General features: G+C 64.8%; 40 protein-coding genes, 1 other RNA gene and 1 pseudogene. 23 read left to right on the plus strand and 19 right to left on the minus strand.

What is annotated here, in order from left to right; all coding sequences use genetic code 11:
- Positions 1-1346: biosynthetic-type acetolactate synthase large subunit (gene ilvB, locus G522_RS0123205; protein WP_036840705.1), on the minus strand; the 1346-nt coding region annotated here is incomplete at its 3' end.
- Positions 1347-1601: 255 nt separating this feature from the next.
- Positions 1602-2540 (minus strand): tRNA (adenosine(37)-N6)-dimethylallyltransferase MiaA, encoded by a 939-nt coding sequence (miaA, locus tag G522_RS0123210; protein ID WP_026793072.1) that lies wholly within the window; start codon positions 2538-2540, stop codon positions 1602-1604.
- Between the two features lie 14 nt (positions 2541-2554).
- Between miaA and serB the strand changes: the two genes are divergently transcribed.
- A complete protein-coding gene (gene serB / locus G522_RS0123215) occupies positions 2555-3445 on the plus strand; it encodes a phosphoserine phosphatase SerB (RefSeq protein WP_026793073.1) in 891 nt (296 codons plus the stop codon).
- Between the two features lie 171 nt (positions 3446-3616).
- Here serB and G522_RS0123220 read toward each other — a convergent pair whose 3' ends face one another.
- The 5 genes from G522_RS0123220 to ssrA all read right to left on the minus strand — a co-directional run bounded on the left by G522_RS0123220 (position 3617) and on the right by ssrA (position 5979).
- A complete protein-coding gene (locus G522_RS0123220; protein ID WP_026793074.1) occupies positions 3617-4405 on the minus strand; it encodes a TSUP family transporter in 789 nt (262 codons plus the stop codon).
- A 15-nt stretch (positions 4406-4420) separates the two neighbouring features.
- A complete protein-coding gene (locus G522_RS30180; protein WP_036840696.1) occupies positions 4421-4654 on the minus strand; it encodes a ribbon-helix-helix domain-containing protein in 234 nt (77 codons plus the stop codon).
- The gene (locus tag G522_RS0123230; RefSeq protein WP_026793075.1) at positions 4651-4863 is read right to left on the minus strand and encodes a DUF4169 family protein; all 213 of its coding nucleotides are present in this window, start codon (positions 4861-4863) and stop codon (positions 4651-4653) included. The genes G522_RS30180 and G522_RS0123230 overlap by 4 nt, the downstream gene beginning before the upstream one ends.
- Before the next feature lie 7 nt (positions 4864-4870).
- Positions 4871-5467, minus strand: coding sequence for an SspB family protein (locus G522_RS0123235; RefSeq protein WP_026793076.1), 597 nt, complete (start codon positions 5465-5467; stop codon positions 4871-4873).
- A 145-nt stretch (positions 5468-5612) separates the two neighbouring features.
- Positions 5613-5979: a transfer-messenger RNA gene (gene ssrA, locus G522_RS29770) on the minus strand.
- Between the two features lie 130 nt (positions 5980-6109).
- On the opposite strand from ssrA, the gene G522_RS28395 reads away from it, so the two are divergent.
- From G522_RS28395 to G522_RS0123250, 3 genes are read left to right on the plus strand one after another with little or no spacing between them, the layout of a single operon-like run.
- Entirely contained in the window at positions 6110-7432 is a 1323-nt protein-coding gene (locus G522_RS28395; RefSeq protein ID WP_036840699.1) for a chloride channel protein, read from the plus strand.
- Positions 7433-7465: 33 nt separating this feature from the next.
- A complete protein-coding gene (locus G522_RS0123245; RefSeq protein ID WP_026793077.1) occupies positions 7466-8260 on the plus strand; it encodes a thymidylate synthase in 795 nt (264 codons plus the stop codon).
- Complete coding sequence (locus tag G522_RS0123250; protein WP_026793078.1) at positions 8257-9273, plus strand: DUF4424 domain-containing protein; 1017 nt, start codon at positions 8257-8259, stop codon at positions 9271-9273. The genes G522_RS0123245 and G522_RS0123250 overlap by 4 nt, the downstream gene beginning before the upstream one ends.
- Positions 9274-9369: 96 nt before the next feature.
- Here G522_RS0123250 and G522_RS0123255 read toward each other — a convergent pair whose 3' ends face one another.
- The 7 genes from G522_RS0123255 to G522_RS0123285 all read right to left on the minus strand — a co-directional run bounded on the left by G522_RS0123255 (position 9370) and on the right by G522_RS0123285 (position 18296).
- Positions 9370-10842, minus strand: a complete 1473-nt coding sequence (locus G522_RS0123255; protein WP_245586726.1) for a DegQ family serine endoprotease — start codon at positions 10840-10842, stop codon at positions 9370-9372.
- Positions 10843-11136: 294 nt separating this feature from the next.
- Positions 11137-11325: a DUF2065 domain-containing protein gene (locus G522_RS0123260; protein ID WP_026793080.1), complete on the minus strand. Its 189-nt coding sequence runs from the start codon at positions 11323-11325 to the stop codon at positions 11137-11139.
- 7 nt (positions 11326-11332) lie between these two features.
- Positions 11333-12247 carry a protease modulator HflC gene (hflC, locus tag G522_RS0123265; protein WP_026793081.1) on the minus strand — a complete coding sequence of 305 codons (915 nt, stop codon included), beginning with the start codon at positions 12245-12247 and terminating at the stop codon, positions 11333-11335.
- The gene (hflK, locus tag G522_RS0123270; RefSeq protein WP_026793082.1) at positions 12247-13371 is read right to left on the minus strand and encodes an FtsH protease activity modulator HflK; all 1125 of its coding nucleotides are present in this window, start codon (positions 13369-13371) and stop codon (positions 12247-12249) included. Before hflK ends, hflC begins: the two co-directional genes overlap by 1 nt.
- A gap of 202 nt (positions 13372-13573) precedes the next feature.
- Complete coding sequence (locus G522_RS0123275) at positions 13574-14089, minus strand: dihydrofolate reductase (RefSeq protein WP_026793083.1); 516 nt, start codon at positions 14087-14089, stop codon at positions 13574-13576.
- Complete coding sequence (locus G522_RS28400; RefSeq protein WP_051229160.1) at positions 14086-14610, minus strand: GNAT family N-acetyltransferase; 525 nt, start codon at positions 14608-14610, stop codon at positions 14086-14088. The genes G522_RS0123275 and G522_RS28400 overlap by 4 nt, the downstream gene beginning before the upstream one ends.
- Positions 14607-18296, minus strand: coding sequence for an AsmA family protein (locus tag G522_RS0123285; protein WP_342663919.1), 3690 nt, complete (start codon positions 18294-18296; stop codon positions 14607-14609). Before G522_RS0123285 ends, G522_RS28400 begins: the two co-directional genes overlap by 4 nt.
- Positions 18297-18552: 256 nt before the next feature.
- Between G522_RS0123285 and G522_RS28405 the strand changes: the two genes are divergently transcribed.
- Both G522_RS28405 and ligA read left to right on the plus strand, forming a co-directional pair.
- The gene (locus G522_RS28405) at positions 18553-19119 is read left to right on the plus strand and encodes a LysE family transporter (RefSeq protein ID WP_051229162.1); all 567 of its coding nucleotides are present in this window, start codon (positions 18553-18555) and stop codon (positions 19117-19119) included.
- A gap of 68 nt (positions 19120-19187) precedes the next feature.
- A complete protein-coding gene (ligA, locus tag G522_RS0123295) occupies positions 19188-21344 on the plus strand; it encodes an NAD-dependent DNA ligase LigA (protein ID WP_026793085.1) in 2157 nt (718 codons plus the stop codon).
- 39 nt (positions 21345-21383) lie between these two features.
- Here the strand turns inward: ligA and G522_RS0123300 are convergent, their stop codons facing one another.
- Positions 21384-21599 (minus strand): hypothetical protein, encoded by a 216-nt coding sequence (locus G522_RS0123300; protein WP_026793086.1) that lies wholly within the window; start codon positions 21597-21599, stop codon positions 21384-21386.
- Positions 21600-21805: 206 nt separating this feature from the next.
- Positions 21806-22624, minus strand: a complete 819-nt coding sequence (locus G522_RS0123305; protein ID WP_026793087.1) for an RDD family protein — start codon at positions 22622-22624, stop codon at positions 21806-21808.
- 165 nt (positions 22625-22789) lie between these two features.
- On the opposite strand from G522_RS0123305, the gene G522_RS28410 reads away from it, so the two are divergent.
- The 12 genes from G522_RS28410 (at position 22790) to G522_RS0123365 (ending at position 36946) form a co-directional block, all read left to right on the plus strand.
- Positions 22790-25207 (plus strand): ATP-dependent helicase, encoded by a 2418-nt coding sequence (locus tag G522_RS28410; protein WP_051229164.1) that lies wholly within the window; start codon positions 22790-22792, stop codon positions 25205-25207.
- 136 nt (positions 25208-25343) lie between these two features.
- Entirely contained in the window at positions 25344-26978 is a 1635-nt protein-coding gene (locus G522_RS28415) for a bifunctional metallophosphatase/5'-nucleotidase (RefSeq protein ID WP_036840717.1), read from the plus strand.
- Between the two features lie 402 nt (positions 26979-27380).
- Positions 27381-28253 carry a 50S ribosomal protein L11 methyltransferase gene (locus G522_RS0123320; protein WP_026793088.1) on the plus strand — a complete coding sequence of 291 codons (873 nt, stop codon included), beginning with the start codon at positions 27381-27383 and terminating at the stop codon, positions 28251-28253.
- A gap of 88 nt (positions 28254-28341) precedes the next feature.
- Positions 28342-28590, plus strand: a complete 249-nt coding sequence (locus G522_RS0123325; protein WP_026793089.1) for an acylphosphatase — start codon at positions 28342-28344, stop codon at positions 28588-28590.
- Positions 28591-28797: 207 nt separating this feature from the next.
- The gene (locus G522_RS0123330; RefSeq protein ID WP_026793090.1) at positions 28798-29427 is read left to right on the plus strand and encodes a Rieske (2Fe-2S) protein; all 630 of its coding nucleotides are present in this window, start codon (positions 28798-28800) and stop codon (positions 29425-29427) included.
- Between the two features lie 2 nt (positions 29428-29429).
- Positions 29430-30269 (plus strand): aromatic ring-hydroxylating oxygenase subunit alpha, encoded by an 840-nt coding sequence (locus tag G522_RS0123335; protein WP_026793091.1) that lies wholly within the window; start codon positions 29430-29432, stop codon positions 30267-30269.
- Positions 30266-30928: a glutathione S-transferase family protein gene (locus tag G522_RS0123340; protein ID WP_026793092.1), complete on the plus strand. Its 663-nt coding sequence runs from the start codon at positions 30266-30268 to the stop codon at positions 30926-30928. The genes G522_RS0123335 and G522_RS0123340 overlap by 4 nt, the downstream gene beginning before the upstream one ends.
- A 1-nt stretch (position 30929) precedes the next feature.
- Positions 30930-32309, plus strand: coding sequence for an amidohydrolase (locus tag G522_RS0123345; protein ID WP_026793093.1), 1380 nt, complete (start codon positions 30930-30932; stop codon positions 32307-32309).
- A gap of 24 nt (positions 32310-32333) precedes the next feature.
- The gene (locus tag G522_RS0123350) at positions 32334-33431 is read left to right on the plus strand and encodes a BMP family ABC transporter substrate-binding protein (protein ID WP_026793094.1); all 1098 of its coding nucleotides are present in this window, start codon (positions 32334-32336) and stop codon (positions 33429-33431) included.
- A gap of 7 nt (positions 33432-33438) precedes the next feature.
- Positions 33439-34947 (plus strand): ABC transporter ATP-binding protein, encoded by a 1509-nt coding sequence (locus G522_RS0123355; RefSeq protein ID WP_026793095.1) that lies wholly within the window; start codon positions 33439-33441, stop codon positions 34945-34947.
- Positions 34944-36038 (plus strand): ABC transporter permease, encoded by a 1095-nt coding sequence (locus G522_RS0123360; RefSeq protein ID WP_026793096.1) that lies wholly within the window; start codon positions 34944-34946, stop codon positions 36036-36038. The genes G522_RS0123355 and G522_RS0123360 overlap by 4 nt, the downstream gene beginning before the upstream one ends.
- Positions 36035-36946, plus strand: coding sequence for an ABC transporter permease (locus G522_RS0123365; protein ID WP_026793097.1), 912 nt, complete (start codon positions 36035-36037; stop codon positions 36944-36946). The genes G522_RS0123360 and G522_RS0123365 overlap by 4 nt, the downstream gene beginning before the upstream one ends.
- A gap of 61 nt (positions 36947-37007) precedes the next feature.
- Here G522_RS0123365 and G522_RS30185 read toward each other — a convergent pair whose 3' ends face one another.
- Positions 37008-37154: a hypothetical protein gene (locus G522_RS30185; protein WP_156887036.1), complete on the minus strand. Its 147-nt coding sequence runs from the start codon at positions 37152-37154 to the stop codon at positions 37008-37010.
- A 472-nt stretch (positions 37155-37626) separates the two neighbouring features.
- Between G522_RS30185 and G522_RS0123375 the strand changes: the two genes are divergently transcribed.
- The 4 genes from G522_RS0123375 to recN all read left to right on the plus strand — a co-directional run bounded on the left by G522_RS0123375 (position 37627) and on the right by recN (position 43300).
- Positions 37627-39441, plus strand: coding sequence for an aminopeptidase P family protein (locus tag G522_RS0123375; RefSeq protein ID WP_026793098.1), 1815 nt, complete (start codon positions 37627-37629; stop codon positions 39439-39441).
- 214 nt (positions 39442-39655) lie between these two features.
- Positions 39656-40585, plus strand: a complete 930-nt coding sequence (gene lpxC / locus G522_RS0123380) for a UDP-3-O-acyl-N-acetylglucosamine deacetylase (protein ID WP_026793099.1) — start codon at positions 39656-39658, stop codon at positions 40583-40585.
- A 213-nt stretch (positions 40586-40798) separates the two neighbouring features.
- On the plus strand, positions 40799-41626 hold the full coding sequence (locus tag G522_RS0123385; protein WP_026793100.1) for an outer membrane protein assembly factor BamD: 828 nt from the start codon (positions 40799-40801) through the stop codon (positions 41624-41626).
- 9 nt (positions 41627-41635) lie between these two features.
- Positions 41636-43300 (plus strand): DNA repair protein RecN, encoded by a 1665-nt coding sequence (gene recN / locus G522_RS0123390; RefSeq protein WP_026793101.1) that lies wholly within the window; start codon positions 41636-41638, stop codon positions 43298-43300.
- Between the two features lie 6 nt (positions 43301-43306).
- Here recN and G522_RS0123395 read toward each other — a convergent pair whose 3' ends face one another.
- Positions 43307-44155, minus strand: coding sequence for a helix-turn-helix transcriptional regulator (locus G522_RS0123395; protein ID WP_026793102.1), 849 nt, complete (start codon positions 44153-44155; stop codon positions 43307-43309).
- Positions 44156-44247: 92 nt separating this feature from the next.
- Between G522_RS0123395 and G522_RS28420 the strand changes: the two are divergent.
- Positions 44248-44868 (plus strand): annotated as a pseudogene (locus G522_RS28420) (SDR family oxidoreductase); the annotation flags it as partial.
- Here the strand turns inward: G522_RS28420 and G522_RS29775 are convergent.
- On the minus strand, positions 44863-45164 hold a 302-nt coding region (locus G522_RS29775), incomplete at its 5' end, for an integrase core domain-containing protein (protein ID WP_026791593.1). The pseudogene G522_RS28420 and the gene G522_RS29775 sit on opposite strands and share 6 nt — an antisense overlap.

Genomic DNA, 45164 nt, shown 5'->3' on the forward strand with positions numbered 1-45164 from the left:
CCGGCGATGTCGATCACCAGCGAACCCGGGTGGGCGAGCTGGGTACCGATGGCCGCCGGCAGTCCATAGCCCATGGTGCCGAGACCGCCCGACGTCATGAAGCGGTTCGGCTCGTCGAAATGATAATACTGCGCCGCCCACATCTGGTGCTGGCCCACCTCGGTGGTGATGTAGGTGTCACGGCCCTTTGTCAGCTCGAACAACCGCTCAATGGCATATTGCGGCATGATCGCCTCGGCCGAATGCCGATAGGTCAGGCACTTCTTGGCCCGCCAGCCGTCGATCAGCTTCCACCAGGCGGCATGCGCCACCTTATCCTGCACCGGCTTGCGGGCATTCCAGGCGGCGATCATGTCTTCCAGCACCGAGCCGACATCGCCGACGATCGGCAGGTCGACCACCACGTTCTTGTTGATCGACGACGGATCGATGTCGATGTGGATCTTCTTGGACTTGGGCGAGAAGGCATCGATGCGGCCGGTGATACGGTCGTCGAAGCGCGCGCCGATGCAAACCATCACGTCGCAATCGTGCATGGCGAGGTTGGCTTCGTAGGTGCCGTGCATGCCGAGCATGCCGAGCCAGTTCTTGCCGGAAGCCGGATAGGCGCCGAGGCCCATCAGCGTCGAGGTCACCGGGAAGCCGGTCATCTTGACGAGATCGCGCAAGAGCGCCACCGCCTTGGGACCGGAGTTGATGACACCGCCGCCGGTATAGAGGATCGGCTTCTTGGCGGCGGCCATCAGCTCGACGGCCTCGCGAATGGCGGCATCCGGGGCCTTCACCGCCGGATGATACTGCGTCAGCGACTTGTCCTTGCAGTTCTCGTAGGTACCGGTCTGAAACTGGATGTTCTTCGGAATGTCGACCAGAACCGGGCCGGGACGGCCGGTGGTGGCGATGCGGAACGCCTCGTGCAGGATGGCCGGCAGATCCTCGATGCGGCGGACCAGCCAGTTGTGCTTGGTGCAGGGCCGCGTGATACCGACCGTGTCGGCCTCCTGGAAGGCGTCGGTGCCGATCAGCGTCGTCGGCACCTGGCCGGTGATGCAGACCATCGGAATCGAGTCGAGCAGCGCATCGGTCAGCGCCGTCACCATGTTGGTGGCGCCGGGGCCGGAAGTGGCCAGCGCCACGCCGACCTTGCCGGTCGAGCGGGCATAGCCTTCGGCGGCATGTCCCGCGCCCTGCTCATGACGGACGAGGATGTGGCGAACCTCTTCCTGCTGGAACAGTTCGTCGAAGATCGGCAGCACAGCGCCACCGGGGTAACCGAAAATGGTGTCGACGCCCTGATCGATCAGCGCCTGGATGACCATTTCCGCGCCTGTCATCTGCCGTGTCATCGCCTGTTACCTCAAGCTCTCGTCCCGTCGTTCCGGGGGCTATTGTCTGCATTGTTCAGGTAATAAAAAAGGCCCCGAAGAGGGACCCGATTTCCGCGCACCATGATTTACCGCAGGCCTCAGCAGGAGACCTCCGACACGGTGCGCCATCTAAGTACTACGAGAAGGGAACGCATGCCGCCCTCTGGTTCGAACGCCGGGAAACGCCCCGGAATGGCCGGCAAACTACCGACACCCGACTGACAGGTCAAGAGCCTATTTCATTCGTTGCGCGATATCGTCGGCCACAGCAAGAAAATGTCGCGATGCCGCCGGATCGACGCGCGGCCAGTCGGGCATCTGGTTGCGAAACCAGGTTTCCTGCCGTTTGGCATATTGCCGCGTCGCAATGATCGCCGCCTCGACCGCCTCCTCGATCGGCAGCTCGCCCCGCGCCGCGGCGATCATTTCCGGCACACCAATCGCCTTCATGGCCGGGAGCGCCGGATCGAGCCGAAGGGCGGCGAACGCTCGTGCTTCGTCGAGCCCCCCGCCCGTCGCCATCGCCCGGAAACGCTCGTCGATGCGATCGTGCAGCCAGTCGCGCTCCGGCGCCATGACGATGTAGGCGATAGGACCGCCGGAAATCAGCGGCCGCGACCGCGTCTCCTGCCATTCCGATAGCGGCCGTCCGGTGCTGTCCGCCACCTCCAGCGCCCTGAGCACCCGCTGTGTATCGTTGGGATGCAGCCGCCCGTAGAGAACGGGATCGACCACCGCCAACTCCTTGTGCAGCGCCGCCGGGCTCGCCGTCCGCGCCCGCTCGCGCCAGAAGGCACGCACCCGCTCGTCGATGGGCGGCACATCGGAGAGGCCCTGCGTCATGGCGTTGAAATAGAGACCGGTGCCGCCGACGATCACCGCCGGCCGGCCGGCCATGTCCTTCAACGTCTTTTCGAGGTCGTCGAGATAACGCGCGACGGTATAGCCGTCGCCGCTGGCGACGTGACCATAGAGGCGGTGCGGCGCCCTCGCCTCGTCCTCCGCCGACGGCCGGGCCGTCAGGATGCTGAGCTCGCGGTAGACCTGCATCGAATCGGCGTTGATCACCACGCCGCCGCAGCGTTCGGCGATCGCCAGCGCCAGAGCCGACTTGCCGCTCGCCGTCGGGCCGGCTATCAGAACCGCGCGTCTTTCTCCCGTCTCCGCCGTCACGCCTGGAGCCTCCCATGTCGCTCGTCGCAACGCTTGTCTCATCTCCGGCCGATCCGCAAGTGACCGATAGCCTGATTGCCGGCGTATCGCGACGGCTGGGCGGCGATGCCCATAGGGTGCTGGCCGAGGGCATTGCCGCCGATATCGCCGTTGGCGACTACCTCTCCCATAACGAAGCGATGCACCGCATTACTGAGGTGGTCGGCAACGCCGCTGTCGATTTCGCCGTGCTTCCCACCGAGGGGCGGCGCAAGAAGCTACTCGTTGCCGACATGGACAGCACCATGATCGGCCAGGAATGCATCGACGAGCTCGCCGCCTTCGTCGGCCTCAAGGAGCACGTCGCCGCCATCACCGAGCGGGCGATGCGCGGCGAGATCGCCTTCGAGCCGGCGCTGCGAGAGCGCGTCGCGCTTCTGAAGGGGCTCGACACCGGCGTCGTCAACGAAGTACTGCGCGAGCGCATCACACTGACGCCGGGTGGTCGCGAGCTGATCGGCACCATGCGGGCGCACGGCGCCTATACGGCGCTGGTCTCCGGCGGCTTCACGCTGTTCACCGACCGCATCCGCGACATGATCGGCTTCAACGAGGACCGCTCCAATTGCCTGATGACCGAGGGCGGCAAGCTCTCCGGCCTCGTCGCCGAACCGATCCTCGGCAAGGCGGCCAAACTCGCCACGCTGATCGAGCTCCGCGAGGCGCGCGGCCTGGCCCATCACGAGACGGTGGCGATCGGCGACGGCGCCAACGATTTGGACATGATCAACGAAAGCGGCCTCGGCGTCGCCTTCCACGCCAAGCCGAAGGTGGCCGAGGCGGCGGAAGTGTCGATCCGCCATGGCGATCTCACCGCCGTGCTCTACCTGCAGGGCTTTGCCCGCGATGAGTTCGCGGCGGTGTAGGCTTAGCTATCGGAACGACCTGTACCGGCCTCTCGCTTTCTCGTCCTGAGGTCCTGCGCCTTCGCGCAGGATGACAATTTATGTATATGTTTTTATTATATAATTTTGCCATCCTGCGCGAAGGCGCAGGACCTCAGGCAGAAAGAGGTACAACGCGAATATAGGGCTCCCTTACAGTCCCATCACCCACATCCGCACCGGGTTGGCGGGGTCGGCCAACAGCTTAATGGCAAGGCCGATGCAGGTGACCACCAGGAGTGGCCGAATGATCTTGGCGCCGCCCCGGACGGCTAACCGCGATCCGATCTGCGCGCCGAGGAACTGGCCGACGCCCATGACGAGGCCGGGCTTCCAGAAGATCACCCCCGAGGCGAGGAAGACGAAGAAGCTGCCGATATTGCTCGCGAAATTGAGCATCTTGGTATGCGCCGTCGCCTTCAGAAGGCCGAAGCCGGCCAGCGACACGAAGCCCAGCATGAAGAACGAACCGGTACCCGGCCCGAACAGGCCGTCATAACAGCCGATCAATGGCACGAAGGTCAGCGTGAACAGGAAGGGCGTCATCCGGGCGTGACGATCCTGATCGTTGAGACCGCGCTTGAAGGCGAAATAGACGGCGATGGCGATCAGCATGATCGGCATGGCGATCTGCAGCCAATCGCCCGGCAGCACGGTGGCAAGCAGCGCCCCCAATACGGCGCCGCCGGCCGACATCAGCGCCATCGGCATCTGCGATCTCAGATCCACCTGCCCTGCCCGCGCGTAGCCCAGCGTCGCCGAGGCCGAGCCGAACAGCGCCTGCAGCTTGTTGGTGCCGAGCGACTGGATCGGCGTGAAGCCGGCCAGCATCAACGCCGGCACGGTGATCAGCCCGCCACCGCCGGCGATGGAATCGATGAAACCGGCGACGAAGGCGGCGAAGAACAGCGCCGTCAGGAGGTGCAGGGTGAGGTCAACCAAGATCGGGACTCGGGATCAGGAGGAAGCGCGCTCCGGAAGGGAAGCGGGAGCGGTGAGATGGGCGAGCACGGCCACACGGACGGCGCTCGCCAGATTACGGGCGCCACGCGTCCGGTCGATGTCGAGAACGAAGGCGGAAAGACTTTGGCCGCGTTGCTCGGCGAGGCGCTCGGCCGCGTCCCAGAACTCCGGCTCCAGCGCCAGGCTGGTCCGATGCCCGGCCAGCGACAGCGACCGCTTGACGTTCATGTCCGGGAGTCCGACGGCGTTTCCGGATCGGCAGCGAGATCAAGGCAGTGACCGTCGAGCCGGCGCGCGTCGAGTTCATCCTGTGCCTTGGCCGTCAGCTTCTCCACCTTGGTGCGGCCGAACTTGGCGCGGTTCTCCGCCGCCTCGTCCTCGCGGCGGCGGCGGTCGCGATCCTTGCGCGCCCGGCGAAGGTTGACGAGGTCGCCCATGGCCGGCTCAGGGCTTCTTGCGGAAGGCGTCGAGAGAAATCACCGTCGGCCCCTTGGGCTCGCCCTCCGGCTTGTCGTCCGCCTTCGGCTCGCTTTCAGCCTTCGGCTTTGCCGCTTCGGCGGGCTTTGCCGGCTTGGCGGCCGGCGCCTTGGCGGCTGGGCGCGGCGCAGCCTTGGGTTCGCCGGTGGCCGGACCGATCGCCTTGAGCGGGCCTTCCTCGGGCATGTCGGCAGCGTTGCCGCTCTCGTCGACCAGCGGGAACTGCACCGCGAATTCCACCGACGGATCGAAGAAGCCGCGAATCGATGCGAACGGCACCACCAGCTTTTCCGGCACGCCGGAGAAGGAAAGGCCGATCTCGAAGCTCGTCTCGTTGACCACCAGCTCCCAATACTGGTGCTGGATGACGATGGTCATCTCGTCCGGGTAGCGTTCCTTGAGGCGGCTGGAAATGCGCACGCCCGGCGCCCGCGTGTCGAAGATGATGTAGAAATGATGCTCGCCCGGCAGGCCGGCGTGCGCCACTTCGGTCAGCACCTTCTTCACCAGGCCGCGGAAAGCCTCCTGAGCCAGAACGTCATAACGGATCATGTCCTTGGGCATTGAGGCTCCGCCTTGAGCAAATCACCGGCAACCAACCGGCTGCGTCGTTGACCGCCAGTCTAAAGCATCGGGCGCAACAGTGTAAACGCCCTCGCGGCACATCGCCGGAAGCGCACAAGAGATCGAACGGATTGTGAGGAGATTAAGTGGAGGCTTCTGTTGCCAGGTGCCTCCGAACCCCGCCTAAAGGTGCTAACCCCTAGGGCTTGATTCCCAGTTTGGGCACCGCATTACGCGGCGACGGCCACCGGAGCATAGTTGTCATTCGCAACTATAGGTTTAGCCCGATAACGGTGGTACAATGCCGAGTGAAAGAGCCGCCTTTACGCCCCCGTCGATCCTATTTCGCCCCCGCCGAAGGCCTTGCGCCGGATGGCTTTGCAAGGACTTGGGTGGAGGCGCCGGGTACCGCCCCCGGGTCCGAATGGTTTATTGCGCAGTCCGTTTATCACCATAGCCGGATTGCTCCGGCAGGAAGACATATAGGGTGTTGGGGACCGCCTGTGAAGAGGCGGCAAACGATCGCCCCCAGGCATGGGAAGCCGCCATGCCCCCCTCCGGCTTGACCTTGCCCGAAGATGAGGTCGATAGAAGCTCCGGAACCGTCCTTTATCGCGTAACGCACCGAACCGGCGAACCTTCATGCATCGACCGCATCGCCCCATCGTCTATGCCCGTTATTCCCGTATCGGGGCCTCGCGCCTCCGTCGCCGGATCCTGTTCCTGGCCGGCGGCATCGGCGTCGGCATCGCCGCCGTGCTGATGGCTCGCGCCGCAGACCTCGCCCAGACAGCCTTCCGGGCAGGGACCGCGTCGTTTCACTGGCTGCCGCTCGCGGCAACCCCAGCCGGATTCGCGCTCTCCTGTTTTCTTGCCCGCCGTCTTTTTCCCGGCTCGCAAGGCAGCGGCATCCCCCAAGTGATCGCCGCTCGCAAGTTGCCGGCGGCCGAACCGTCCAGCCACCTCGTCTCGCTGCGGATCGCCGGCGGCAAGATCCTGCTCATGCTGTTCGGCCTGTTGGTGGGCGGATCGCTCGGCCGCGAGGGACCAACCGTGCAGGTGGGCGCCGCCATCATGCAGGCCGCCGGGCGCGTCGCCTCGATCAATCGCTCGTCGCTGCTGCTTGCCGGCGGCGCAGCCGGCGTTGCAGCCGCCTTCAACACTCCCCTCGCCGGCATCGTCTTCGCCATCGAGGAATTGAGCCGCTCCTTTGACAGCAAGGCGAGCGGCATTGTCATCATGACCGTGATGCTTGCCGGCCTGACGGCCCAGATGCTGCTCGGCGACTACACCTACTTCGGCTCGTCCTACGTGACGCTGGCGCCGGGCATTGCCTGGATCGCCGTTCCGATCGTGGCCGTGGTCGGCGGCGCGCTCGGTGGCCTGTTCAACCGCTTTAACGTCGCCTGGTCACACGGCCTGCCGGGCCGAGCGGGCAACTTCATCCGGCATCATCCGGTGGCGACCGCTGCCCTTCTAGGTCTCCTAGTCGCTCTCCTCGGCTTTGCCTCGGGCAGCGACGTCAGCGGCACCGGCTACGAGGCGGCACGCGCGGCCATTCACCAAAGCCCAGCCGGGATCGGCTTGTGGTACGGGCCAGCAAAGCTGATCGCCACGCTGGCCTCGACGCTGTCGGGCATTCCCGGCGGCATCTTCTCGCCGTCGCTCTCGATCGGCGCGGGACTGGGGCTGGATGTCGCCCATTTGCTCGACACCGACGCAGCCCCGGCCATCGCTCTCCTCGGCATGTGCGCCTATCTCGCCGGAGTCGTACAAGCGCCGCTGACGTCGGTGGTCATCGTCCAGGAAATGACGCTCAACCATGCCATGCTACTGCCGCTGATGCTGGTGGCGCTGATTGCCGGCAAGGTGTCCAGCTTCATCGCGCCGGAAGGCGTCTATCACGCTCTCGCCCGCAACTTCGTCGCGCCGACCAAGGCTGACTCTCTCTCCGACTCCGGCTAATCTCCAGCGATCCACGCCAGCAAGCGGACCGTCATGCAGCAGTATCTCGACCTTCTGAAGCTCATCCTCGACACCGGCACCGCCAAGGAAGACCGCACCGGCACCGGTACGCTGTCGGTCTTCGGCCATCAGATGCGCTTCAACCTCGCCGACGGCTTCCCGCTCTTGACGACCAAGAAGCTGCACATCAAGTCGATCGTCCACGAACTGATCTGGTTCCTTCAGGGCGACACCAACATCAAGTATTTGAAGGACAACGGCGTTTCAATTTGGGACGAGTGGGCCGACGAGAACGGCAACCTCGGCCCCGTCTACGGTCATCAGTGGCGCTCCTGGCCGAAGCCGGACGGCGGCACCATCGACCAGATCGCCGAGGTGCAGGAGACCATCCGCCGCAATCCCGATTCGCGCCGGATGATCGTCACCGCCTGGAACCCGGCCGACGTGCCGAAGATGGCGCTGCCGCCCTGCCATCTGCTCATCCAGTTCTATGTCGCGGATGGCCGCCTCTCCTGCCAGATGTACCAGCGCTCGGCCGACGTGTTCCTCGGCGTGCCGTTCAACATCGCCTCCTATGCGCTGCTCACCGCCATGATGGCGCGGGCGACCGGCCTCAAGCCGGGCGATTTCGTGCACACGCTGGGCGACGCCCATCTCTACCGCAACCATCTCGATCAGGCCCGCCTGCAGCTCACCCGCGCGCCGCGCGCCCTGCCCCGGCTGAAACTCGCCGAAGGGATAACCGACGTCCGCGATTTCCGATTCGAGCACGTCACGATCGAAGGCTATGATCCGCATCCGCATATCAAAGCCGAGGTCGCCGTATGATGAAATGGACCGCCGTCGGGGTTACCGCTTTGCTGGCAGGCATACCTGGCCTTGCCTACGCCAATGACACCATGGCGGAACTGGCCGCCGGAGGCCTGACCTTCGTCTCCACCGACGATGTCAGCATGCAAAGCGAGGATCTTTACATCTCGCCCAAGCAGGTGCGTGTCGATTACGTCTTCCACAACGGCGGCGACCACGACCGGACCACCGTGGTGGCCTTCCCGATGCCGGACATCGAGGGCAGCGGCGACTTCATCGTGTCGGTCCCCAACCCTGACTCCGACAACTTCATGAACTTCTCGGTGGCCATCGACGACAAGCCGGTGAATCCCGAGATCGACCGTCACGCCTTCGCTGTCGATGTCGACGTGACGCAAGAACTGAAGGACCACGGCATCCCGCTGTTGCCTTTTGGCGAAACCACCAGCAAAGCGCTGGCCGCCCTGCCGAAAGACCTGCTCGCCGACTGGATCGAGCGCGGCATTGTCATCCCCATGGACTATGACGACGGCAGCGGCTGGAAGACTGACTACGTGCCTGTCTGGAAGCTCAAGACCACCTACTGGTGGCGCACCACCTTCCCGGCCGGCCGCGATCTGCGCGTCGCCCACCGCTATACGCCCAGCGTCGGCGCCACTGCCGGCCTCAACTTCATCGGCGTCGACGAAAACGCACCGTTCAGCGGCGAGGAGTTCGACCGAGAGAAGCAGCGCTATTGCTTCGACGACGACTTCGTCAAAACGGTCGCCAAGCGCCTCGCTGACGCCAAGACCCAGGATTCCTATCTCCAGGAGAGCTGGATTTCCTACGTGCTGACCACCGGCGCCAACTGGGGTGGCACCATCGGCCACTTTCACCTGACGGTCGACAAGGGCGATACTGACACGCTGGTCTCCTTCTGCGGCAGCGGCGTCAAGAAAACCGGCCCCACCACCTTCGAACTCACGGCCGACGATTTCTACCCCGAGCGCAACATCGACATCGCCCTGGTGAGACGCCCGACCGATTGACGGCTGCGCTTCCGCTATCATCAGCCGCGTGTCCCCAACGAAAACGGCCGGTCCCATCAGGAACCGGCCGTCGTCATTTCAGAAGGACCGCCTTGGTCAGTCGATCTTCACCGCGATGAAGCGCAGGTCGCCGCCGGCGTTGGAGACCAGAAGCAGCACCGATTTGCGGCCCATGGTCTTCTGCTTTTCCACCGTCTTGGCGACGTCATCGGGCGCCAGTACCTCTTCCTGTGCCACCTCGACGATCAGATCGCCCGCCGCGATGCCCTTTTCGGCCGCCGTGCTCGCCGGATCGACGCCGGTCACCACGACGCCCTTCACGTCGGCGTTGAAGTGGTACTTGTCGCGGGCGCCGCTATCGAGCGGTCCGAGCGTCAGGCCAAGGGTCTTGGTCTGATCCTTCGGCGGCTCGGCCGGCTTCTCTTCGGTCTTCGCCGCGACCTTTTCGCCCTCTTCGAGGCGTCCTAGCTTGACGGGCAGCGTCAGCTCCTTGCCCTTGCGGATCAGCGTCAGCGGCACTTCCTTGCCCACCGGCGTGTTGGCGACGAGGCGCGGCAGCTCGCGCATGGTCTTGATGGGATGGCCATCAAAAGCAGTAATCACATCGCCCGGCTCGATCTTGGCCGCCGCCGCCGGTCCGCCCTCGGTCACACCGGCCACCAGGGCACCCTGCGGGCTGGTGATGCCCAGGCTCTCGGCAAGATCGTCGGTCACTTCCTGGATGTTGACACCCAGCCAGCCGCGATGGGTCTCGCCAAATTCGCGCAGCTGATCGACGACGCCGGTCGCGATCTCCGAGGGAATGGCAAAGCCGATACCGATCGAACCGCCCGACGGGGAAATGATGGCGGTGTTGATGCCGATCACCTCACCCTCTTGGTTGAATAGCGGGCCGCCGGAGTTGCCGCGGTTGATGGCGGCGTCGGTCTGGATGTAGTTGTCGTAGGGTCCGGAATTGATGTCGCGATTGCGCGCCGAGATGATGCCGGTGGTCACCGTGCCGCCGAGGCCGAACGGGTTGCCGATCGCCATCACCCAGTCGCCGACGCGCATATGCTCGCTGTCGCCGAATTTCACCGATGTCAGCGGCTTGTCCGGCTTGACGCGCAGCACCGCCAGGTCGGTCTTGGCATCGTGGCCGATCAGTTCCGCCTTCAGCTTGGTGCCGTCGGAGAAGTTGGCGATGATCTCGTCGGCATCTTCGATCACGTGGTTGTTGGTGATGATGATGCCCGAGGGATCGATGACGAAGCCCGAGCCGAGCGACTGCACCTTGTGCGGATCGCCGCCGCCATCGGTACCGCCCTCGTCGCCGCCGCCACTCTCGTTATCGGCGCCATTGTCGCCGCCGTTGTCGCCGCCACCGTTGTTCTTGCCGTTCTTGTCGAAGAATTCGTCGAAGAAATTCTGGAAGGGCGACCCTTCCGGCACCTGCGGCAGCGGCACCTGCCGCGTCTCGGCCACCGTCTGCGTGGTCGAGATGTTCACCACCGCCCCGAGCAGCTTCTCGGCAAGATCGGCAACGGACGGCGGTCCCTGCTCGGCCGCCACCGGTCCGGCACCGGTCATAGCGAGTGCCGCCGCCAGCGTCAGTGCCGCGAGGCCCGATCCGCGTCGCCATCCGGTACCCGGCACTGTCCTGTTCCATGAGACCATAGCAGGTCTTCCTCTCCTGGAGCTTCCACCCGAGAACCGGCAGGTTTCTCGGAAACGCGGACGCTAGATCAAAACCGGTAACAAAGGCCGAACAGGCTTCGTACCGGGTGGCACGATCGGGCGATCGTGGACCACGCATTCGGCGAAGTCATAATCTGTTTCACGGATGGAGACAAACCCCGCCTCGGCATCCGCGGACGGCAAGGCTCACCCGCCCCGCACGGCCCAGACCACCGCGACGCCCGCCGCCATGGCGGCGACGCCGCCGGTTCTGAGCCAGAAATCGGACGCTTCGAGCATCTGGCGGATGCCCTTGCGCATCAGCGAAGGGGCTGCCGCGTAAAGCAGCCCCTCGAGGACGGCCATCAGGCCGACGGCGACCAGGAAGTCGTTCAAGGCGACCTCACGGTTGGGCCTGAGCGGCCGGAGTCGATACCGTCGGCAGAGAGCCGGTCGGTCCGCGGAAGTAGCGGAAGAACTCCGAGTCCGGCTTGAGCAGCATGGTCGTGCCATTGGCCAACGAAGCCGCATAAGCCTGCATCGAGCGGTAGAACTCGAAGAAGCTCTTGTCGGCGCCATAGGCCTCCGCGAAGATGCGGTTGCGTTCGGCATCGCCCTCGCCGTGCAGGATGTCGGCGTCGCGCCGCGCTTCGGCCTGCAGCACCGTCGCCTGACGGTCGGCCTCGGCGCGAATGCGGGCGGCTTCCTGCGTACCCTCGGCCCTGAGCTCGGCCGCCTCGGCGAGGCGCTCCGAACGCATGCGGTCATAGGTCTGCTCGAGGACGTTGTTCGGCAGCTCGGTGCGGCGGATCCGGAGCTCGACGATCTCGATGCCGAGGTTGGCCGCCTCTGGACGAACGAAGTCCGCCACTTCCTTCATCATCGCCGCCCGCTCCTCCGACAGCGCGTCGCCAAACGAGCGCGTGCCGTAGACACGGCGTAGCGCCGAATCGAGCCGGGTGCGAAGCCGCGTTTCGGCCACCGCCATGTTGCCGGTGACGCTTTCGCGGAAGGCCCGGGCGTTGACGATGCGATAGGCTGCGAAGGCATCCACCACATACTGACGGCTGTCACGCACCTGCACGACGTTGTTGTCGATCTCGATCGTGTTGAGGCGCTTGTCGATGATCTGCACGGTATCGACGGTGTTGGTCGGCAGCTTGAAATAGATGCCGGGCTTGGTGATCACCCTCTGGATCTCACCGAAGCGCAGTTGAATGGCCTGATCGCGCTCGGTGACGATGAAGGTCGCCGAGTAAGCGATCAGAGCGAGGACCGCCAAGGCGATCAGGACGAAGGGCAAGGCAATCGTGCGCATTACTGGCCGGCTCCCGTGCTGGAGGGGGTCGTCGGACGCCCGACTTCGGGCAGCGGCAGATAGGGCAGAACGCCCTGCGTGGAGCCGCTGTCGAGGATCACCTTGTTGGTCTTCGAGAGCACGCCTTCCATGGTTTCGAGGTAGATACGCTCGCGCGTGATGTCGGGCGACTTGACGTATTGCTGGTAGACAGAGGTGAAGCGCTGGGCGCCACCGGTCGCCTCGGCGATCACCTGGTCACGATAGCCGAGCGCTGCTTCGCGGATCTGCGATGCCTCGCCGCGCGCCTCGCCGAGCCGCTTGTTGGCATAGGCCTGGGCGTCCTGCTTGAACTTGTCCTGGTCCTGCTGGGCGCGCTGCACTTCGCCGAAGGCGTCCTGCACCTCGAGCGGCGGATCGGCGCGGGTGACGTTGACGGCGGTGATCGAAACACCGGCGTCATAGGCATCGAGCGTCTGCTGGATACGCTCGCGAACGGCCGTCTGGGCCACCTCGCGACCGGTGGTGCGAAACTCGTCGGCGCGGGTGCGGCCGACCACTTCACGCATCACCGATTCCGACACCTTGCGGACAAGGTCCGGCTGATCGCCGACGCGGAACAGATACTTGATGGGGTCGGAAATCCGCCAGAGCACCGAGAATTCGACGCTGACGAGGTTCTGGTCGCCCGACAGCATGATCGAGTCGGTACCAGCAGCGGCGGCGCCGCCCATCACTTCCTGGTTTTCCTTGAGAAGGGCCGGCGTTTCCACCTGCTCGATCGGCCAGAAGGCGAAATGAATGCCCGGCTCGTTGAGCTCCGGCTTGACCTTGCCGAACAACAGCTCGACGCCCACCTCGTCCGGCTGGACGACGTAGATGCTTTCATAAAGCCAGAAGCCGACCGCCGCGATGGCGATCAGCGGCAGCGCCGTCTTGAGGCCCGTGGGCTCGCCCGGCCCGGAGCGGCCACCGCCGCCGCCAGGGAGGAGACGGCGAAGCTTGTCCTGTCCACGCCGGAGCAGTTCCTCGAGATCGGGGGGCTCGTTACCGCCGCCGCCCTGCGGTCCCCGGGGCGGCTGCCCCCACGGTCCATTGCCGCCGCCTTTCCAGCCGCCGCCACCACTCTGATTGCTCCAGGGCATATGGGTCCCTTCCTGCGAATATAAAAATCTGGAGCGTTTCCATTGGTCAGGCGATGCCCAACCCGAAAACGCTCCTGCTGTGTCTGCCGCGTCGATCATAGGAGGCGATGCCCCTGTCATCAATGCGCATACAGATCAAACGCCATTTGGGGTGCGTGGTGTCACCGATCAACCGTCCGTGAGCGATTCTTTCGGCCCGGGATCAGCGGCGCCGAACCCAGGTCTCGAATGTGGCGTCGGCACTGTCGCGCTCGCCACGCACCATCGGCTCAGTGGCCTCCAGCACCCAGAGCGCCGGATCGATGGGCGGAAAGTGGGTGTCGCCGTCCGGCGAGGCAGCGATCCGCGTGACGAACAGCCGGTCGGCGCGATCAATCGTCGCCGCGTAGAGCGCCCCGCCGCCGGCCACCACGAAGGACGAAACACCCTTCGTCTCGGCACTCGCCGCCGCCGCCTTGAGCGCGGCGTCGAGATCGTCGAGCACCGTGACCCCGTCCGGTTTGAACGCCGGATCGCGCGTCACCACGAAGGTCTGCCGCCCCGGCAGCGGCCGGCCGATGGCATCGAAGGTCTTGCGCCCCATCACCATGGGGCGGCCGAGCGTCAGCGCCTTGAAACGCTTGAGATCGGTCGACAAGTGCCAGGGCATGTCGCCATCGCGGCCGATGACGCCATTCTCCGCCATGGCGACGACGATATCGAGATGCGGCCGGCTCATGGGCATTCCCTCGCCAGCTTTTCGATCGCCTCGCGCCCCATGCGCACCGGCACCCAGCTGTCATTGAGCGGCGCGCCCATCGCCGCGTAGAAACCGATGGCTGACTTGTTCCAGTCGAGCACCGTCCACTCGAAACGGCCGAGCCCTTCATCGACGCAGCGGCGGGCCAGTCGGGCGAACAGCGCCTTGCCGACGCCCTGCCCGCGCGCTGCCGGATCGACGAAGATGTCTTCGAGATAGAGCCCGTGCCGGCCGAGGAAGGTCGAGAAGGAATAGAACCAGACGGCGATACCGGCCGGCTTGTCGCCGATGAAGCCGAGTTCGCAGAAGACGCGCGGGTTGTCGCCGAAGAAGGCGGCGGCATAGGCCTCGGGCGTTGCCACCATTTTTTCCGACAGGTTCTCATAGGCGGCAAGCGAACGGATGAAGTCGGCGATGATCTCGACGTCGTCGGGTGTGGCCGGGCGCGTGGTCGGCTTGGGGCGGCGGTGGCGGCCGGGACGGTCGCTGGAAGGGCTCATGGCGCACTCCCCGTCACGCCGCCGGGCGGCAGGCCGACGTCGGCGCTGGGCAATTGCTTCAGCTTGGCGCCGGGCTGGGCGGGCGCCGGGGATCCGTTCTGCAGCATTTTGCCGATGGCATCGAGCGGATCGCCGCTCACAGGCTTCTCCGCCTTGGCTTTCTGTGCCGCCAACAACGCGGCCGCCTTGGCCTTCTCGGCAAGCGCCGCCGCGGCGGCCCGCTGGCGCGCCTCCAGCATCAGCTGATTGCGTCGGTCGAGGGCTTCGCGGTCGCGCTGCACCTGCCGCGACAACAGCTCGCGCTCCTGAATGTCGGCCTGCATGGTCTCCACCCGCTGCGTTTCCTTCTCAAGAGCGCGGATGCCGAGATAGGAGGCAAAGCCGGTGACATCGATGCGACGCGACGGATCGTCGATCGGCCCCTTGAACAGCACCGACACCTGCGGTACGCCGCCGCCGGCCGCAGCGTCGCCGGCATCGAGCGAAAGCCGCCATTCGCTGTCGACCGTGGCGCGGGCGATATCCACCGTCGCCGAACCGCTGGTGGCGCCGTCCTTGCCCGTCACCACGATGTTCGGCGCCCGAAGCGTGCCGCCGGCCAGCGTGAAGGCGGCATCCAGCCGGTCGAAGGCGAGATCGCCCATGTCGACGTTGTCGGTGAAGGCCTGCCGGATGCGATCCTCGCTGAGCTCCTTGCCGGCGTCGGCCAACCGGATCACCTGGTCGAAGGCGCGTGTCGTCATGTGGGCGAGCCGGCCGTTCTGAAGCGAGAAGCTGCCGCCGCCGGTCAGGGACGACATCCAGCCGGCCAGCGTCCGTCCGGTGGCGTTGACCTGGGCGTCGACGCTGAAGGCGCCGGTCACCATCGGCCGGTCGTCGCGCCGCCAGGCGAATTCCTCAGCCGCCGCGCGATCGAGGCGAAGCGTTCCGGAAACGCCGGCCGTGCCGTCGAGATCGCGCTTGATCATCAGATCGCCGGAGAGCTTGCCGCCGGCCAGCGTCGCCTGGATGTTGTCGAGCCCGGTGCCCGAGGCGTTGCTGTTGAGCGACAGCGATACGCTCTTGGCTGTCGGCCCGCCTTCGATATCGAGCCGGTCGAACTTGAGGGCGAGATCGGTGTCGAACCCGTCGATCAACGCTGCGCCGAAGGGCGCTTCCGGCCAGGGATTGCGGCTCTCAACGATCGGGAAATCGAAGGACGCCGGTCCGAGAATGGCCTCGCCGAGACCGGCGAGCGATCCCTCGTCGAACGACAGATTGCCACTGACCTTCGGCACGTTGGGCGCAAAGTCGATGGCGATATCGCCGACGGTTGGGATATCGTCGAGTTTGCCTTCGATGCGGTCGACCAGGACCTTGCGGTTGCCGATGGAAAGATGGGCGGCGACGTCGGCCGGCGTCGAGCCGATGACGCCCTGCACGATGTTGCCGGAGAGCACCAGCAGCGAGCCGACATCGGGCGACTTCAGGTCGAGATCGAGTTCGGCGGCCGGTGCGGCGCCGCGCTTCATGGTCGCCGAGCCGTTGAGCGTCACCTCGGTCGGCCCCATGGCGCCGCGCAGCACCACGGCGAGGCCGTCCTTCGATTTGCCCATGGCCGACAGCGTCAGGCTGCCGGCGCCCGGCTTGCCGACCTCCGGGACCTCAAGGCCGAACTGGCGCATCAGCTCGGCGCCGTCGGGGCCGGTGAGGCTGATGTCGGTGGAAATGTCGGCGGCATCCCAGGCATCCACCCGCCCCTTGAAGGCCAATTCGCCACGAATGTTGGTGGACGCGGCCGAACCGTTCAACTCCACCTTGAGGTCGGTGCCCTCGCCCGACGCCTTGGCCTGCACCGTGCCTTCGAGGCTGGCCGGCCCGAGATGGGGGGCGGCATCGTGCAGGAAGGCGGCGGCGGGCGTGTCGGGGATCAATGCTCGGGCAAGATCGGCGACGCCGTCCAGCTTTTCCGCCGACACACGCATCTGGATCGAGCCATCGGGCGTCGTCATCAAATCGCGGATGGTGCCGGCCGCGGTGACGCGGGCGCCGGACAGCGAGCGGACGAACAGCCTGTCGACGTCGAGCGTCGAATCGACCAGCGAGGCCGATACGTCGAAGCCCTCGGCGCGGGCATCACCGGCGATCAGCGTGCCGACGGCTGCCTTGACCACCACGTCGGCGCCGGTATTGCCGCCCTGGCCGGTCGCAAGACCGGCGATCGTCTGAACGTCCGAAAGCCTGAGCTGGTCGGCATCGAGCGACATGGTCAGGCGCGGCTTACGGCCGCTCACGCCAGGGACGAAGTCGAGCGAGCCGCTGATCTTGCCTTGGTCGAGACTGGCGTCGACGTCTTCCAGCGCCAGCCCGTCCGCCGAGGCGGTCACCTTGGCCGACAGGCGGAAGGGATCGAGATTGACCTTTGGCCGATTGGGCGCCCACCAGGAAATCAGCGTCGCCGGCTGGTCGGAGGACAGCGACACGTCACCGTTGAAGCCAATGGTCGGCGCCGTAGCCAGCTGCCCGTGCGCGGCCAGCGACGACTTGCCCGGCAGCGTCGCCTCCAGCGTGTCGATGGTCCAGCCGGCGGGGGCGGTGACCAGATCGGCCCGGAGATCGGAAATGATGCTGCCGCCGACCACCACGCCGGGAATATCGAAGCCGATGCGGCCGGGCACGCTCGGCACCGGCAGACTGGCAATGGTCGCGCCGAAGGCGGCAAGCGCGCCGTCGAAGGACACCGGCTTGTCAGGCCCCTCGCCCAGCGTCCGGTCGAGATCGATCTGGCGGGCCGACAGCACCGCCTCGAAGCTTGGCACCGCCGCCAGATCCAGCGTCGCGGCGCCGGACATGGTGAATGGCCGTTCCTCCGCGCCGTAGCGGAACTCCAGCGCCTTGGCGAGCACGGCCCGGTTGGAAACGTCGAGATCGGCGGTGAGCGCCCAGGGCAACGTTGCCTTGTCGTCCTTGGCGATGATGCGATCGAGCGTCGCCTTGCCCGCCCAGGTCGGACGATGATTGGCGATCTTCAGCTGGCCGTCGAAATTGGCGACCACCGGATGATTGGCCGAGTGCACGTTGGCCTTGAGCGCGAAGCCGCCCTTGCCGTCGGCGGCGCCGGTCGCCGCCTTGATGGTGAACGTGTCGCCGCCGGCGCGCGCCGTGCCTTCCACCTTGTAGGGGCCGGCCAGTGCCGGCGCATCGAGGCGGGCCTCGATGCCGTCGACCACCACCGGCTGGCTGTGCCGTGCGTCGGTGACGACGAGGCGACCATCCTGAATATCGACGCCGGACAGCATCACCCGGCTGGGGTTGATGCCGATGCCGCCCTCGGCGGCCATCCATTCGAAGGCGCCGTTGTCATCGATGCGGACGTTGAGCTCCGGCTGCACCACCTGCATCTCGGTGACGTGGATTTCGCCTGACAAGAGCGGGAAGAGCTCGATCTCCATATTGAATTTGCCGACGGTCATCAGCGGCGCATTGGGATCGTCGCCGATCACCACATCGGAGAAGGACAGCGAGGGATAGGGCAGCAGGCTGGCGTCGGCTGTGCCGCGAACGGACACCTTGTGTCCCAGAACATGCGCCGCCTCCGTCTCGAAAGCCGCCCGGTAGGCCGTCCAATCGACAAACAACGGCCCGACCAGCGCCACGAGGAGCGCCAGGATGACTGTGAATCCGATACCGAAATACAGCGAATTCAGCGTCTTGGCTCCCGTTTATCCACCCTCGGGGCGCTGGCATCCCTCGCGATACACCATGCGTCACCCCACCGACCATCGCGCCGCGGTGCAAGGTTCGCACCACAGCGTCCACCGCCGCGTCAGGAAGACTTAGCAAATCGCAACGCCACAGGGAAACGCGGATTAAGACATAATTGACCATTCCGCACATGACCGTTGCCGCTTTTCTATATTCGGAAAATATGGCATCCCAAGTGACCTTTATCGGACCACCGCCATGACGCTTGCCGCCACTCTGTCCGCCGCCCTGCTGCTCTTGCTGCTGCCCGGCCCGACCAACGCGCTGGTCGCCGCGGCCACGGCGACAGGCGGCCTTCGCCGGCTGCCGGGGACGGTGGCGGCGGTTGTCATCGCCTATGGACTGGCGCTGTGTTTGCTCGGCCTCGGGGCCGGCCTTCTCACCGAGACGGCCCCCGTCGCCGCTCCCGTTTTGAAGCTTCTGGCGTCGGCGGCGCTCATCCTGTCGGCGGTGAAGATCTGGCGCGCCGATCCCGCGGGACCATCGGTTTCGACGCACCGGATATTCCTGATCACCCTGATCAATCCCAAGGCACTGGTGCTTGCCTTCGCCATCCTGCCGCCGGGATTTCCGTCGCCGATCCTGGCGGTCGGAACCGCCGCGGCCATCACCGTCGCGACGGGGATCTGGGGGCTTGTCGGCATCGTACTCGGCCGGCTCGGCCGCCGCTACGTCGGCGCCGGCGCCCTCAACCGGGCCACCGCAGGCGTACTCGCCGCCTTCGCCGGCGCTCTCATGGTGACGACCGCTGTCGCAGCTCTCTGAGATCTTGCGCGCCGCCAAGGCTTACGTTCTAACCAAGCCTCAGAACGAGCCTCACCGGGGGACGCGCGATGTCGGCCGATACCAATTCCATTCCCGTCGAAGACCTCACACAGGATGAGGCCGCCGCCGAACTCCAGCGTCTCGCCGCCGAAATCGCCCATCACGACCAGCTCTATCACGCCAAGGACGCGCCGGAGATTTCCGACGCCGCCTATGACGCGCTGCGTGGCCGCAACCGCGAAATCGAGGCACGCTTTCCGGAGCTCGTCCGCTCCGATTCGCCGTCGCTCAAGGTGGGCGCACCCGTCTCCGAGACCTTCTCCGAGGTCCGCCACGTCAGGCCGATGCTGTCGCTCGACAACCTGTTCAGCGAGGCCGACCTCCACGATTTCGTCAAGCAGGTGAGAAACTTCCTCGGCACCACCGAGACGCCGGTGTTCACCGCCGAGCCGAAGATCGACGGCCTCTCCATGTCGCTGCGCTACGAGCGTGGCCGGCTCGTCACGGCAGCGACGCGCGGCGACGGCACGACGGGCGAGAACGTGACGGCCAACATTCGCACCATTGCCGAGATTCCCAACGAGTTGCCGTCAGGGGCTCCTGACGTCGTCGAGGTGCGCGGCGAGGTCTACATGAAGAAGGCCGATTTCGCCGCCCTCAACGAGCGGATGATGAACGAAAGCGGCCGCCTGTTCGCCAATCCGCGCAACGCCGCCGCCGGCTCGTTGCGCCAGCTCGACCCGAAGGTGACGGCCGGCCGGCCGCTTTCCTTCTTCGCCTACGCCTGGGGCGATCTCTCCGAGCCGCTGGCCAAAACGCAATACGACACGGTGATGCGCTTTGCCGACTGGGGCTTCATGGTCAATCCGTTGATGGTGCGCTGCCACTCCGAAGAAGAGCTGTTCGCCCACTATCAGCTGATCGAAAGCCAGCGCGCCGACCTCGGCTACGATATCGACGGCGTGGTCTACAAGGTCGACAGCCTGATCCTGCAGGAGCGGCTCGGCTTCCGCTCGCGTTCGCCGCGCTGGGCCACCGCCCACAAGTTCCCGGCCGAGCGCGCGTCCACCACCGTCAAGGATATCGACATTCAGGTCGGCCGCACCGGTGCGCTGACACCGGTCGCCAAGCTGGAACCGGTGACGGTGGGCGGCGTCGTCGTCTCCAACGCCACGCTGCACAACGAGGATTACATTAAGGGCATCGGCCAGGATGGCTTGCCGCTGCGCGACGGTCGCGACATCCGCATCGGCGACACGGTGGTGATCCAGCGCGCCGGCGACGTCATCCCTCAGGTGGTCGATGTCATTCTCGAGCGACGCCCGGCCGAGGCCGTTCCTTATCAATTTCCAACGGTCTGCCCGCGCTGCGGCAGCCACGCCACCCGCGAGATCAACGAGAAGACTGGCAAGATCGACGCGGTGCGCCGCTGCACTGGCGGCCTGATCTGTCCGGCGCAGCAGGTGGAAAGCCTCAAGCACTTCGTCTCGCGCCACGCCTTCGATATCGAGGGCCTCGGCGACAAGCAGATCGAGTTCTTCCACGCGCTGGAAGACGAGCACCTGTCCATCCGCACGCCGGTCGACATCTTCACGCTGGCCAAGCGCGAGGCCACCGGCCTCAACCGGCTCGCCAACTTCCCCGGCTTCGGCTCGACATCGGTCAAGAATCTGTTCGACAGCATCGAGGTGCGGCGGCAGATCGATCTGCATCGGCTGATATTCGGCCTCGGCATCCGTCACATCGGCGAAGGCAATGCCAAGCTGCTCGCCCGCGCCTATGGGTCATGGGCCCATTTCTACGATGCCATGAAGAAAGCCTCGGCCCGCGATCCGGAAACGCTGGCCGAGCTCGACGCCATCGACGGCGTTGGCGCCGTGGTGATCGAGGCACTGACCGACTTCTTCGGTGAAGATCACAACCTCGCGGCCATCGACGCCCTTCTCAAGGAGATCACGCCGCTCGACGCCGAAGCACCGGTTACCACCAACAGCCCGGTGGCGGGCAAGACGGTGGTGTTCACCGGTTCGCTGGAGAAGATGACGCGCGACGAGGCCAAGGCCACCGCTGAGCGTCTTGGCGCCAAGGTGGCCGGCTCGGTGTCGAAAAAGACCGATCTGGTGGTGGCAGGCCCTGGCGCCGGTTCAAAACTCACCAAGGCCGCCGAACTCGGCATCGAGGTGATCGACGAAGACGCCTGGCTGGAGCGGATCAAGGGGCTCTAGAAGAGCCCCGAAACCGCTTGAAACTCGTAAGTTCAGATCTCAGCCACGCGACCAGGCGATGGCACGCGACACCAGCTCCGGGGTCGCCTCTACAAGGTCGCCTCTCGTTTCGAGATACTGGCCGGGCTCCAGCCTCCAGGCGGCGTTGTCGGCATCTTCCACATGCAGCGCCTGACCACGGCCGGCCTGTGTCTGGGATGCTTTGATGAAATCGGCATAGATCCCGGAGAACATCCCATCGAAGATCATGACCATGTCCCATCTCCCTAGATAGCCGGCGCGACTGGCGGCGACGAGACAATCTGAAGTCAAATTTATTAACAGCAAGTAAACGAGAGGCGTTTACTCGTTCACCATTTGCGGAATCGGCCCATAGAAGAAAAAGAAAGATCTACGCTTTTCTTATTTTCTGCCCGAAAATACAAATGATCTGTCATAACTGCCAATGATATTACCAGCTATTAACCGAGAGATTCGCCATTGCCGTTGGCGCGTACGACCATCGTCCTCGCGAGCCGATCGTAGAAGGTCTGGCCGCGCCAGCGTAGGAGCGGGATGACGTAGTAAATGGCGATAGGCAGACCCAAGACTGTGGAGAGGGCGATCAGGACAAACATGTTGTTCATGATGAATTGCATGAAGCGCAGGTAGGCCGGAAGGGTGTCCGCTAACCGCCATGTAGCCAGCGTGGTGACGACATCGACCAGGGGGAGCAAAGCGAGCGGTCCAAGCCGCAGAAGCTCCCTCCGAAGCGCCCGCGAACCGGCCTGGTCGGTGCCGGTGACCGGCTGGACCGCCAGCCCTAGGAGCCGCTTCCCGGGCGACCGGCCTGCGGCCCAGGCCCATGCGATCATCAGTACATAGGCGACCAATACGGTGGGATCGAGCCGGAGACTCGAATCGAATTCATCTCCGGCAGCCGAAACTGGAATCGTGAAGCTGCCGGTTTTCGTTATGTTGGCATCTCGGATCCAATCATTGACCGCAAGAATGTGTTGTGTCTTTCCGCCCACGGCAGACACTTCGCAAAGGCCAACGACCCGGCTCCAACCTGCCACGACTGGAAGGCTGGCATTGATGTCGGCGAGCAATGGCGATGGCGCTGCCTCGCTGCAAGCCGTTCGCGTAGCGATGCCGCGCCAATAATAGACATCGCTACCCGTCACAGCGTTGGCAGCCGCGAGAATGACCAGAGCCCAAGCATAGGCCAGCAGGAAATCGACGACAAACGCAGCGCCGCGGCGCCAGAAATACCGTTTCGGCCGGCTATCCTTATCCATCGTCTCTCCCCCCGAAAGCCGGTTACGACTCCTAGTCGCAGCGCGCAAAAGGTCAAGACGGGGCTTTTACAACCAGAACGCTTTTGATCGCCCCAGGAGAGGCACGGCCGCCAAAAGTCGACGACACTCTCGCACCCGACGCCCTGTTGCTTTATTGTTCTCGTTATGACTGCTTCCCAGAATCACGACGACACCGATTTCGACGTCTCTCCCTCGCTGGGCATCGCCGCCCGCGCCATGGCTGCCGCCCGCCCCTCGGGTGGCGCCGTCGGCTATCTCAGCGGCATGAACCCCGAGCAGCGTGAGGCGGTCGAGACGCTGGATGGCCCGGTGCTCGTGCTGGCCGGTGCCGGCACCGGCAAGACGCGTGTGCTGACCACCCGCATCGCCCATATTCTGGCGACGCGCCGTGCCTTCCCCTCGCAGATCCTGGCGGTGACCTTCACCAACAAGGCGGCGCGCGAGATGAAGGAGCGCGTCGGCCAACTGGTCGGCGGCGTCGTCGAGGGCATGCCCTGGCTCGGCACCTTCCATTCGATCGGCGTCCGCATGCTCCGGAAGCATGCCGAACTGGTCGGCCTCAAAAGCAACTTCACCATCCTCGACACCGACGACCAGATCCGCCTGATCAAGCAGTTGATCCAGGCCGACGGCATCGACGAGAAGCGCTGGCCGGCCCGCCAGTTCGCCTCCGCCCTCGATGGCTGGAAGAACAAGGGCCTCCGGCCCAATGAGATTCCAGAAGGCGAGGCCCGTGCCTATGTCAACGGCCGGGGGCGCGAGCTCTATGCCGCCTATCAGGCGCGCCTCAAGGTGCTCAACGCCGTCGATTTCGGCGACCTGCTGCTCGAAGCGGTGATGCTGCTGCGCCAGAACCCCGACGTGCTCGCCGACTATCACAAGCGGTTCCGCTTCATCCTGGTCGACGAGTACCAGGACACCAACGTCGTCCAGTATCTCTGGCTGCGTCTCCTCGCCCAAGGCTCGCACAACATCTGCTGCGTCGGCGACGACGACCAGTCGATCTACGGCTGGCGCGGCGCCGAGGTGGACAACATCCTGCGCTACGAGCGCGACTTCCCCGGCGCCAAGGTGATCCGGCTCGAGCGCAACTACCGCTCCACCGCGCATATTCTCGGCGCCGCCTCGCACCTGATCGCCCATAACGAGGCGCGGCTCGGCAAGACGCTGTTCACCGACCTGCCGCAGGCGGACGACGAGGACAAGGTGTTCGTCGCCTCGGCCTGGGATTCGGAGGAAGAGGCGCGGTCGATCGGCGACGAAATCGAGCGCTATCAGCGTGGCGGCACGCCGCTCAATGACATCGCCATACTCGTGCGCGCCTCCTTCCAGATGCGCGAGTTCGAGGACCGCTTCGTCACCTCCGGCATTCCCTACCGCGTCATCGGCGGCCCGCGTTTCTACGAGCGCGCCGAAATCCGCGACGCTCTGGCCTATTTCCGCATCGTCATGCAGCCCAACGACGACCTTGCCTTCGAGCGTATCGTCAACACGCCGCGCCGCGGCATCGGCGACACCTCCGTCCGCACGCTGCACGATTACGGCCGGGCCGAGGGCGTGCCACTCACCGAGGCGACGCATCAGTTGGTTGCCACCGAGGAACTCAAGGGCAAGACGCGCACTGCGCTGCGCGACTTCCTGGAGAGCATCGCTCGCTGGCGCGACCTCATTCCCTCGATGAAGCACACCGAACTCGCGGAGCTGATCCTCGACGAAAGCGGCTACACCGCCATGTGGCAGAACGACCGCTCGGCCGAGGCGCCGGGGCGTCTCGAAAACCTCAAGGAGCTGATCCGCTCCATGGACGAGTTCGAGAGCATGGAAGGCTTCCTCGAACACATCTCCCTGGTGATGGACCGCGACAGCGGCGAGGAGCTCGATGCCGTCTCCATCATGACGCTGCACTCGGCCAAGGGCCTGGAATTCGACACCGTCTTCCTGCCCGGCTGGGAAGAAGGCCTGTTCCCGCATCAGCGCGCCCTCGACGAAGGCGGCAGAGCCGGCCTCGAAGAGGAGCGCCGCCTCGCCTATGTCGGCCTGACGCGCGCCAAGAAACACTGCCTGATCTGGTTCACCTCCAACCGCCGCATCCACGGCTCCTGGCAGTCGTCGATCCCTTCGCGCTTCCTCGACGAGTTGCCGACCGCCCATGTCGAGATCAAGGAAACCGGCAGCGCCTATGGCGGCTACGGCTCGTCCTTCGGCCGCCAGAATCCCTATGGTGCCTCGCGCTTCGACAGCGTCGAGCGCTTCCAGTCCAACTACGAGACACCCGGCTGGCAGCGCGCCCAGAAGGCGCAAAAGGCGACCGGCGGCAGCCGCAGCGGCTTCGCCTCGCCGGCACAAAACTCCTATGGCCGGACGCAGCCCAAGCTGATCGAGGGCGAGCTGATCGCCAAGTCGGTGGTAACAGGCGCGCCGAAATTCGGCGTTGGCGACCGGGTGTTCCACGTCAAGTTCGGCCCCGGCTCGGTCTCCGCCGTCGAGGGCAACAAGGTCACCGTCGACTTCGACAAGGCAGGACAGAAACGGGTGGTGGACAGCTTCCTCGACAAGGCCTGACGGACGTCGATCGTCATAAAAGCCTGTCCTCGCCGTGCAAAACTGCGCATTAGCGCTTGAAGCCCACCGTCGGAACACGCCAAGATTGCTTAGGCGGCTCAGACCATGGGCACCTTGTGAACGGGGAGACAGGAGCATGACGAATAGACTTGCCGTCGGCATTCTCGCGGCGGGCGCACTGGCGCTTTCGGCCGGCACCGCACTGGCCGACTTCCAGCTCACCATTCTGCACATCAACGATTTCCATTCGCGCATCGAGGCGATCAACAAATACGACTCCACCTGCTCGGCCAAGGAGACCGAGGCGAACGAATGCTTCGGCGGCATCGCCCGCGTGAAGAGCGCCATCGATGCCAAGCGCGCCGAGCTCAAGGGCGGCAACCTTCTGGTGCTCGACGCCGGTGATGAGTTCCAGGGCTCGCTCTACTACAGCACCTTCAAGAGCGGGCCGGTGGCCGAGTTCATGAACGGCATCGGCTTCGACGCCATGGCCATCGGCAACCACGAGTTCGACGACGGCCCGGCCGAGCTCGACAAGCTGATCGGCGCCGTGAAGTTCCCGATCATCTCCGGCAACACCATCTCGGCCAAGGGCTCGCTGCTCGACGGCAAGTACAAGGGTTACGTCATCAAGGAGATCGGCGGCCAGAAGGTGGCTGTCGTGTCGGTGTTGGCCACCGACACGTCCGAGACCTCATCGCCCGGCAAGGACATCACCTTCGAGGACGAGATCACCTACCTCCAGAAGGCGGTGAAGGAGATCGAGGGCCAGGGCGTCGACAAGATCATCGCCCTCACCCACGTCGGCTACCTCAAGGACCAGGAAATCGCCGAGAAGGTCGACGGCATCGACGTGATCGTTGGCGGCCATAGCCACACCTACCTGTCGTCCACCGACAAGAAGTCGTCCGGTCCCTATCCGACGCTGGTGAAGAGCCCGTCGGGCGTCGACGTGCCCGTCGTTACCGCCTACGCCTATTCCAAGTATCTCGGCGACCTCACCGTCACCTTCGACGACAAGGGCGTGGTCACCGCCGCCAAGGGCGCCCCGCTGTTGCTCGACGCCTCGGTCAAACCCGACGAAGGCTATGCCGCCCGCGTCAAGGAACTCGGCAAGCCGCTGGAAGAGCTGAAAGCCAAGGTGGTCGGCTCGTCCACCGCTGTCATCGACGGCGACCGCAAGTCCTGCCGCGCCGTCGAATGCTCCATGGGCAATCTCGTCGCCGACGCGGCGCTCGACCGCGTCGCCAGCCAGGGCATCACCATTTCCATCGCCAACGGCGGCGGTCTCCGCGCGTCGATCGATGCCGGCGACGTCTCCATGGGCGAGGTGCTGACGGTGCTGCCGTTCCAGAACACCATCGCCACCTTCCAGATCGATGGCGCCGGCATCAAGGAAGCGCTGGAGAACGGCGTCAGCCAGGTCGACGAGGGCGCGGGACGCTTCCCGCAGGTGTCCGGTCTGAAATATACCTTCGACCGCTCGAAGCCGGTGGGCAGCCGCATCACCAGTGTCGAGGTCAAGGACGGCGACAAGTTCGTGCCGCTCGAGGCCGCCAAGACCTATGGCGTCGTCACCAACAACTACGTCCGTGGCGGCGGCGACGGCTACAAGACCTTCGCCGACAAGGCGGTCAATGCCTACGACTACGGTCCGAACCTAGAGGACGTGGTGGCCGCTTACCTGACCGCCCACAATCCCTACAAACCCTACACCGACGGCCGCATCACCGACGCGACGCCGGCCGACTACGTGCCGCCGAAGAAGTAAGGACGAAAGTCGGAAAGCTTGGAAACTAGGGCAATTTGCCCTATATTCGGAGTGTCGGGCGGAGTTGGCGCTCCGCCCGACGTTTTCTTACCTTAGAGTGATCCGGACGGTCACTGACCAGGTCGTCCGGGTCTTTCTCAGGGTAAGCGTGATGCTCCACGGAATAATCCGCATCGCAACACCTCCGTTATCACAGGCGGAGGCTGTCGCCTGTTTCCAGCCGAGGGAGCCCGTCTTCCCCGGCGACGCCGCTGGTTCGGCGTCATGCTGCGTTCTCCCGTGACGGCGCAACATCTCACGGTTGCCGGAGGTTGCCCATTCGCGTCAATGCGGTCTCGCTTTGACAAGCTGCCGGGCTCCGACTAAACCGCCGCCAGCCCGGATTTCAGCTCAGGAACCACCATGCGCCAGTATCAGCTCCACATCCCTGCCACGGACGCGACGGGCGCCGAGACGATCGCCGATGCGATCGAAGGCGCCTTTGTCGAGGCGGGGCCGGTGTCCTGGTACGAGACGGATGGCGGCTGGGCGGTGGATGGCTTCTTCTTTGCCGACGACGGCGAGGAGCTCCTCACGACGGCGCGCGCCGCCCTCGCCGGCATTGCCGACGCCGCTTCGGTGACGGTCGAGCCGGTTCCCGACGATGTCGATTGGGTGGCGCAGAGCTTGGAAGGCCTCAGCCCGGTGGTGGCAGGCCGCTTCGTGGTGCATGGCGCCCACGACCGCGAGCGCATTCCCAAGGGACTGATCGGCCTGCAGATCGAGGCCAACCAGGCCTTCGGCACCGGCCATCATCCGACGACTTGGGGTTGCCTCACCGCACTCAGCCGTCTGCTGTCGGTCTACCGCTTTGAGAACGTATTCGATCTCGGCACTGGATCAGGCGTTCTGGCCATCGGTGTCGCGCTCGCCACCAAGCGCCCGGTGCTGGCTTCCGACATCGATCCGCTGGCGGTGGAGATCGCCTTGGAGAACGCCGAGATCAACGGTGCCGCCAACCTCGTCACGGCGGTCACCGCCGCCGGCTTTGCCCATCCGGCCATCGTCGGCCGCAAGTTCGACCTGATCGTCGCCAATATCCTGGCAGATCCCTTGAAGATGCTGTCGCCACAGTTCCGCGTCCACGCCCTGCCGGGCGCCGCCGTGGTGCTGTCCGGCATCCTGAGGACGCAGGCCGAAAGTGTGCTCGCCGCCTTCCGCGCCCAGGGCTTCGTGCGCGAGCGGCACATCGTCAAGGACGTCTGGAGCACGCTGGTGCTGCGTTACGCCGGTTGATCTCCCGAAGCGCCCTGTCCATGGCGGATGCCATGAATGGCCGCTAATCTGGTAGCGTCGAAACCGACCGGATGGAGACGTTCCGCCAATGCCCGCCGCCCATGAACGCCTAACGATCCGTGGCAATCTCGGCGCTGGCAGCTTTCTGCCATGGGTCGCCCGCCATGCGGCCCGCCTCGGCCTTGATGGCGAGATCCACCATGCCGACGCAGGGCGTGTGGATATCGACCTCCGCGGCCCGACCGACCTGATCGATGCCATGGAAATGGGCTGCCTGCTCGGCCCGATCGACGTCTGGGTCGAAACGATCGATCGCACACCCAATCCTTCCGCCTAGCCATACGGGGCTGGGCAGATCCGTGCCGGCGAAAAGACCGCCTTTTTTGCAGGCTGATCGCCCGCATTGTCAGCAGCAGCCTGGAGCGGACTGCCCATATTTCCATCAGCCATCCAGATGCAAAAATATTATGCATAGGATATTTACTTAGATCGGGCGAGGCGGGCAGATTCCCTGTCGTTGCGCTCCTGATTTGAGACGAAGTCCATGCCTGTTGAGACGCTGCGCGACTGGATACCGGTGGCCCTTTCGGCTGATCTGCCGCCGGCAACCGTCATTCCAGCGCACACGCCCTCCGGCATCCTGGCGCTCTGGCGGAGCGCAAGCGGCAAGCTCACCGCCCTGGCAGACCGTTGCCCTCATCGCGGCATGCGCCTTTCCTACGGCTTTGTGCGCGGCGAGGCGCTCTCCTGCATCTACCACGGCTGGAGCTATGGGCTAACAGGCCAGTGCCAACGCATTCCGGTCCACCCCGAGCTAATCCCGCCAGCAGCCATCAAGGCAGCAAGCTACGCTGTCGAAGAACGGAACGGCGTGATCTGGATCGCCTTCGAGCAACCGGAAACGCCGCCGCCTGCGCTTGAGGGGTTCAAGCCACTCCGCTCGATTACTCTGAACACAGACGCCGAACGCATTACCGCGACGGGCGAGATGCGGGTGCTGCTGGCCGGCATCGACGTGCTTCTGCTGATCGTCGGGATCGGCGTCGGCGAAACACTCGCCCATGTCATGGTCGACGCAGCTGCCTCGGACGTCGACTGCATCGCCGTATCGAGAGCTGTCGAAGGATGGCGCCGCGAGTGTGAACAGCTCGGCCTCGAGGAACTTGCATCATGACCATGGCCCACCAGCCGATGATCGACCAGTGGTACCCGGTGGCGCTTGCCAGCCAGCTGCCACCCGAGGGCCGCGCCACGCAATTGATGGGCATGCCGATCACAGTCCTTCCCGGCACCCCGGTCCGGGTCGTCACGAATGACGGCCGCGACCTGCATGTCATCGTCCGCTACGGCCACGTCTGGACGTCACTCGGTAAGCCTTCGAAAGAGCTGTTCGACATTCCCGAAGCCGATCAGCCCGGTCGCCGCCTGGTCGAGGTGGGCGTGGTGCGGGTGCGCTGCTCGCCGCTGCGTGCCGTCGAAAACTTCCTGGATATCGCCCATTTCCCCTTCGTCCACACCGACATTCTCGGCGCCGAGCCGCATACCGAAGTGGGCAAATACGACGTCGAAATCCGCGATGAGGAGGACGAGGTCTGGGCGACCAAGGTGCAATTCTATCAGCCGCAGGCCGCGAAATCGGCCAGCGGCGGCATCACCACCGACTACATGTACCGGGTGCCGGCACCGACCTCGACGGTGCTCTACAAGACCTGCCCGGCGCGTCCCGGTGAGTGGGACGTCATCACCCTGTTCGTGCAGCCGCTGACGGAAGAGCTCTGCGACGTCTGGCCGTGGATGGCGCTGTTCGATGATGAGACGGCGCTGACCGATCTCATCCACTTCCAGCAGATGATCTTCCTGCAGGACCGCTCGATCCTGGAAAACCAGATCCCCCGGCTGCTGCCGCTGGACCCGGGACGGGAAATTCCCACCCGCGCCGACCTCACCTCGGTTGCCTATCGCCGCTGGTTGAAGCGGCATCAGTTCACCTACGGCGCGCAACTGGTGGCCCAATGATCCTCTACGACTACATACTTTCGCCCGACGCCTACAAGATCCGCCTGATGGCGGCCCTCGTCGGTGTGAAGCTGGAACTCCGGGCGGTGGATGTGCATCCCGGCCGCGAGCACGAGTCCGAGGCCTTGCGGGCACTCAATCCAGCCGGATCGATCCCGATATTGATCGATGGCGACCTGATCCTCACCGAGAGCGCCGCCATGCTGGTCTGTCTGGCAAGGCTTGCGGCACCGGCTTGGCTGGGTGGAAACGACGTGGCGGATGCGGCTCGTATCCAGCAATGGCTAGCGTTCTCGCTGAGGCTCACCGATCACCTGGGCGGCGCGCGCGCAACGGAGATGCTGGTGGAACCCGGCGACCTGCCGGCCTTGCAGGCAGCGGGCACCATCGATCTCCGCGAGCTTGAGGCTGCGCTCACCGAGCGGCGTATCATCGGCCAGACCTTCCTCGTTGCCGACCGGCCGACGATCGCCGATATCGCCTGTTTCCCCTATGTGGCCCTCGCTCCTGACGGCGGCCTGTCGCTCGACCCTTATCCGTCGATCCGCCTGTGGATGCGGGCCATCCGCATGCTGCCCGGCTTCATCGAAATGCCAGGCATCCACCGCCTGCACGAGCTCAAGCCGGAACCGGTTTCCCAACTGCCGGAGACGGTTTGACATGGGAAATTATCTTCTCAAGAACTGCGCGGCAGTGATGGTGGACGACGGCGCCGGCCTAAACGCTCGCCGCAACGTCGACATTCTGACCGACGGCCCCGCCATCAAGGCCATCGAGCCCCATCTTGCCGAGACACCCCAATCCGTCGGCGCCGAGGTGATCGATGCCTCGGGCTGGTTCGTCTATCCGGGCCTCGTCAACACGCACCACCATTTCTTCCAGACCTTCGTGCGCAACCGCGCCGAACTCGACTGGACGAAACTGTCGGTGCTGGAATGGCTTGATAGAATCTATCCGATCTTCTCGCAGCTGACCGAGGATTGCTTCTATCACTCGTCGCTGACCGCGATGGCCGAACTCATCAAGCACGGCTGCACCACGGCGCTCGACCACCAGTACTGCTTCCCGCGCCATGCCGGAAAATATCTGGTCGACCGGCAGTTCGAGGCGGCCGAGCGACTGGGCATCCGCTATCACGCCGGGCGCGGCGGCAACACGCTGCCGAAATCGGAAGGCTCCACCATCCCCGATGCGATGCTGGAAACGACGGATGAGTTCCTCGCCGACTGCGAACGGCTGATCGACCGCTATCACGACGCCTCGCCCTTCAGCTTGAGGCAGGTGGTGATCTCGCCGTGCCAGCCCGTCAACAGCTACCGCGAGACCTTTGTGGAATCCGTGGCACTTGCTCGCGACAAGGGGGTGTTTCTGCACACCCATGTCGGCGAGGGCGAGAGCCCGGTGATGGAAGCCCGCCATGGCAAGCGAACAGTCGACTATCTGGAAGAGATGGGCTTCGCAGGGCCGGACGTGTTCTACGCCCACTGCTGGGAGCTCACCCACACCGAACTGGCCAAGCTGGCCGCCTCCGGCACCGGCGTCTCGCATTGTCCGGAGCCGGTCTACCTCGTCGGCGCCGAAGTAACCGACATTCCCGCCATGGCGGCGCTCGGCGTGCGCGTCGGCCTTGGCTGCGATGGGTCGGCCTCCAACGATAACTCCAATCTGATGCACTGCATCCATTCGGCCTACATGCTGCAATGTCTGGTCGCCTCATCGCGCAGCCATCCGGTGCCGGCGCCCGCCGAGTTCCTGCGCTTCGCCACGACGGGCAGCGCCTCGCTTCTCGGGCGGGCCGACATCGGCCGTCTCGCGCCGGGCATGGCGGCCGATCTCTTCGCCATAGACACCCGCCGCATGGACTACGTCGGCACGCGCCACGATCCGCTGAGCCTGCCGGCCAAGCTCGGCATCGGCATGGCCACCGACCTCACCATGATCAACGGCCGCATTGTCTGGGCCAATGGAGAATTCCCCGGCATCGATGAGGCGGAAATGGCCGCCGAAGCCGAGGCAACGCTTGCAACCATCGACTTCTGATCCAGCCGAGAGAGGGCGAACCAAATGACCAGAGGCATTACCCGTCGCAACCTGATCAAGTCGGCGGCGCTCGCCGGCGTCGCTACCACCGTCGGCAGTCGTTTCGCCTTTGCGGCCGAACCGCTTGGCATCGCACTCGTGGTGCCCTCGCCGATCGGCGACGTCGGCTGGGGCCACGCGCTGAAGGCGGCGCTCGATCCGGTGAAGGCCGCCTATGGCGATGCCGTCAAAATCACCGTGCTGGAAAACATCGCCGAGGGACCGGATGCCGACCGCATCATGAACAAGACGGTGGCCGACGGGAACAAATTCCTGATCGCCGGCTCCTTCGGCTACCAGAACGGCGCGATGCAGATCGCCCGGCGCAATCCCGACGTTTCGGTGCTGCATGCCTCCGGCTACATGGTGGCGCCGAACTTCTCGCCGTTTGCCGCCCGCTATTACCAAGGCACCTACCTGATGGGCATGGCCGCCGCCGCCCTGTCCAAGACCGGCAAGCTCGGCTCGGTCTCGGCGTTCGCCATCCCCGAGCTGATCACCTCCATCAATGCCTTCACGCTGGGCGCCCAGGCAGTCAATCCAGCCATCGAAGTCTCGGTGGTCTGGGTGAACTCCTGGTTCGACCCGGCCAAGGAGCAGGAAGCCGCCAAGGCGCTGATCGCCCAGGGCTGCGACGTCATCTTCTCCAATGCGCAGGATACGCCCTCGGTGATCTCGCTCTGCGAGGAGGCCGGCGTTTATGCCTTCAACCTCAATTCCTCGATGAAGAGCTACGCGCCGAAAACCTATCTCGGCTGCGTCGCCACCGACTGGTCTCCCTATTTCAAGGCGCAGGTTGACGCGCATCTGACCGGCAAGTTCAAGGGCGCCAGCGCCTTCCTCGGCGTCGCCGACAAGGTGGTGCAGACCGTTGACTGGAACCCGGCCATCCCCGCCGAGACCATGAAGAAGATCAGCGACATCGAAGCCAAGATCGCCGCCGGCAGCTTCTCACCCTTCACCGGTCCGATCACCAAGGCCGACGGCAGCCAGGGCGTGGCGGCCGGCGCGACCATGGACGATGCCGCCATCGTCGCCATGGACTGGCATGTGAAGGGCGTCACCTCGCCGCTGCCGAAATAATTCCCAGATGACAGCGCCCCTCCTCTCATTGCGCGGCATCTCCAAGCGCTACGGCGAGATCAGAGCCAATCAGGCCGTAGACCTCGACGTCGCACCGCGGTCCATTCACGCCATTCTGGGCGAAAACGGCGCGGGAAAATCCACGCTGATGAAGCTCATCTATGGCGTCGAGACGCCGGACAGCGGGGAGATGCTGTGGGAGGGGGCGCCGCTGACACTGGCCTCGCCGGCGGCGGCTCGCCGGCAGGGTATCGGCATGGTGTTCCAGCACTTCTCGCTGTTCGAGACGCTGACGGTCATTGAAAACATCCGCCTCGTGGTGCCGGGACGGACGGCTGCCCTTACGGCGCGCATCGGGGAGCTGGGTGCCGAATTCGGCCTGGAGGTCGATCCCTACGCGCATGTGCACGAGCTGTCGGTCGGCGAACGTCAGCGGGTGGAGATCATTCGCTGTCTGATGACCGACCCGAAACTGCTGATCCTCGACGAGCCGACCTCCGTTCTTCCACCGCAATCGGTCGCCAAGTTGTTCGACACGTTGCAGCGCCTGCGCGATGGCGGCGTGTCGGTGCTGTTCATTTCGCACAAGCTCGAGGAAATCCGGGCCATCTGCGACCGCGCGACCATTCTGCGCGCCGGCAAGGTTACCGGCCATATCATCCCCCGCGAGCATGACGCTCATGATCTTGCCCGCATGATGATTGGCCACGACATGCCGGAGCCGCCGCCGATGACGCCAGCGCAGCCAGGCGAAACCATGCTGGAGCTGATCGGGCTGACCTACACACCGGACGACCCCTTCGGCATGCCGCTCCGGGATCTTGCGCTCAGTCTGAAGGCCGGAGAGATCCTTGGCATTGCCGGCATTTCCGGTAACGGACAGGCCGAGCTTTCCGAATTGATTTCCGGCGAGATCCGGCTGCCGTTCGATGATCGCGAACAGGTGCAGATGATGGGAGAGCCGGCCGGCCATCTCGGCCCCGCCGACCGGCGGAAGCTCGGCTTTGCCTTCGTCCCGGAAGACCGTCTCGGCCGCGGTGCCGTTCCGGGAATGTCGCTTGCCCGCAACAGCCTTCTCACCGCCCATCCGCAGGGGTTGGTGCGGCACGGGCTGATCGCTTTGGCAGAGGCAGCCGACTTCACCCGCCGCTGCATCGCCGACCACGACGTGCGCACTTCCGGCGTGGAGGCCGAGGCAGGCGGCCTTTCCGGCGGCAACCTGCAGAAATTCATCGTCGGCCGGGAAATGATGCTGGCGCCGAAGCTGTTCTTTCTGGCCCAGCCCACCTGGGGCGTTGACATCGGCGCGGCAACGACGATCCGCCAAAAGCTGGTGGCGCTCAGAAATGAGGGCGTTGCCATCCTGGTGATTTCCGAGGAGATCGACGAGTTGTTCGATATCTGCGATCGCATTCAGGTGCTGAGCCACGGTCGGCTGAGCCCCTCGTTGGAGACACGCAGGACGCGGCCGGAAGATATCGGGCGCTACATGATCGGCGCGGGAGCCGCGACATGAGCGCAGCCCTCATTTGGCCGAAGCTGGTGAAACGCGAGCGGCCGTCGCTGACCATAACGATCCTCGCCCCGCTTCTGGCACTCGTGGCGGCGACACTTCTCAACCTGCTGCTCTATCTGATCATGGGCAAGGACCCGGTGGCTGTGTTTCACGCCATGATCCTGGAGCCGTTCATCTCCTTTCCGTCCTTCTCCGAAGTGCTGCTGAAAACCGGGCCATTGCTGCTGATCGCCGAGGGGTTGGCGATCGGCTATCGCGCCAAGGTGTTCAACATCGGCGCTGAGGGACAGTTCATCATCGGCGCCATCTTCGCCTCGGCGCTGCCGGTCTGGTATCCGATGGCGACGGGGCAATGGATCTGGCCGACGATGCTTGTGGCGGGCGCGATCGGCGGTGCGATGTGGGCGGGGATCACCGCCTTCTGGCGGGTGCGGCTCAGGGCCAACGAGATCCTGGTGTCGCTGATGCTCAGCCTGGTGGCGGCGCAGGTTCTCAATTACCTGCTGCTCGGCCCCTGGAAGGACCCAAACGGCTTCAACTTTCCGCAGTCGGTGATGTTTCAGTATGACGCCATGGTGCCGCTGATCATCCCCGGAACGCGGGTCAATGCCTCGCTGCTGATCGCGCTCGCGTTGGCTCTCGTGGCCTATGTGTTCATGCAGAAGAGCTTTACGGGCTACAAGCTGGAAGTGGGCGGGCTTGCGCCGCGCGCGGCTGGCTACGCCGGCTTTTCCGAGGGGCGCGCCATCTGGCTGTCGCTGCTGATCGGCGGCTTTGCGGCCGGGCTTGCTGGGGCGGCGGAGGTTGCCGGCCCGATCGGGCAACTGCAACGCTCGATCTCCACCGGCTATGGCTATGCGGCGATCATCGTCGCCTATTTCGGTGGCCTGCACCCCATCGGCATCCTGTTTTCGTCAGTGGTGATGGCGGCGATCTACATCGGCGGCGACAATGCCCTGGTGTCGGCCGACCTGCCGATCGCCGCCGTCAGGGTGTTCCAGGGCAGCCTGCTGCTCGCCTATCTGATGGCGACGACCTTCGTGCGCTACCAGCTCGTGTTTTTAAGACCAGTGAGCGGGGTAGCACCATGATCGCGCTGCAGTTCATCCTGTCTGGCATGCTGGCTGCGGCAACGCCGTTTCTTCTGGCCGCCCTCGGCGAACTGGTCAGCGAGCGAACCGGCGTGCTCAACCTCGGCGTCGAGGGCGTGATGGCGCTTGGCGCGGCGATTGCCTTCATCATCGTCTACCACGGTGGCGGGCACGTCCTGGCCTTTGCCGGCGCCGGCCTTGCTGGCTTGCTGTTGTCGCTGCTGTTTGCCTTTGCGACGCTGGGCCTGCAGGCCAATCAGGTGGCGGCCGGCCTTGCCATCGGCATCCTCGGCCAAGGCCTGTCGGCGCTGTTTGGCAAAACCTATGAGAGCCTGACGGTGAAAGGTCTGCCGAAGCTCGCAATCCCCGGCCTTTCCGACCTGCCGGTGTTCGGCGGGCTGTTCGTCCAGGATTCCGTCGTCTGGCTGTCGCTTGCCGCGACCTTGGCGATCTGGGCCACCTTCGCCTTCACCAAAACGGGCCTGTTGCTGAGGGCCGTCGGCGAAAATCCGAAGGCTGCCCATTCCATCGGCTATCCGGTCAATGCCATCCGCGTCGCCGCCGTGGCATTCGGTGGGCTGATGTCCGGCTTTGCCGGCGCTTACGCCGCAACGGTCTATACCCCGTTGTGGGCGGACGGGATGATTGCCGGGCGGGGCTGGATCGCGCTGGCCCTCGTCGTATTCGGCACTTGGCTGACCGCTCGCATTTTCCTGGGTGCCTGCCTATTCGGCGCCGTCTCGCTGGCCGGCCTTGCCGCGCAGGCGGGTGGCGTCGAGCTGCCGTCGCAGCTTCTCGCCAGCCTGCCCTATCTGGTGACGATCATCGTCCTCGGCGTCATTTCCTCGAACCGACGCCTTCTCAAGCTCAACGGCGTCGCCTCGCTTGGAGAGCCATTCAAGCCCTGAACCGAGAGAGAAATTTGCCCGTGCAGGGGATCAGACCGTCTCGACCTGATCGATCAGGGCTTCAAAGCGCGGCGTCGACCGCGCGCGACCGCATGGTGCCGGTCGAGCTGCGACCATAGCCATGCTCGCGCGCCGCTTGGTCGTCCAGCGATGCCAAATACGGCGCGACATAGCGCTGCGCCTGTCGCTCGCGCGTGCCAAGTGTCATTTCATAAGTCTGGCGAAAGACACCACTTCTGTAGGATGTGGCGGTAGTCGGGGCAAATCGGCTCATAGTAGCACCTCTTGAATATCGTCGGCGTTCGCCGACCGTTCTCAAAAGCGCCGTTATCCTCATGGGACGCGAAACCAGCCCTCCGAACTCCTTTAGTGATAGCAGACTACGACTTTAGTATGAACGAGCAATGACGCAGGCCACCCCTGCGGGTGACTCATGGCTGCCGCCTCCCTTTCGCCGCAACCGGCCATTGCCGCCGAATTCCTGCCTGATACATGAATGGGAGATGACACTCGAACCTTGTCCGAAGCCGTCCGATCGGCTTTCGGCGCCAAGCGGTATCCGCATGAAACGCCGAAGCTGGCGACCTGTTCAAGCTGGAGCGAACCTCAGCCAACCGCTTGACGGAGGGTAAAGCCAGGGGCCACAACTCCAGCCTTTCGAGCATGGCGGAGTGACAGAGGTGTTCCAGACATTCGATAACGTCAACGATCCCAGCCACGGCAAGGAACGGCTGGCCGCCCTCAGGGCCGAGCTCAAGCGTCGGAACCTCAAGGGCTTTCTGGTGCCGCTCGCCGATGAACATCAGGGCGAATACATCCCCGCCTCCGCCCGTCGCCTGCTCTGGCTGACCGGATTCGCCGGTTCCGCCGGCCTCGCCATCGTGCTTGAAGACCGTGCCGCCATTTTCGTCGACGGCCGCTATACGCTGCAGGTGCGCGAGCAGATCGACCTCAACGTCATCGAGCCGCATCACCTCGTCGAGGAACCGCCGCACGACTGGCTGAAGGGCGTGGCCCAAAAGGGAGACCGCATCGGCTTCGATCCCTGGCTGATGACTGCCGCCGAAGTTGGCCGCTTCGAAACGGCCCTCGCTGCCGTCGGTGCCGAATTCGTCGCCGTCGATGGCAACCCGGTCGATGCCGTCTGGACCGACCAACCGGAACCGCCCAAGGGCCGCGTGTCGCTGTTCCCGGAAAAACTGGCCGGCGAAAGTGCCGAACAGAAGCTCGCCCGTCTCGGTGAAGCCATCGCCAAGGCCGGCGCCGACGCCGCCGTGCTGACGCGCCCCGATTCGATCGCCTGGGCGTTCAACATCCGCGGCGCCGACGTACCGCATACGCCCGAGGCGCTATCCTTTGCCATCCTGCACAAGGAAGGCCGCCCGGCCCTGTTCATCGATGGCGCCAAGCTCGACAACGTCGTCCGCGATCGGCTGGAGCAGATCGCCAGCGTCGAGCAGCCCGGCGCGTTTGCCTCGGCGTTGTCGGCGTTGGGTGGCCCCGTGCTGGTCGACAAAGCTTCGGCCGCCTTCGAGGTGGTACGCCGCATCGAAGCCGGCGGCGGCAAGGTCGTGGCCGGCCCCGACCCGGTCCTGCTGCCCAAGGCGCTGAAAAATTCAACGGAACTCTCAGGGATTCGCGCCGCCCATGTCCGCGACGGCGTCGCCATGGTGCGCTTCCTCGCCTGGCTCGACCGCAAGGCGCCGAAGGGCGGGCTCGACGAGATCGCCGTCACCAAGAAGCTCGAAGAGTTCCGCCGCGACACCGGTGCGCTGCGCGACATCTCCTTCGACACCATCGCCGGCGCCGGCCCCAACGCGGCCATTCCGCATTATCACGTCAGCACCGCCTCCAACCGCAAGGTGGAGCTGAACGGCATCCTGCTGGTCGACTCAGGTGCCCAGTTCGAGGATGGCACCACCGACATCACCCGCACCATGATCATCGGCACGCCGACCGATGAGATGATCGACCGCTTCACCCGCGTGCTGATCGGCAACATCCGCCTGACGCTCGCCCGCTTCCCCAAGGGAACGAGCGGCGCCCATCTCGACGTGCTGGCCCGCGAAAAGCTGTGGGAAGCCGGCCTCGATTTCGACCACGGCACCGGCCACGGCGTCGGCCATTATCTCTCCGTTCACGAGGGGCCGGGCCGCATCGCCAAGACCGGTCATGTGCCGCTGGAACCGGGCATGTTGATGTCCAACGAGCCCGGTTTCTACAAGGCCGGCGCCTGGGGCATCCGCATCGAGAACCTGGTCATCGTCACGGCGCCCGAGCCGATCGGCGGTGGCGAGCGGCCGATGATGGGCTTTGAAACGGTGACGCTCTGCCCGATCGATCGCCGCCTGATCGACCCGTCGATGATGGCAGACCGCGAACTCACCTGGCTTAATGGCTATCACGCCGAGGTCCGAGACAAGCTGTTGCCGCTTCTGAACGACGAAGCGGAGCGAGCCTGGCTCGTCGCCGCCACGGCACCGCTTTCAGCCTGATGGCTTGATTCGACTTTTCACGCCCCGATGCGCGGCCCTTCGGCCGCGCGTTCCACTCCCTTTATAAACAGTTAAAAAGCCAGGGAAATTTCAGTTTTTTCGGACGTAACACTCGGTAAGAAAGAGTGACTTTCCTGGGACGCCCGCCTGTGTTTTATGAAAAATGTGCCGGATTGGCTTGCAGCCGCTCACCGGTCTTTTTTGGAAACACTCGATGCGAACGATCCACGGCAAGCAGACCACTCTCAGCGAAAGCATCCAGTTCTCTGGCGCCGGCGTGCATTCCGGCAAGCCGGCGACCATCGTGCTGCATCCCGCCGAGGCAGATCGCGGTATCGTCTTCGTTCGCACCGATGGCGAAGAGGTGGAGATCGCCGCCCGCCACGACAACGTGGTGGCCACCGAGCTTTGCACCATGATCGGTATCGGCGGCCGCACGGTTGCCACCATCGAGCACCTGATGGCGGCGCTTGCCGCCTTCGGCGTCGACAATGTCGTCGTCGAGATCGACGGCCCGGAAATGCCGATCGCCGATGGTTGCTCGGCTGCCTTCATCGAGCTGATCGCCGAGGCCGGCCTGCGCCGCCTTTCCGCGCCGCGCAAGCTGTTGCGCGTCAAGAAGCCGGTGCGGCTTGAGGTCGGCAATGCCGTGCTGGAATTCCTGCCGTATGACGGCACCCGCTACGACGTTACCATCGACTTTTCCAACCCGTTGATCGGCCGGCAGTCCTACGTGCTCGACCTCACGCCCCAGACCTTTGCCCGCGACATCGCCCGTGCCCGCACCTTCGGCTTCATGGCCGACGTCGAAAAGCTCTGGAAGATGGGTTTCGCCCTTGGTTCCTCGTTGGACAATTCGGTGGCGATCGGCGATGACCGCATCCTCAACCCCGAGGGGCTGCGCTGGTCCGACGAATTCGCCCGGCACAAGACGCTCGACGCGGTTGGCGATCTGTCGCTGATTGGCATGCCCTTCATCGGCCATTTCCGCTCCTACAAGGGCGGTCACAAGCTGAACTGGATGGCCGTCAAGGCGCTTCTGGCCGACACCGACGCTTTCGAGATCGTCCACGATCACGTTGCGAATCGCGAAGCGGCCGGCGGCATCCTCCAGGCCGCCGCTCTGGCACCGTCGCGCGACTGAGTTTTGCCCAAAACCAATGGCGCCGGGCAACTTGCCGCCTTAATGTGGCCGAACATCACGGGCACGTAGCATCCGCGACGGCTTTGCGATAAAAGACCTTCCTGTTCAGGGGCGCGCCTGACTCGCGCCGATGGCGCAGGGCAGCCGGCACAGAGCAGTGCGCGTGGGATGGATGGGCGGCCGCGAGCGGTTGCGTACGGTGATGGGGTTTTCATGAGGCAGAGTTTCGTTCGTGTAGCCGCCGTGCTCGTTCTCCTCGGAGGCGCCACTACGCTCGTCGGCTGTTCTTCCAAGGATGAGCTGGCGCCCTTCGTGGAAATCCCGGCTGAGCAGTCGTACAACGCCGGTATCGCCTACCTGAGGCAGGGCGACTACGGAAACGCCACCAAGAAGTTCGCTGAGGTCGACGAGCAGCACCCCTATTCAGAGTGGGCGCGCAAATCCCTCATCATGACCACCTACACCAATTACACGCGCGGCAACTTCACCGAGGCCATTACCCAGGGCAAGCGCTACCTGACGCTCTACCCCGGCTCGGAAGACGCCGCCTATGCGCAGTGGATGATTGCGCAGTCCTACTTCAACCAGATGCCCGACATTACCCGCGACCAGAAGCTGACCGAGCAGGCCATGCAGGCCATGCAGGAGCTGGTCGACCGCTATCCCGACAGCCCCTATGCCGCCGAAGGCCGCAAGCGCCTCGACATTGCCAAGGACCAGCTCGCCGGCAAGGAAATGGAAGTCGGCCGTTACTATCTGACGCGCAACCAGTATATCGGCGCCGTCAACCGCTTTAAGACCGTGGTGCAGGATTATCAGACGACCCGGCACGTCGAGGAGGCGCTGGAGCGTCTCACCGAGGCCTATTTCGCCATGGGCATCACCGACGAAGCGCAGACCGCTGCCGCCGTGCTCGGCCACAATTATCCTGACAGCCGTTGGTACAAGGACGCCTATAAGCTCCTCAACACCAACGGTCTTGAGCCGCGCGAGAACACCCAATCCTGGATCTCGAAGGCATTCAAGGCAGTCATGCTCTGACGGGACGCCATGCTCCAGACGCTGGCAATCCGCGACATCGTTTTGATCGAGCGGCTTGAGATCGCCTTCTCCGACGGGTTGACCGTGCTGACCGGCGAGACCGGCGCCGGCAAATCAATCCTGCTTGACGCGCTGTCGCTCGCCCTTGGCGGGCGCGGCGACGCCGGTCTCGTGCGGCATGGCGCCGATCAAGGGCAGGTTACGGCCGTCTTCGATCTGCCGGTCGGCCACCCTGCCCGCACCCTGCTCATCGAAAACGATCTTGACGACGACGGCGACGTCATCGTCCGCCGAGTCCAGACCTCCGACGGCCGCACCCGCGCCTTCGTCAACGACCGCGCCGTTTCCGCCAATCTTCTGCGCCAGCTCGGCGCCGCCCTGGTCGAAATCCACGGCCAGCATGACGACCGTGCCCTGGTCGATCCCGCCATCCATCGCGGCCTGATCGACGCCTTCGGTGGCCTCGAGGCGGATGCAAAGGCTGTTGTCGTCGCCCATCGCGCCTGGCGCGACGCGGAGAAGGCGCTGGCCGACCTCGAACGCCGCATCGCCGACGCCCGCCGGGAGGGCGACTATCTGCGTGCCTCCGTCGAGGAATTGCAGAAACTCGCCCCCGAACCGGGCGAGGAAACGGCGCTGGCCGAACGTCGCCAGGAGATGATGCGGGCCGAAAAGGTCGCCGTCGACCTGCGCGAGGCCTACGATCACCTCAACGGCTCCGGCTCGCCGGTGCCGGAGCTCTCCGGCCTGCTGCGGCGCCTGGAGCGCAAGGGCGAGGTGGCGGCGCTGGCCGGCACGGCCCTGCAATCGATCTCCACCGCCCTTGATGCGCTGGAAGATGCCCGCTCCGTCTTCGAAGCCGCGCTGCGCGCCGCCGATTTCGATCCGGCCGAACTCGAACGCACCGAAGAGCGCCTGTTCGCCATCCGCGCCGCCGCCCGCAAATATTCGGTTCTGCCCGACGAGCTGGGCGCGCTGGCCGCTCGCATGGCCTCAGACCTCGCCGACCTCGATGCCGGGGAGGATCGGCTCAACGCGCTCGCCAAATCGGCCGGCACGGCGCGAGCCGACTACGACCGCCTCGCCGCCAAGCTCTCCGCCGCCCGCGACAAGACCGCCCGCCAATTGGAAGATGCCGTCGCCGCCGAGCTGCCATCGCTGAAGCTCGAACGCGCCCGCTTCATCGTCAACCAGCTGGCCGACCCCGAAACGCGCACCGCCGACGGCATCGACACGCTGGAGTTCTGGGTGCAAACCAACCCCGGCACCCGGCCAGGACCGATGATGAAGGTAGCCTCCGGCGGCGAACTCAGCCGCTTCCTTCTGGCTCTCAAGGTGTCGCTGGCCGACAAGGGTTCGGCCTCGACGCTTGTTTTCGACGAGATCGATACCGGCGTTGGCGGCGCGGTGGCCGAGGCGATCGGCACCCGCTTGGCCCGTCTCGCCCGCAAGGTTCAGGTGCTCTCGGTCACCCATGCACCACAGGTCGCCGCCCGCGCCGATCATCACTTCCTGATCGCCAAGGACAGCGTCGACGACGGCGCCCGTGTCGCCACCTCGGTGTCGCGCCTTCCCGACGGCCACCGCCGCGAGGAGATTGCCCGCATGCTGGCCGGCAGCCGCATCACCGAGGAAGCCCGCGCGGCAGCGGAGCGGCTGCTTCAGGGACACTGATCCCGCCTATTTGTCCGCGTCCGCCGCCTCGATCAGCCGCTTCACCACGGCCGCGACTTCTGGCGTTGCCGGATTGTAGACCACCATCGAAAGATCGGGGCGGCCGTCGACGGTAAAGGCCGAATATTCGAGGGCGAGCAGACCGGCCGTCGGGTGATGCAGCATCTTGGTACCCCCGCTGTGTTGGCCGACTTCCTTCTCGCGCCACATCGCCGCGAATTCCGGGCTGGCCCGGCTGAGTTCTTCCACCAGGGCCTCGACATTGGCTGCCGCTCCGGCCCGCACCGCATCGGCCCGGAAGGTGGCCACGACGAAGCGGGCGACGCTCTCCCAATCGTGCTGCCGGGCCCGCACCGAGGGATCGCAAAACATCATGCGCAGCACATTGCGCTCCTGTGGCGCTCGTGCGGCATAGTTGCCCAGCACCACGGCGGCGGCACGGTTCCAGGCGACGATGTCCCAGGTTGCCGTCTTGATAATGGACGGACTGAGTACCAGCGCGTCGAGAATGCGCTGCAGACGCGGCGATATGCCGTCGTCGCTCTGGCGATAGCGCACCTCCGGCGGCCGGCCGAGGCCCAGGAGAAACAGGTGCTCGCGCTCGACGTCGGTCAGCATCAGCGCCCGGGCAATGCGGTCGAGCACGTCGGCCGACGGCGCCCCGCCGCGCCCCTGCTCCAGCCAGGTATACCAGGTGACGGACACGTTGGCCCGCTGCGCCACCTCTTCGCGACGCAGGCCGGGCGTCCGGCGGCGCGCCGTTGGCAGGTCAAAGGCGGCGGCATCCAGGCGACAGCGCCGGTCACGCAGGAAGGCGCCAAGGGCATTGCTGCTGGTGGTGACCGAGACATCCATCCTGTTAGTCCCTATACCATGATACGATCACTACTTTACCCCGATACAGCATGGAGTAACACTGGCATTATCGCCAACTCAGGAGTTGTTCCATGCGCGTTTTCGTGACCGGAGCCACCGGCTTCGTCGGCTCGGCAGTCGTCTCGGAGCTGATCGCTGGAGGCCATTCCGTCCTCGGCTTCAGCCGTTCGGAGCAAGGGGCGGCGGCGGTCAAGGCGGCCGGCGCCGACGTGCTTCAGGGCTCGCTCGAAGATCTCGACAGCCTGAAACGCGGCGCCGCTGCCAGTGACGCCGTCATCCACACCGCCTTCATCCATGATTTCTCCAAGTTCAAGGAGAACTGCGAGATCGACCGGCAGGCCATCGAGGTACTCGGCGAGGCGCTCGCCGGCACCGACAGGCCGTTGATCGTCACCTCCGGCCTCGGGATGATACCGCACGACGGCCTCATCACCGAAGATACGGTGCCGCCGGCCGACGCCCATATCCCTCGGGTTTCCGAACAGGCGGCTCTTGCCTTTGCCTCTCACGGCATCCGCGCGATGGCCATTCGCCTGCCGCAGGTGCATGGCGCCGGCGATCATGCCTTTACGCCGCACCTCATCAACGTAGCGCGCGAAAAGGGCGTATCCGCCTATGTCGGCAACGGCGCCAACCGCTGGCCGGCCGTCCATCGGTTCGATGCCGCACGCCTTTATCGGCTCGCTCTAGATGTGAAGCCTCAAGAGGTTGTCGCTGGTTAGGTTGAGGCGACTGATAGGGGTTTTGGCGTCAAGGCTACCGTGTGGTCTGTGCCAATTGTACATGTGGGTCCACTCTGGCAAGTGGGCTTTGCGGTGATCTGAGGTTGGATAGGCGCGTGCGTATGCCCATTCACGCAGAGCGGTCTGGATGAACCGCTCAGCCTTACCGTTGGTCTTCGGCGTATAGGGCTTCGTTCGGATGTGTTTCAGGCCGAGATCCTTGCAAGCCTTTGCGAAGTCTTTGGATTTGTAGCAGGATCCGTTGT

Origin of the sequence: Pleomorphomonas oryzae DSM 16300 (genome assembly GCF_000422965.1) — a bacterium.
Lineage (GTDB): Bacteria > Pseudomonadota > Alphaproteobacteria > Rhizobiales > Pleomorphomonadaceae > Pleomorphomonas > Pleomorphomonas oryzae.

Bases quoted from the DNA above. Each gene is read 5' to 3' on its own strand.
- serB (WP_026793073.1), top strand. From the start codon at position 2,555: ATGTCGCTCGTCGCAACGCTTGTCTCATCTCCGGCCGATCCGCAAGTG.
- G522_RS30180 (WP_036840696.1), bottom strand. From the start codon at position 4,654: ATGAACGTCAAGCGGTCGCTGTCGCTGGCCGGGCATCGGACCAGCCTG.
- G522_RS0123230 (WP_026793075.1), bottom strand. From the start codon at position 4,863: ATGGGCGACCTCGTCAACCTTCGCCGGGCGCGCAAGGATCGCGACCGC.
- G522_RS0123235 (WP_026793076.1), bottom strand. From the start codon at position 5,467: ATGCCCAAGGACATGATCCGTTATGACGTTCTGGCTCAGGAGGCTTTC.
- G522_RS28395 (WP_036840699.1), top strand. From the start codon at position 6,110: ATGCATCGACCGCATCGCCCCATCGTCTATGCCCGTTATTCCCGTATC.
- G522_RS0123245 (WP_026793077.1), top strand. From the start codon at position 7,466: ATGCAGCAGTATCTCGACCTTCTGAAGCTCATCCTCGACACCGGCACC.
- G522_RS0123250 (WP_026793078.1), top strand. From the start codon at position 8,257: ATGATGAAATGGACCGCCGTCGGGGTTACCGCTTTGCTGGCAGGCATA.
- G522_RS0123255 (WP_245586726.1), bottom strand. From the start codon at position 10,842: ATGACCGGTGCCGGACCGGTGGCGGCCGAGCAGGGACCGCCGTCCGTT.
- hflC (WP_026793081.1), bottom strand. From the start codon at position 12,247: ATGCGCACGATTGCCTTGCCCTTCGTCCTGATCGCCTTGGCGGTCCTC.
- hflK (WP_026793082.1), bottom strand. From the start codon at position 13,371: ATGCCCTGGAGCAATCAGAGTGGTGGCGGCGGCTGGAAAGGCGGCGGC.
- G522_RS0123275 (WP_026793083.1), bottom strand. From the start codon at position 14,089: ATGAGCCGGCCGCATCTCGATATCGTCGTCGCCATGGCGGAGAATGGC.
- G522_RS28400 (WP_051229160.1), bottom strand. From the start codon at position 14,610: ATGAGCCCTTCCAGCGACCGTCCCGGCCGCCACCGCCGCCCCAAGCCG.
- G522_RS28405 (WP_051229162.1), top strand. From the start codon at position 18,553: ATGACGCTTGCCGCCACTCTGTCCGCCGCCCTGCTGCTCTTGCTGCTG.
- ligA (WP_026793085.1), top strand. From the start codon at position 19,188: ATGTCGGCCGATACCAATTCCATTCCCGTCGAAGACCTCACACAGGAT.
- G522_RS0123300 (WP_026793086.1), bottom strand. From the start codon at position 21,599: ATGGTCATGATCTTCGATGGGATGTTCTCCGGGATCTATGCCGATTTC.
- G522_RS0123305 (WP_026793087.1), bottom strand. From the start codon at position 22,624: ATGGATAAGGATAGCCGGCCGAAACGGTATTTCTGGCGCCGCGGCGCT.
- G522_RS28410 (WP_051229164.1), top strand. From the start codon at position 22,790: ATGACTGCTTCCCAGAATCACGACGACACCGATTTCGACGTCTCTCCC.
- G522_RS28415 (WP_036840717.1), top strand. From the start codon at position 25,344: ATGACGAATAGACTTGCCGTCGGCATTCTCGCGGCGGGCGCACTGGCG.
- G522_RS0123320 (WP_026793088.1), top strand. From the start codon at position 27,381: ATGCGCCAGTATCAGCTCCACATCCCTGCCACGGACGCGACGGGCGCC.
- G522_RS0123325 (WP_026793089.1), top strand. From the start codon at position 28,342: ATGCCCGCCGCCCATGAACGCCTAACGATCCGTGGCAATCTCGGCGCT.
- G522_RS0123330 (WP_026793090.1), top strand. From the start codon at position 28,798: ATGCCTGTTGAGACGCTGCGCGACTGGATACCGGTGGCCCTTTCGGCT.
- G522_RS0123335 (WP_026793091.1), top strand. From the start codon at position 29,430: ATGGCCCACCAGCCGATGATCGACCAGTGGTACCCGGTGGCGCTTGCC.
- G522_RS0123340 (WP_026793092.1), top strand. From the start codon at position 30,266: ATGATCCTCTACGACTACATACTTTCGCCCGACGCCTACAAGATCCGC.
- G522_RS0123345 (WP_026793093.1), top strand. From the start codon at position 30,930: ATGGGAAATTATCTTCTCAAGAACTGCGCGGCAGTGATGGTGGACGAC.
- G522_RS0123350 (WP_026793094.1), top strand. From the start codon at position 32,334: ATGACCAGAGGCATTACCCGTCGCAACCTGATCAAGTCGGCGGCGCTC.
- G522_RS0123355 (WP_026793095.1), top strand. From the start codon at position 33,439: ATGACAGCGCCCCTCCTCTCATTGCGCGGCATCTCCAAGCGCTACGGC.
- G522_RS0123360 (WP_026793096.1), top strand. From the start codon at position 34,944: ATGAGCGCAGCCCTCATTTGGCCGAAGCTGGTGAAACGCGAGCGGCCG.
- G522_RS0123365 (WP_026793097.1), top strand. From the start codon at position 36,035: ATGATCGCGCTGCAGTTCATCCTGTCTGGCATGCTGGCTGCGGCAACG.
- G522_RS30185 (WP_156887036.1), bottom strand. From the start codon at position 37,154: ATGACACTTGGCACGCGCGAGCGACAGGCGCAGCGCTATGTCGCGCCG.
- lpxC (WP_026793099.1), top strand. From the start codon at position 39,656: ATGCGAACGATCCACGGCAAGCAGACCACTCTCAGCGAAAGCATCCAG.
- G522_RS0123385 (WP_026793100.1), top strand. From the start codon at position 40,799: ATGAGGCAGAGTTTCGTTCGTGTAGCCGCCGTGCTCGTTCTCCTCGGA.
- recN (WP_026793101.1), top strand. From the start codon at position 41,636: ATGCTCCAGACGCTGGCAATCCGCGACATCGTTTTGATCGAGCGGCTT.
- G522_RS0123395 (WP_026793102.1), bottom strand. From the start codon at position 44,155: ATGGATGTCTCGGTCACCACCAGCAGCAATGCCCTTGGCGCCTTCCTG.